Here is a 56,158-nt window from a genome sequence, read left to right as displayed (position 1 = left end):
GTCGAACATCAACCTTCACGGGGCGATCTATTTCCCCACCAGCGACCTCACCTACAACGGGGATTCCGCGCAGACGGCCCAGTGCCTGCTGATCGTGACAAATCGGATCAACTTCGGCGGCGCGAACAATATCGACAACAATTGCGATCCCGATCTCACCGCCATGAACACCCCTGCATTCACCATCCGGGTAGTGGAGTAAGCCATGCTGTTCCATTTCTTCCGCAAGCTTCGCGACGACATTTCAGGTGTCGGCTTCGTCGAGTTGGCCCTGACCGCTCCGCTGCTCGCACTCATGTTCCTTGGCATGACCGACCTGTCGATCATCGTGGCCTCGCGCATCGACCTGGAACAGGCAGCGCAGCGCACCACCGATCTCGCCTTGGCCAAGCGCCCGACGAGCACCGACACCAGCTACCTCGTCGCCGAAGCCATGGCAGCCAGCGGTCGGCCTGCGAGCGATGTCACCGTGACCTACATTCTGGAATGCAACGGCACGGTCATGAGCAGTTTCAACGATACCTGCGCGGCAGGCGAAGTACCGAAGCGCTTCGTCAGCGTTTCAATTATCGAGCCGGTCGCCACCGGGTTCAACTGGCGCGGCCTGGCCGGGATGTTCACGGGCGAGGTCGCTGCCTACGAAGGCACAACGGTGACCGGTGACAGCATCGTGAGGCTCCAATGAAGACTCTCGCCCAGCACCTTCGCCGCGATGACGCCGGCTCTTTCGGGGTGGAGTTCGCCATCGCATTGCCGGTGCTGATCGCCCTTATGATCGGCATCCTCAACTTCGGCCTTGTCTTCAACGCCAACGGTTCGATGCGCAATGCGATGGGTGAAGGCCTTCGCTATGCCAAGGTGGAACGCACTGCGAGCGATGCGGACGTGATCTCAGTAACGCGCCAGTCGCTCGTCGGGGTGGCCCCGAATGCCGTTCAGACGCTCACGTTCAATCGTGGCACTGCGAACAATACGGAAACCGGCACGATGACCATGTCGATCGTTATCCAGCCGATCATACCTTTCGCCCCGCTGCCACCGATCACGCTGACGCAGACGAAGTCGATCTACCTTCCGACCTGACCGGTCAGGGTTTCCCGCCCTTCAGATATTCCTCGATCTGCTCGAGGCGTTCCTTGCCGAACCACATTTCATCCCCGATGAAGAAGGTCGGTATGCCGAACGCGCCGCGATCCACCGCGGACTGGGTATTGTCCACCAGCTGCCGCTTTACTTCTGGGTCCTGCGCCGCCTGCAGGAAACGGCCGGCATCGAAGCCGCCCTCTTCCAGCACGCTGCCCACTACCTCTACGTCGCTGCAATCGATGTTCCGTTCCCAAACAGCCGGCTGGAACAGGTCGACCAGTCCCTGCATCTCCTCCTGGTTCGAGGCCGCCACCAATATACGCTGAAGCAGGATGGTGTTGAACGGCAGGTCGGGGTGCATCCGAAAGCCCGTCAGCCCATGCCGGTCGATAAAGCGCTGAAATTCGAGCGCTGCGTAAGGGACTTTCCCCTTCACATTCGCATCGCGCATCATCGGCGGTGAATTCCCCGTCAGCTTGTGCATCCCGCCGAGGAAAACCGGGGTGACTTGCAGGGTAGCGCCGGTTCGGGAGACGAGCTCCTTCAGTGGATACCAGGCGAGGTATCCATTCGGCGCCCCCAGATCGAGGATGAATTCTACGGTCTTGCTCATAGCCCGGCAGCCTTCAGCGCCTGGTCGAAATCTTCCTTGATATCCTCGACGTCTTCCAGGCCGACATTGATGCGCAGCAACCCTTCGGTCACGCCCATCTCGTCGCGCGCGTCCTGAGACATGCCAGCGTGGGTCGTACTGGCCGGGTGACACATAAGGCTGCGGGCATCGCCGATATTGTTGGAGATATCGACCAGTCGGAGGGCATCGAGGATGGCGAACGCCGTCGTCCGGTCACCGACATCGAATGCGAAAATCGGGCCGGTCGCGCTCATCTGACGCATCGCCAGTTCGTGGCGGGGGTGACTGGGCAGCCCGGGATGCAACATCTTGGGCACGCGCGCTTCGATGGACTTGCCAAGCTCGACGGCGTTTTCGCTTTGCCGATGGGCCCGCAGACTGAGCGTCTCCAGCCCCTTCAGGACGACCCAGGCATTGAACGGTGCGCAATTGGGCCCGGTGTTGCGCTGGAATGGCAGCAGCACTTCGTCGATCCACTCCTGCGAACCGCAAACAGCCCCTGCAAGCACCCTGCCCTGTCCATCCATCAGCTTCGTCGCGCTGTAAGCCACCACATCCGCGCCGAAGTCCATCGGTCGTTGAAGCACGCTCGTGGCAAAGGCGTTGTCGACGACCGTCGTGATGCCATGCGCCCGGGCAACCTCGCAGACATGGGCAAGATCGACCACGTCGAGCGTGGGGTTCGCTGGCGTCTCGAAGAAGAATACCTTCGTATTCGGCCGAATTGCCGCCTCCCACGCATCGTCATCCGCACTGTCGACCACGGTGGTTTCGATCCCGAAGCGCGGGAGAAGGTGGTCGAGCAGCCAGCGGCACGAACCGAACGCCGCACGCGCACCGACGACATGGTCGCCGGCGGAAACCTGGCACAGCAGTGCAGTCGTCATGGCGGCCATCCCGCTTGCCTGGGCGCGGCAAGCCTCGGCCCCCTCCATCAAGGCGATGCGTTCTTCCAGCATTGCAACGGTCGGGTTCTGCAGGCGGGAATAGGTCATCCCCTCCGCCTCGCCCGCGAAACGATCGGCTACGGTCTGCGCATTGTCGTAGGTGTAGCCGGAGGTCAGGAACAGCGCCTCGCTCGTCTCGCCATGTTCGCTTCGCCAGGTGCCGCCGCGCACAGCCTGGGTGGCCGGACGCCAGTGGGAAGTGATCGAGCGGTCTGTGCCAGTGGTCTTTTTCATCGCTCGCGGGATAGCACGCGCACTGTCTGCCGCAAGCGGGTCAGCCTTCGAGGGCGGAAAGCCCCGCTTGGCCGAGCGCATCGCGCCCCACGGCCCTGAGCATTTGTGCTCCCTCGATTATCGTCAGGACGGCGCGGGCTCCTTCGCTCGGATCTGGATCGTCTGCGGGCAGGTGATCGACCACCCAGTCCAGCAACTGGTCCACGATCTTGCCTGCTGCATCCAGATAGGCCGCCTCGCCTTTTGCGCATCCGGCAACGATGTCCCACCACACCCGGAGAAAGGGCGCGAAGTCGGCCTGCCCGGTGATGTCGAAGACCGCCTTTGCGCACGCGCGACGCGACGAGGAGCGCTCGGCCGGGAATTGGCTATCCAGCGCAAGTGTGAACTGCACCGCCAGATAATCGAGCAAGGCGGTGACAAGCTGCTCCTTACTTCTGAAATGATACAGCAGCATCCGGTCGCTGGTACCGGCCGACTTGGCCAGGGGACGAAGCGACAAGCCCCCCAGCCCGCTTTGCAACACGTGGGCAGCGAGCGCGGGGAGCAGCGTATCCCGGGACATCCTGATCGCGTTCATGGGTGACTTGTAGCGGGCGCTACATAAAGCTACAAGTGTAGCGCCCGCTACAAACGACTCGGAGATTTTCAATGTCCGCCTTCGAAATCCTTGCTGCCGGCGGCCTCGCTTCGGCCGTTATCGCCCTCGGCTATATTCTCGCCGGCTCCCCGAAGATCGGCAGTGGCATACTGGCAGCTGCGCTGGCAGCCGGTTTCGCGGCATTCACCGCCGTCACGATCGCGCGCGAAGGCGTATTGCTGGTCTGGACCAATCACACGCAGAACCTCTGGGGCGTGCAGGTGTGGTGGGACCTGCTTTTCGCGGTGGTCGTAGCCGTTTTCCTTATCGCGCCCCGCGCGCGAGCCGCCGGGATGAAAATGGTCCCATGGCTGCTCTTCGTTGCCGCCACGGCCAGTATCGGTCTGCTTGCCATGGTGGCGCGCCTTTTCTGGCTGGAAGCACGCTTGGAAGAATGATGCGGGTTGCGGCGCGCTGCGCCGCTGCTTAAGCCAATGCGTGATGACGCGCGCACCCGAGCAGCCCCTGGACCCCCTTGGCTGGTGCGTCGCGCTGGCGCTTGGCTTCTGGCTCCTGCTCCTGTGGAACCTCGCCATCCCGAGCGCCCCTTATTTCGACGAGGTGCACTACGTGCCTGCCGCGCGCGAGATGCTCATGCTGGAGCAATTCAACAATCGCGAGCATCCCTTGTTCGGCAAGGAAATGATTGCGTTGGGCATCGCCGTCCTGGGTGATAATTCGTGGGGGTGGCGAATCCTTCCTTCGCTAGCGGGAACGCTCGCCCTGTTTGCCTCGATGCGGGCAGTATGGTTCGCGACGATGAGCCGGTACGCCGCGATCACATCGGGCATACTCCTCGCCACGGGATTTCACCTCTTCGTCCATTCGCGCATCGCCATGCTCGACATCTTCATGATCGCGGCGTTGGCGTCTGCTTTCTGGCAGTTGGCGGGCGCCATGCGAGAGCCGGAGACCGGCAGGTGGAGGCTTGCGCTGGCAGGCATTGCAATCGGCCTTGCGTTAGCCAGCAAATGGAACGCGGTGCCTGTCGCCATGGTACCAGGGCTTGCCTTCCTCGCGCTGCGCTGGAAAGCCGGACGCAGGCGCCTGCTTCTGTCCCGCCGCGGGATGCCGGTCCCCGGGATCACCCTGGCTGAGGCATTTGTCTGGCTCGCAGTGGTACCGCTGGCGGTCTATTGGCTAACCTTCTGGCCCGGCTACCAGTTCGACGTGGACGGCATCGAGAACGGTATATTGGCGCATCACCGCCTCATGCTCGACCTCCAGACGCAGGTGCTGACGAGGCATCCTTACGAATCCACCTGGCCGGAATGGATGCTCAACCTGCGGGCGATCTGGTATCTCTATGAAGAGGTCGACCAGGCCCAGCGCGGGGTGATGCTGGTCGGCAACCCGTTGACGATGCTGCTCGGCCTGCCGGCGGTCGTGTGGTGCGCGCTTCGCGGGGTGATGCGGCGCGAGGCTGCCCCCGGGGCGATCGCCATGCTGTATGCGGTCAGCCTCGGCCTCTGGCTGTTCGCCGAGAAATCCACCCAGTTCTACTACCATTATTTCCTGCCCAGCAGCTTCCTGCTTATCGCCCTCGCCCTTTCGCTCGACGATCTTTGGAAGGCGGGCTGGCGAAAAATGGCGATCGCGGTGCCAGCGGCAAGCGTGCTGGTCTTTGCGTTCTATTACCCGATACTGGCCGCAGAGCCGCTCGAACGGCCAGACAGCTTCGCGCTCTGGACGTGGATCGAGGGCTGGCGATAACGCCCTAGAACCGACCCCAAACGAAGCGGCTCGACAAGGCGTAGTTCCAGACCGACGCGATCGCTATCCCGATGAGGGCGGCCAGCATTTCGTGAAGGCCGCGCTGGAACAACATGGTGGCGATGGCCACATTCGCCACAGCCCCCACCGAACACGCTGCCACGAAGCTTGCCCAGCCGCGCAACAAATCGCCGGCCTTCCTGATGCGCCGATCCCTGTAGGTGAGAAAATTGTTGAGCCAGAAATTGAAAGTCATCGCTCCGAGTGTCGCGACAGTCTGGCTCCACGCGAAAGTTGCTCCTGCCAGGAGCAGCAACACATAAAGGATCGCCAGGTGCACCAGAACGCCCAGTGCGCCGACCGTGCCGAACAGGGCAAACCGGGTGGGGATGAACCTGCCGAAGGTCTTGTCATAAAGACCCGCGAGGAAATCGAGGGCGATTGCCCGGTCCAGCTTGCTTTCCCCGGCACGGCGGGCGGCGAATTCAAGAGGAAATTCCTCGACCACGAGCGGCTCCTCGGCCGTTGCGAGCAGGTCGAGCAAGATCTTGAAGCCAATGCCCGAAAGGCCTGGCACCAGCCTGAGCGCCGTCTCGGTCGGGAGGAGGAAATACCCGCTCATCGGATCGGACAGCGTCACTCCCGTCAGCTTCCGCGCGAGCGCATTGGCAACGCTGGATAGCTGCTCGCGGTCCGGACGACCCCAGCCTTCGGTGCTGGCCCCTTCTGCAAACCGGCTGGCCACAGCGACCTGCGCCCTGCCGGAACGCACCGCTTCGAGCATGGGCAAAAGCAATTGCGGATCGTGCTGGTGATCGGCGTCCATCACCGCGCAAAAAGGTGCAGCGGTCGCGCAGAAGCCCTCGATCGCGGCGCTGGAGAGCCCTCGCCGCCCGATCCGCTGGATCACGCGGACACGCTGGTCGGCGCGCGCTATCTTGCGGGCTACTTCGGCGGTCCCGTCCGACGAGTTGTCGTCGACGATCAGGACTTCCCAACCCGTATCGCCCAATGCCCGGTCGATCCGTTCGACAAGCGGCGGAAGATTGTCGCGCTCGTTCAGCGTCGGCAGGATTATCGCCAGCTGGAGATCGGTGCGGGGGTCGGCTGAATTCATGGCGCGACTCTTGGCGAGAGTGCGCAATTTCTCAAGCGATTGCTTGCAGGTGCCTTACGATTGCATCGCCGATCTCCTCCGTGCTCGCGCTACCGCCGAGGTCGGCACCGCGAATCTCGCTGGAAAGGCTGGCGGCAACTGCCCGTTCGATCCGGTTCGCAGCCGCATCGCGGCCGAGCGAATGGCGCAGGAGCATGGCGAGGCTAAGGATTGCTGCGACAGGGTTGGCCTTGCCCTGTCCGGCGATGTCCGGGGCGCTGCCATGGATAGGCTCGTAGAGGCCGAAAGTGCCGAATTCGGTCGTGCGTTCGCCCAAGCTGGCGCTCGCAAGGAGGCCGATTGACCCGACACACGCGCTTGCCTGGTCCGACAGGATATCGCCGAACAGATTGCCGGTGACGATCACGTCGAACTGGCCCGGGCTGCGCACCAACTGCATCGCGGCATTATCGACATACATATGGTCGAGCTCGACGTCGGGATACTCGCTCGCCAGTTCGATGACCGTTTCGCGCCAGATGCGGCTGGTTTCGAGCACGTTCGCCTTGTCGACACTGGTGAGCTTCTTGCGGCGCTTCTGCGCGGCGCGAAAGGCGCTGTGAGCGATGCGGCGGACTTCGGCCTCGTTATAGGACATGTCGTCCCAGCCTTCCCTGCCGCCTGCGCTGTCACGCTCCCCCTTGTCGCCGAAATAGACGTCGCCGTTCAGCTCGCGCACCACGAGAAGATCGATGCCGCGCGCCAATTCGGGCTTGAGCGGGGACAGGTCCTCGAGACCGGGAAAACCGGCGGCGGGGCGCAAATTGGCAAACAGCCCGAGTTCGCTCCGCAAGCCAAGGATCGCCTGTTCGGGACGATGTTCGCGCGGGAGCGTGTCGCATTCCGGATCGCCGACGGCTCCAAACAGGACTGCATCCGCCGCACGCGCCATTTCAAGAGTTTCTGCGGGAAGCGGGTGCCCGTGCCGCTTGAAGGCAATTCCTCCCACATCGCCTTCGAAAAGTGTCAGCTGCGGCAATGCCAGCGCATCGAGCACCTTGAGTGCCTCGCGCGTGACTTCGGGGCCAATGCCGTCACCCGGCAATACCGCAATTTTCATGTCTCGATCCGTCCCAGACGCTGCCTCAGTACAGTCCTAGCGGCTAGAACGTCGGCGTGTGTGTCGGCAAGGAGATAGCGCGCAATGAGGCCCTCCGAACGGTCGAGAATTTCCAAGGCCTCGCCAAGCCCCGCTATCTCGGGCCGCTGGCCGCCATAGCCGAGCTCGCGCAGGAGGAGCACTTCATAGCTGGCGAGAGCCGGCACCCAGCCACGCGCGGAGGGCGCATTGCAGACCGCGTCGAGCAGAGCGACGAGCGCGTGGTAGAGACTGGGATAGGCATTGCGCTCCGGCAGGGCCGACGCCGTCAAGGCGCAGGTCCACGCGATGGCCGATGCCGGAAGCGGTTCGGTGAGCCAGGGGCCGCGGCTTTGCGCCAGCTCCAGCCGCGCAAACGGCAGCTGGCTGTCCGACTTTGCGCGTATTTCCGCTTCTACCAGGTTGCCCGGGATAACCACGGGGCGCAGGTGGCGCCCCCTGCCGCCCGCGACATAAGCGGCTACGACACCGCTCTCTTCGGTCAGCAAACGCGCGATGACGGCCGTCTCGCCGTGCGGACGGGCGGCAATCACTATCGCTGGAGCGGAAAGGTGCATTGTGGTCCCCTACCCCAAGGCAGGGGCAAGCGTCACTTGTGCTTGGCTTCGAGCGCGGCGATGCGCTCTGCCAGCTTGTCGCATTCTTCGCGGGCACGAGCGGCCATAGCCTTGACCGTGTCGAATTCCTCACGCGTGACGAAATCCATTCCGCCGAATGCTTCCTTGGCGCGCTCACGGGCGCTTTCGCGCGCTTCGCGGGTCATGCCCGCAAGCGTGCCTGCCGCCGAATTGGCGAGTTTGACGAAGTCGGCGATCATGGGGTTCTGGCTCTGCATGACAGCTATCTAGGCGCGAAAGGCCCGCGCTTCAATTGCCGATGCGCACACGCTCCGAACCGCCCGAAACCGCGCCGCCGTCAGCGTCGGGATTGAGCTGGAGGAACTGCCAGTTGAGGACAGTCGCGAACAGCACCCATGCGAGATAGGGCAGTAGCAGGATCGCCGCCAGCTGACGGACCTTCCAGAACAGGGCAATCACCACCAGCAGCGTGACATCGATCGCGATCAATACCGCGAGAGCGAAGGTGAGTTCCTTCATGCCGAAGAAAACCGGCGTCCAGGCCAGATTGAGCAGGAAATGCACGACGAACGCCATCAACGCGATGCCGCGTCCGCGCGCACCCCAGGCCGCGCAGACGAGCGCGACCGCCAGTCCAATCATCACGTAAAGGATGGTCCAGACGATGCCGAAGGTGGCCGGCGGCGGATAGATACCAGGTTTGTCGAGCGCCCGGAACCAGTAGCTGTCCGGGCCGCCAAGCTGGCCCGCAAGGAAGCCGAGCAATACGCACAGCGGCACCGTGAACAGAGCCCAGCGAATGAAACTTGCGCGCAATTGTCCGCGCGAAGCCAATACGTTCATCGAAAACCCCCACAGGCGATTCGTTTGTTTACCTTGTGACCACCGTAGCACCTGCTGGCAACACGGGGCGCCGAACCATGCCGTATCGGGACGGTTCGAGGGATCGTGCCCGGTTTTCTAGCTGGCGGAACCCAGGTCGGTAACAGGCGGCGGCGGTGGGGCCACCGGGTTCCTCAAATGCGGATAACTGGTCAGGAAGCGCTCGCGGCTCTCTGGTGAACCGACAACAAGGATCGGTGCATCGCCGCAAGCCGCCCGCAAGTCACGTTCGGCTTCCGGCGAGATATACGCCGATGGAGGACCGCCCCAATTCATCGGTTCCCCAAGTCTCGCCAAGGTCTGGCCTCCGACGCGATCGATCAGGATGTAATATCCCTCATCGTCGCGATCGAGGCCGATCTCGGCGTGGAAAAAAGCCAGCTTGTCGGCATCCCCGTCACCCTCGGTGGCCCAGAAACAGCCGTCGCGCAGTTCCACCCGGCCAGCCAGCAAAGCCTCATTTTGCGAACCTGTACGTGCCGAGGATGCGGGCCAGAAACGAATGCCCCCGCGCGCCGCTTCCGATACTGCGGGAAGGTTCATCGCAGGGACGAATGACCATGAGATATGGTTGGGAACGTTCCAGCCGTTTTGCGCGGTCCACGACTGGAACTCGCTCTCGGTCTTGCCGACATCGAGATGCGTCACCGCGCCATCGGGTCTTTTTCCGTCGAACCCTGCGCCAAGCAGCAGATTCCCTGCTTCGAGCCTTTTGTACCAGGTTTCGCCAACAGCCTTCGCGTTTGCCGGGGCGGGAGCCGTTGCATCGCGGCGAATGTAACCCTCACCCTCGATCCGCGCCTGCCTTGTAAGCGCGGCGTAGTCGGGTGTCGGCGCCCCCACCTGAGTCGCATAGTCGCGCTCGGGCTCATCGGCATTTGCAGCAGGGCCCTCTTCTTGTGCAGGAGCACAGGAACCGAGCAGCACGGCAAGGGGGGTCAGGTAACGCATGATCGAATTCTGGTCGAGCTTGGCTGACACCCGGCTGAACACAGGATCACCGCATCAGGACAAGTTCTTCGGCCATTGTCGGATGGATCGCGGTAGTGGCGTCGAAATCCGCCTTCGTCAGGCCTGCTTTCACTGCAATCGCCGCCGCCTGCATCATCTCCGGCGCTTCGGGCGCGATCATGTGAATGCCCACGATCTTTCCGCTGTCGCCATCGCACACCATCTTCATCAGGCTGCGCTCGTTGCGTCCCGCAAGGACGTTCTTCATCGGGCGAAAATCGGAGAGATAGACCTTCACCGAGCCCAGCTTGTTTTTCGCTTCGCCCTCGGTCATGCCGACCGCCGCAATCGGCGGATGGCTGAAGACGGCGCTCGGGATGCAACCGTGGTCGACCGCCACCGGATCGCCGCTTCCGAAGACGGTGTCGGCAAATGCCTGACCTTCGCGAATGGCAACGGGCGTAAGCTGGACGCGATCGGTGACATCGCCCACGGCATAGATGTGATCGACATTGGTCTTGCTAAAACGATCGACCTTGATCTCGCCGCCGTCACCAAGCTCGACGCCCGCTGCAGCGAGACCCAGCCCTTCGGTGTTCGGGATGCGGCCGACCGCGAACATGACGAGGTCCGCGTGCTCTTCCTCGCAATCGGAGAGCTTCACGAAATAACCGCCATCGTCGCAGGGCTTGATGTACTCGAAAGTCGTGTTGAAGCGGAAGCTGATCCCCTTCATCGTCGAAATCTGGAGCAAGCGGTCGCGCACGGCTTCATCATAGCTGCGCAGGAGCGTGTCGCCGCGATTGACGATGTCGACCTTGCTGCCGAATTCGTTGAAAATCCCGGCAAATTCGTTGGCGATGTAACCGCCACCGGCGATGATCACTTTCTTCGGCAGTTCGTCGAGATGGAACGCCTCATTCGAACTGATGGCGTGTTCCGCACCCTGGCATTCGGGCATGCGCGGGCGGGCGCCGGTCGCGACGAGGATGTATCTGGAAGTGACTTTCTTCCCGCTTGCGAGGGTCACCTCATGCGGGCCGGTAATTTCCGCGCGTTCGTGGAAGATCGTGACATCGTGGTTTTCGAGCGTTTCGGTGTATGCGCCTTCCAGCCTGTCGACATCGGCCAGCACATTGTCGCGCAGCACCTTCCAGTCGAACTTCTTGCCTTCGATTTCCCAGCCGAACTTCTGGCAGTCCTCGAGGTCTTCGGCGAAATGCGCGCCGTAGACGAGCATCTTTTTCGGCACGCAGCCGCGAATGACGCAGGTGCCACCTACCCGATGTTCCTCGGCAATTGCGACCTTCGCGCCATGAGCCGCAGACACGCGGCTGGCACGTACCCCTCCGGAGCCGGCGCCGATGGTGAAGAGATCGTAATCGTATTCGGTATCGGCCATCCGGCGCTCCTGTCAGCTTTGCGCGTGTCTCTCGCCAACAGTGAGCGCGATGGCAAGTTCCGACTTAACTTACGCCGCGCGAACTGTTGCGGTTACGGTTGCGGTTGCGATTTCCGCCGGGACGGCCACCGCGAGCCTGCCCGCCACCCGGCGCACCTTCACGTTTCGGCGCACCGGCGCGGTTCGGGTGCTTGTTCTTGGGCTTGGGCTTCTTGGCAGCGGCTGCGCCGGTCGGGCGAACCTTGGGCTTCGCCATACGCTGGCCAGGAGCCGCGCGCTTGGTCGGGCCGACGCCTTCGACGACAGCGCGGAAGTTATCGGGGAGCGGCAGACGCTCGAATTCCGCATCGGTCTTCTTGCGAATATCCTTGAGGTAATCGCGTTCGTCCTCGGCGCAGAATGCAATCGCCACACCGTCGCGGCCCGCACGTGCGGTGCGGCCGATGCGGTGGACGTATTGCTCGGGCACATTCGGCAATTCGTAATTGATCACGTGGCTCACGCCGGGAATGTCGATCCCGCGTGCGGCCACGTCGGTCGCGATGAGGATCGGCGTCTTGGCACGCTTGAATTCGTCGAGCGCACGTTCGCGCTGCGGCTGGCTCTTGTTGCCGTGGATAGCGTTTGCGGGAATGCCGACCTGCGAAAGCTTCTTCACGACTCGGTCGCAACCATGCTTGGTGCGCGCGAAGATCAGCACACGCTCAAACTTGCCGGGGACGCTATGACGTTCCGACAATATCATTTCGAGCAAGGTCTGCTTTTCGTCCTGCTGGACCATGAAGAGATACTGGTCGATGCGTTCTGCCGTCGTGCTTTCGGGCGTCACGCTGACCTTGACCGGATTGCGGCAGTACTTGCCGACAAGCTCCTGGATCTGCTTGGGCATGGTGGCCGAGAAGAACAGCGTCTGGCGATCTTCTGGCACAAGCTGGCTGATCCGGCGCAGTGCGTGGATGAAGCCGAGGTCCAGCATCTGGTCCGCTTCGTCGAGGACGAGGATTTCGACGCCATCGAGCTTGAATGCCTTCTGATCAATCAGGTCGAGCAGGCGGCCCGGAGTGGCGACGAGAATGTCGGTGCCGCGATGCAGCTTGTTGCGGTCCTTGTTGACCGAGGTGCCGCCGACAATCGAATGGACCTTCAGGCCGGCAAGTGCCCCGTAATCCTTGGCACTGTCGGCAATCTGTCCGGCCAGTTCGCGTGTCGGCGCAAGCACCAGCATGCGGCAGGACTTGAATGGCGTCTGGTTTTCCGCATCCCGCAGTCGGTCGATGCTCGGAAGCATGAAAGCTGCGGTCTTGCCGGTGCCGGTCTGGGCGATGCCCATCAGGTCGCGGCCTTCCAGAACGGGCGGAATGGCCTGTGCCTGGATCGGGGTCGGCTCGGAATAGCCCTTGAGGTCCAGCGCCTGGAGCACGGGCTGGGAAAGGCCGAGATCGGTGAATGTTGTCATGAGTACTCGCATAATATGCGGCGCGCAGACGGATTGGTCGCGCGGCGCGGGTGTCAAACGACCCGCGTGAAAAGGGAAGTCATTGGAAAAAGACCGAGGCGCGGCCGGGGCGATGAATGTCTCTCAAATCGCCGCTTCACGCTGGCTAGCGCGCTTCGATGGCCTTCATGTGGATGCTGCGGCGCACAAAGTCAATGCAACTTACGTCAGAGTGCGCTGACGGTGTAGGCGAGAAACCCGACATAGGCCGCCAATAGCAGCCCTCCCTCGCGTCTTCCCAGCCGTCCGCCCGTCCATGAAAACACGATGGCCGCAATCGCCGCCAGCAGCAGGATATAGAGATCGCCCGTCAGGATGCTGTTCGGTATCGGACCCGGAGCGACCAGGCCTGTCACCCCGCCGATGAAGAAGATGTTGTAGATGTTCGAGCCGAGCACATTGCCGAGCGCGATGTCGCTTTCCTTACGAAATGCCGCAATGACCGTAGTGGCCAGTTCCGGTGCCGACGTCCCGGCGGCAACCACGGTCAGTCCGATTACTGTATCGGAGACTCCCAGCGCGCTCGCGATCTCTATGGCAGCATCGACGAGAACGGTGCCTCCGCCGACGATCAGGACGATGCCGATGAGGAAGAAGAGCACCGACTTCACCAGTCCCTTGCGGTCCGGACGCGGGTGATCGTGTAACCCCGGATCGGCATGCTCGGCAGCCGCAGCCCTCTGGCTTGCCGCCTGCAATTGATGGCCGGTACGCTCCTGGCGGTAGGCGAACGCGATATACGCGATCAGGACCAGCAACATGCTCGCGCCTGCTATCCGGTCCAACCCGATGGAATTGCCCGCGAGCAAAAGAACCACGACCCCGGCCAGTCCGACCATGCCGTCACGCCAGAGGACGCTACCCCGCACGGCAATCGGAGCAATGAGCGCTGCCGCACCCAGGATGAGCAAAGTATTGGCAAGGTTGGACCCGACGATATTTCCGATGGCTATGCCCGGCGATCCGGCAAGGGAAGCCTGCACGCTGGCCGCCAGTTCAGGCGTCGACGTCCCGAGCCCGACGATGACCAGCCCGACCAGCATGGGCGACAGACCCATCTCTTCCGCCAGGCGCGATGCACCGCGAACAAGCAATTCGCCTCCGCCCATCAGCAGGGCGAAGCCGAGCAGCAGGAGAAGGATCGATGTCGTCACTCGGCAAGGCCAGCCGCGGCGAGAAGCGCCTCGGTGCTCGCGTCGAATTCCTCGCCGCCTCGCTCGATAGCCTTGGCCATCTGCTTGCCCAATTCAACACCGAACTGGTCGAAGGGATTGATACCCATCAGTACGGCGCTGGCGAAGGTGCGGTGCTCGTGGAATGCGATCAAGGCGCCGAGGGTGGCCGCATCGAGGTCATCGCACAGGATCGTCGCGCTGGGCCGGTCGCCCGGATAATTGCGCGCCGGGTCTTCACCCTTCTTGCCCGCCATCAGTGCCGCGCCTTGCGCAAAGCAGTTCATCAAGAGGATGCGGTGATGGGCCGGATCGAGATCGTCGCCCGGCGCCGCGCTGGCAATAAAGTCCACCGGAATGAGATGCGTGCCCTGGTGCAACAACTGGAAAACAGCGTGCTGCGCATCGGTACCCACCCCGCCCCAGGTAATCGGCGCGGTCGGGCCATCGACGGGCTGCATGTCTGCCGTAACGCGCTTGCCGTTGCTCTCCATTTCCAGCTGCTGGAGATAATCGGGGAACAGGCCTAGCCGTTCATCATAGGCGAACACCGCCCGCGTCTGGCACTCGCGGATGCGGGTATAGTAGAGATCGGCGAACGCGGCGCGCAGCACCAGGTTTTCCCGTCCGTCGGTATCGCGGAAATGCGCATCGACTGCCGCGGCACCTGCCAGCATTTCTCGGAAATCGTCCATGCCGACGGCCAGCGCGATCGGAAACCCGATAGAGGACCAGATGGAATAGCGCCCGCCGACGCTTTCCTGGAACGGCAGGATGCGCGTCTCGTCGACTCCCCATTCCACGGCGCCTTCGGGGTTCGCGGTGAGCGCGATCACCCTGCCCGACGGATCGGAAACGCCGTTGTCCGACAGCCATTTCAGCGCACTTTGCGCATTGGTCATCGTTTCGATGGTCGTGAAGGTCTTGCTGGCCACGGCGATCAGCGTCTTTGCGGGATCGCACTTTGCGAAAGCCGCTTCAAGCGCGACACCGTCGATATTCGACACGACATGGACATCGCACAGCGACAGGTCGCGGCTGAGCGCATCGACGCCCAGCGCCGGACCCAATGCACTGCCGCCGATGCCGATGTGGATCAGATGGGCGATTTCACCGAATGCGCCCTGGTGGATGGCTTCGACCAGCATGCCCATCCGGTCGATCAGGGCAGCCGCTTCCTCGACCTTTGCCGGGTCGCCGACGCCGCGCAAGGTGGAATGGTCTGCCGCGCGACCTTCGGTGGGATTTACGATGTCCCCAGCGAAAAGCTTGGCCCGCTGTCCTGCGAAATCCATGCTTTCGGCCAACGCTTCGAACCGCTCGAGCACCGCCCTGTCGAGGTGGGTTTTCGACCAGTCGAACAGGATACCGCCCGGAGCCATGGGGTCTTCTCGACCCTCTTCCGCCAGTTCCAGACGCCCGGAGAGCATCGCCACACGGTCTTCACCTCCCGGCTCGTCGGCCCCTTCGCCTCCATCGCGCACTGCGCTGAACAGTTCGAGCAGGGTCGGTTGAGGCAGATCGCGCAATTCGTCCCACAGGTCGGCGGCAGTCTTTGGCATGGCTTGGCAAAAGTCCTTTCGTGACGGTGTTAGTGCGACTAGGGAATGCCGCGATGATTGAGAACCCCGCAAAGAGCGAAACCGGCGCGGATACGAATGTGACCGAAGCGAAGAAGGACGAGGAAAGCTGGGGCAGCTTTCTCAAGTTCTGCCTGAAACTGGTCCTCGCCGTCCTGTTGTTCCGTACCCTGATCGCCAGCTTCTTCACCATACCTTCGGAAAGCATGCTTCCGGGCCTGAGAATCGGGGACTACCTCGTCGCCGCCAAGTGGCCGTACGGCTATAACGAAAATTCGCTTCCGCTAGGCCTGCCCGGCCCCAAGGATCGCATTTTCGGCAGCCTCCCCGAACGGGGCGACGTCGTGATCTTCAAGCACCCGGTTGACCGGACCGACTATGTCAAACGCGCCATTGGTCTTCCCGGTGACACAATTGCGGTGCGTGACGGCCAGCTTGTCCTGAACGGGCAGCCGGTCCAGCGCGAAGATGCGGGCTATGCCGATATCCCGATGAGCTCGAACACCGCCTGCCGCGCAGACGGCGGCGTGGTCGTCGACAATCTGTGCCGCTATCGCCAGTTTCGCGAAACGCTGCCGTCGGGCAAAAGCTACATGACTATCGATTTCGGCAATGTCGGCGCGCGTCCGCTGAGCGATGCGAATGGCCAGCTCATGGTCGATGGCAATGGTCGACCGGTTATGATCGATCCCGACAACACTTCGCCCTTCGTCGTGCCAGCGGGCAAAATCTTCGTCATGGGCGACAATCGCGACAATTCGCTTGATAGCCGCTATCCTGCGGTCGGCGGCCAAGGCGTCGGCATAATCGACGAGGAATTGCTCGTCGGGCGCGCCGGAGTGGTCCTGTGGTCGACCGATGGCAGCGCGGAATGGCTGCTGCCCTGGACATGGTTCACGGCCGCACGCTGGGACCGGATTGGAGAAGGCATTTGAGCAGGCTCGATCCAGATGCGCGCGCATGGCTCGAAGCTACCGGCTTCTCGGTGAATGACGAGGCCTTGTGGCATGCTGCGCTGACCCACGGCAGCATGGGCGAAAAGCGGGATTACGAACGTCTTGAGTTCCTCGGCGACCGTGTTCTTGGCCTGTCCATCGCGCACTGGTTGTTCGAGCAGAGCGAGGCGCCCGAAGGCAAGCTGGCCCAGCGCCTCAACGCCATCGTCAGCCGGGAAATGTGCGCAACCGTCGCGCGCGGCATCGGCCTGTCGGACCACATCCGCATTTCCAAGCAGGCGCGTGCGGACGGCGGCAGGGACAGCGACAACATCCTTGGCGACGTGATGGAATCTCTGCTTGGGGCGCAGTTCATCGACAATGGGTTCGAAGACGCCCGCAAGCTTGTCCACCTGTTGTGGCGACCGGCGCTCGAAAGCGGTGCCGGGGAAAGCAAGCACCCCAAGAGTGCACTGCAGGAATGGGCTGCCGGAAGCCGGCGCAAGCCGCCGGAATACGAGGTCATCGACCGCTCCGGCCCGGATCATGCGGCGAAGTTCACCGTGCGCGTAAAAGTACACAAGGTCGGCGAAGCGGAAGCGACCGCCGGCAGCAAGGGCGAAGCCGAAAAGGCCGCCGCAAAAGTTTTCATGGAGAAATACGCGTGAGCGAAAACAGCCAGACACGGTGCGGCGTCGTTGCCGTCATCGGTGCCCCCAATGCGGGCAAATCCACGCTGGTGAACCAGCTTGTGGGGCAAAAGGTCGCCATCACCAGCGCGAAGGCGCAAACCACGCGCGCACGGATGATGGGCATCGCCCTGCATGGCGCGACACAGATGATCCTGGTCGACACGCCCGGTATCTTTGCCCCCAAGCGTCGCCTCGACCGCGCGATGGTCAACGCGGCCTGGGATGGCGCGGAGGCGGCAGATGCTCTCCTCCTGCTCGTCGATCCCATCAAGCAGCGCCGTCACGAACTCGATCCCCTGATCGAGCAGATCGCCTCGCGTCCGGAACGCAAGATCCTCGTCCTGAACAAGGTCGATCGCGCCAAGAAGGAGCCGCTGCTGGCGTTGGCTCAGGAGCTGAACGAAAAAGTCGAATTCGAGACGGTCTACTTCGTTTCCGCCCTCACCGGTGACGGAGTGGCGGAAATGAAGGCTGCGCTTGCCGAGATGATGCCCGAGGGCCCTTGGCACTATCCCGAAGACCAGGTCAGCGACGCCAGCGAAAGGATGCTGGCCACTGAGATTACGCGCGAACAGCTATACCAGCAGCTGCACGAGGAACTCCCCTACGACAGCGCCGTCCGGCCGGAGAAATACATCCAGCGTCCGGATGGAAGCGTCGAGATCCACCAGCAGATCGTCGTCATGCGCGACAACCAGCGCGCCATCGTGCTCGGCAAGGGTGGCAGCCGGATCAAGGCGATCGGCCAGGCCGCACGCGAGGAGCTTTCCGAATTGCTGGGCCAGAAAGTCCACCTCTTCCTGCACGTCAAGACCGACGAACGCTGGAGCGAGGACAAGGAAATGTTCGAGGAAATGGGCCTCGACTGGACACGCTAGGATACTGCCTCAATGAACTGGCTCGACATCCTCCCGCACATCGGCGCAGCGCTCGCCGTCGGGTTGATGATCGGACTGGAACGCGGGTGGAAGCTGCGCGACGCCCTCGACGGGCATAGGGTTGCGGGTATCCGGACCTTCACCCTGTTGGCGCTCGGAGCGGGCCTTGCAGGGGTACTGTCTGCCATCGGATATGAAATCGCCGCAGGGGTCCTGCTCGCAGGTGCTGCGGCGGTGGTCGCAATAGGGTACTCGCGTTCCGTGCTGGACAGCGGCAAGCCAGATGCGACTTCGGCAGTCGCGGCCATGGTCACGCTGGGCCTCGGCTTCCTGGCCGGGATCGGGCAAGGCGCCCTTGCGGTAGCCTGCGGAGCGTTGGTCACATTGCTGCTCGCCCTGAGAAACGACGTCCATCGATGGGTCGGCCTGCTCGATGAAGACGATATCAAGGCGTTTGCACGCTACGCCGTGATCGCCCTCGCCGTGTTTCCGTTTCTACCCGAAGGACGCTTCGGTCCCTATGACGCTTGGGAGCCGCGCAACCTCTGGCTGGTGGTCATCATCGTCACGGGTTTTTCCTTTGCCGGCTATGTCGCGAACCGCCTGTTCGGGGCACGGAGGGGGACCATCGCCACGGCGGTAATCGGCGGGCTCTACAGCTCGACGGCTGTGACACACTCCTTTTCCCAGAAAATCGGCGCAGGCTCGGGCGGCGGGGCCGAGAATGCCGGCATCGCCCTCGCCAGCGCGGTGATGTATCTCAGGGTGATCGTGCTGGTCGGGGTTCTGGCGACAAGCCTGCTGACGCATTTCGTGATCGTAGTCGCTCCGGCCCTGCTCGTCGGTTTTGCGGTGGCCTGGCGTCTCTATCGGAACGCCCCCTCCACGACCGGGCCGGCGCCGCCTGGAAACCCCATCGCACTTCTGCCCGCCCTGACATTCGTAATCTTCGTGGCCGTAGCCGCCGTCGCTGCGCGGTGGGCCCAAAGCGAATTCGGCGAACAGGGTATCGCGATACTCCTGCTGCTGATGGGGAGCATGGATGTCGACGCCGCCATCGTGACCGCAGGCGGCCTCGAACCCGGGACGATCGCCCCGCAACTGGCGGCGCTGGCGATTGCCGGGACCATCCTTGCCAACATGTCGGTGAAACTGGGCGTTACGCTCGTTTACGGGAAGCGCGAGGCCCGCCCGGCAGCTTGGGCGCTGGCCGCAAGCATGGCAGCCTTGGCGGTGAGCCTCTTGGTGGGGTACTTTCGACTTTAGGCAATAAGTCTCAGCGCTTCTTCGCGACCTTGATCTTGTTCTTCTTGGCGAAATCCTTGGTGGAATCCTCGCTCCGGCCGAGAGCCTTGGCAATCTGCTTCAGGCCCTGCCCCTTGGCGGCGAGGGTGCGGAGTTGTCCAGCCTCCTCGCCCGTCCAAGGTTGCTTGTGACGCTCGAAGCGCTCTTTTCCCATCAGTCGGCCTTCTTCTTCGCCGGAGCTTTCTTCGCAGCTGCCTTTTTCTTCGGCGGAGCCTTCTTCTTGGCAGGGGCCTTGCGCTTCTTCTTTGCCGGACCCTTGGCGGCACGCGCGTCGATCAGCTCGATGGCCTGCGCTTCGGTTACGTCCTCGGGCTTCATGTCCTTGGGGATCGTGGCGTTGGTGGTGCCGTCGGTGACGTAGGGACCATAACGGCCCGGCATTACCTTCATTTCGCCTTCGCTGGTCGGATGCTTTCCCAGCGTCTTGATCGGTTCGGCCTTGCCGCGTCCGCCGCCCTTGCGATTGGCGGCCTGGGCCAGAATGTCGACCGCGCGGTTCATGCCCACTTCAAACACCTCACGGGTGTTCTGAAGCTTCCCGTATTTGCCGTCGTGTCGCAGATAAGGCCCGTAGCGACCGATAGCCGCCTCGATTTCCTTGCCGGTTTCCGGATGGGCGCCGACGATGCGCGGAAGGCTGAGGAGCTTCAACGCCCATTCGAGATCGAAATCGTCGAGATCCTTGGGAATGCTGGCGCGCTTCGCGTCCTTCCCCTCGCCCAGCTGGACGTAGGGCCCGAAGCGACCCGTCTTGCGTTCTACCGGCAGGCCGGTTTCCGGGTCTTCGCCCATCGCGCCGTCATTCGCCCCATCGTCGCCCTCGCTGCCGGGCTTGGCGAACTGGCGGGTGAACTTGCACTCGGGGTAATTGGCGCAGGCGACGAAGGCACCAAAGCGGCCACCGCGCAACGCGAGGCGTCCGCCTTCGCGGCCTTCCGTCTCGCACAGCGGGCAGTGACGCGGGTCCTTGCCGTCGGCGCGCTCGGGGAAAAGATAATCGGACAGGAAGTCGTCCAGCACCTCGGTCACTTCCGAAGGCTTCTTGTCCATGATCTCTTCGGTCTTGGGTTTGAAGTCCTTCCAGAACTCGGCGAGCAGCTTCTTCCATTCCTCGCGCCCGTCCGAAACCGTATCGAGTTCATCCTCCATGCCGGCGGTGAAATCGAAGGACACGTATTTCTCGAAAAAGCGTTCGAGAAACGCCGTGAGAAGACGGCCCGATTCCTCTGCGAAGAAACGGTTTTTCTCCATCCGGACGTAATTGCGGTCGCGCAGCGTCTGGAGCGTCGAGGCATAGGTCGAAGGGCGCCCGATTCCGAGTTCTTCAAGGCGCTTCACAAGGCTCGCCTCGCTGAAACGCGGCGGCGGCTGGGTGAAATGCTGGTTTGCCTCGACCGACTTTTTCGCCGGGGCATCGCCCTTGCTCATGTTCGGCAGAAGGCCTTCCTCGTCATCGTCCCCACTGTCGTCGCGACCCTCCTGATACACGGCGAAGAAGCCGGGGAACTTCACGACCTGGCCGGTCGCGCGCAATTCGTGCTGGCCGGTCCCGTCGCGCAGCGTCACGGTCGTGCGTTCGAGCTGGGCGGCGGCCATCTGACTGGCCATCGCGCGCTTGAAAATCAGGTCGTAAAGCTTGCCCTCGTCGCCGGAACCTGCCCGGTCACGCTTGAAATCGGTCGGGCGGATTGCCTCGTGGGCTTCCTGCGCATTCTTGGCCTTGCTCGAATAGAACCGCGGCTTGTCGGGAATGTAGTAGGCATCGTAGCGATCGGCGATGGCCTTGCGGCAGGCATCGATTGCGCTGCCGTCCATCTGCACGCCGTCGGTACGCATGTAGGTGATCGCACCCGCCTCATAGAGCGACTGGGCGCACCGCATGGTGTGGCTGGCCGAAAAACCGAGCTTGCGGGCTGCCTCTTGCTGCAACGTGGAGGTCGTGAACGGCGGGGCCGGGTTACGCTTGAGCGGCTTGGTTTCGATATCCTCGATGGTGAAGCGAGCATCCTGGACCGCCCTTTGCGCGGCCTTGGCGCTGCCTTCATCGCCCAGCGTCAACTTGTCAAGCTTCTTGCCGTCGTACTTGACCAGGCGCGCGTCGAATTCCGTCCCGTCCTGCTCCAGCTTGGCGATGATCGACCAATATTCGTCGGCCTTGAAATGCTCGATCTCGATCTCGCGATCGACGATGATGCGCAGCGCGACCGACTGGACGCGACCGGCGCTCTTCGCACCGGGCAGGCGGCGCCACAGCACCGGGCTGAGCGTGAAGCCGTAGAGATAGTCGAGCGCGCGGCGCGCAAGGTATGCGTCGATCAGCGGCTGGTCGAGCTCGCGCGGGGCCTTCATCGCATCGGTGACGGCCTGCTTGGTGATGGCGTTGAAGGTAACGCGATCGACCTTCTCCGGCAGCGCCTTGCGCTTGGCGAGCAATTCGCGAACGTGCCAGCTGATGGCTTCCCCTTCGCGATCAGGGTCGGTCGCGAGGACGAGGCGGTCGGCCTGCTTCGCCGCATCGCTGATTTCCTTGAAGCGCTTCTGCTTGTCGCGATAGAGCTCCCAGTCCATCGCGAAATCCTCGTCCGGGCGAACGCTGCCATCCTTGGGCGGCAGGTCGCGAACATGGCCGTAGGAAGCGAGGACCTTGAAGTCCTTGCCCAGATATTTCTCGATGGTTTTCGCCTTTGCGGGCGATTCAACAATAACCAGTTGCATGGGGTAAAAAGCGGTCCCTTACGTGTGTACGTGTATGTACGCGCGATTGTCGGTTCGGTTCGCGGGTCGTCAAGCGGGATGTGGTATCCCGCAGTTAACGCTCGAAATCATCGATCGTCTTTGGTGGCGGCAACAGGGCGAGGAACCGCGCGAATGCGAGGATTGTCATGAAGACCCCAACCGTCGCGTGGAGCGAGAACAGCAACAGCCCTCTATCCGTAATAGGCTGCTGCCAATCTGCATTGAATGAAAACATAAGCAGTAGACTATCGCGGAAGACGGAGAAGAAGGTGGGGTCCGGCAGCCCAACGCCCATCGATAAGTCACCGCTACGATAGAAAAAAGTGTAGATTATGCCAAACCAGCAAATGATTTCGAAGTAGTTGTGGAGAAGCAATATCACGGTTCTCCGATAGCCCCTGACAGCGTAGGCTTTTGCGGGATCCCTCCCAGCTTCCATTGCCGCTTTTTTAGCCCGGTATTCGTCGAACAAGAGCACATTCATCTGATAGATGACGACCTCGAAGATCCTTAAGCAGGCGTAACCAAAAACGACGGCAGCAAAAAACGAAACTGGGCGATCAATCAACAGACAGGATATGAAGAGGAGCAATCCCGAAGCCACGCTGTTAAGAAAGACGTACGTCTCCACGAACGAGTATGTCTGTCGCACAAAGGGCATTAACAAGACGAGGCGCATGATCGAGACCATGCCTAGATACTTGAAGATCCTGGCCCAAAACTCGACTATCCAAGAATTGGGCGGTTCGAACCGTGCGAAATTTTCGATCCCATCGTCTTTTTTCTCATCCATCAATGCCCCCTCCATTCCACATGCTTTCGACACAACGAACTTCGTACTTTTAAGTTCGGCTCACCCGACCCGCAGCGTGCCGCTCCAGCCGCCCTGCAATCTCCAATTCCAGTAGCGCGAGCTGCACCGCCGCCGCGCTCTCGCCCGATTGGCGGATGAGTTCGTCGATCGCCACCGGAGCGGTAGTCAACAGCGAGGCGATGTCGGCAGGTTCTGCTCCGGCCATTTCGCTCGGATCGAAATCGAATTGCGACACCGGTTCGCGGAATGTCGAGCGAGGCTGGCCATAAAAGCCGGTGAGCAGTTCCACCACATCCTCAGGCGCTTGCACCAGCACGGCGCCTTCGCGGATGAGATGGTTGCAGCCGTGGCTGCGCGCTTCGAGCGGGGAGCCGGGGATCGCCATGACCTCGCGCCCCGCCTCGCCTGCCAGCCGTGCGGTGATGAGGCTGCCGGACTTGACCGCCGCCTCTACTACCAGCGTCCCGCTCGCCAGCCCTGCGATGATGCGGTTGCGGCTGGGGAAGTGGCTGCCGCGCGGTTCGGTGCCGGGGGGCTGTTCGGCGATCAGCAAGCCCTCGGAGGCGATACGCTCCTGCAGGTCGGTGTGCTGCGGCGGGTAGGCGATGTCGATCCCGCTCGCGATGACGCCGATGGTGCTTGGAAACGAGCCCTCGTGCGCCGCGCCGTCGATGCCGCGTGCAAGGCCCGACACCACCGTAAAGCCCGCCTCTGCCAGCCCCTGCCCGAACTCGCGCGCCAGCTTGACCGCAGCGGCGCTGGCATTGCGCGCGCCGACCATGGCCACGCAGGGCCTTGCCGCCAGCGAGAGGTCGCCGCGATAGGTGATGATCGGCGGTGCGCCATCGATTTCGGCAAGCAGCGCGGGATAATCCGGCTGGTCGTGGAAGAGGTATTTGGCGCCCGCTGCGCGTACGCTCTCCACCTCCCGCTCGATGCGATCCTGCGGCGCGGCGCGATATTGCCTGCCGCCCTTCTTCCCGAAGTCCGGCAGTGCCTCCAACGCCGCCACGGCATTGCCATAGCGGGCTATCAACATCGCATAGCTGACCGGTCCGATATTGGGCGATCGCAGCAGGCGAATACGCGCGAAGGCTTCGGGCTGCGAGAGCGGCGCAGCCTGCGGACGGACCGCCTCGTTCACTTGGAAGAGCCGACCTTGGGTTCGGTACCTGCGGCCAGCCGCTTTATGTTTTCACGATGCAGCCAGATTACTAGCACGGCGATCAGGGTCAGCACCTTGGCGAATGTCGGAATGCCGAGGACGAAGGCCATGACAGCAGCGGCCACAACCGCGCTCATCCCTGCCAGCGAGCTGATGCGCGAAATCGCAAGGACGCCGATCCAGACAATCGCGTAGGCGACACCGATCGGCCAGGCGAGCGCGAAGCTGACACCGGCATTGGTGGCGACGCCCTTGCCGCCCTTGAACCCGAGCCAGACGGGGAAGGCATGTCCGATGACGGCAAACAGCGCAGCCCAGCCCATGTCCTGCCAGAACCACATTCCCGCCAGCCACACCGGCACGAAACCTTTCGCGAGGTCGAGCAACAGCGTGGCCGCAGCCAAACCCTTGCTGCCGGTGCGCAGCACGTTCGTGGCCCCGATGTTTCCGCTACCTTGCTGCCGGATGTCGCCCTTCCCGGCCAGCTTGGCGAGGATAAGGCCGAAGGGAATCGACCCGAAGCCATACCCCAGCAACGCGGCATAAAGCGCCGTGATGGTCAGTTCGGTCGGCACTGGCGGTCCCCTTTTCTCTTCACGCAAAGGCTTGTCCTGCCCGTGTATTTCCATCTACCGCCCTAAACAAGGCGACAGGCGAAAGGATCATCGGTTTTGGACGCGAAAGCACCCATCCTGCTCTTCGATTCCGGTGTGGGCGGGCTGACCGTCCTCGCCGAATTGCGCGCCGTGCTGCCCGATGCCCCGGTGATCTACGCCGCCGATATCGCAGGCCTTCCCTACGGCGCGAAGAGCGAGGCGGAAGTTGCCGCGCGGGTTGCCGGCCTGCTTGGCCGCATGGCCGAACGCTACGAGCCGCGCCTCATCTGTATCGCCTGCAACACCGCCAGCACGATCGCACTCGGCATGGTTCGCGATGTGCTGGAAACGCCGATCGTCGGCACCGTCCCTGCCATCAAGCCTGCTGCCGCCATCACCAAGACCGGTACCATCGGCCTGCTCGGTACAGAGGCGACAGTACGTCAACGCTATGTCGACGACCTTGAGAAGGAATTTGCGAGCGGCAAGACGCTGCTGCGCTACGGCGCGAACGACCTCGTCGCGCTGGGCGAAGCCAAACTGCGGGGCGACAAGGTTAGCGTGGACGACGTTACCCGAGCCGCCTCCGGCCTCGTGTTGCAGGAAGGCGGCGAAAATCTCGACACGGTTGTGCTGGCGTGCACGCACTTCCCCTTGCTTGAGCCGGAATTGCGCGAAGCTTTCGGGAAGGATGTCACCTTCGTCCACGGTGCTGCCGGCATCGCGCGGCGCGTAGCCTACCTCGTCGATGGTCAGCAATTCGATGCCTCGGGTGGCGACTTTGCGGTGACTACGGGCGAGATGGACGATTTCGAGCGGCTTGCTCCGGCCTTCGCCAGGCACGGTATTTCGCGGCTGGTACACTTCTAATCCTTGCGAATCGTTCGCAAAGATCGCGGTGGCGAAACGGCGTTCCTTGCACTATGTGACCCCGCAGAAATTGCCGCTGACGGGCGGCGCTGACGGGCAAACCCGGGTGAACTACGACCAGATCTTCGACGAAGCGATCGACCGCCTTCACACGGAAGGCCGCTATCGCGTGTTCATCGACATCATGCGCAACAAGGGCGCCTTCCCCAATGCGCGATGCTTCCACGGCCACAACGGCCCGAAGCCGATCACCGTCTGGTGCTCCAACGACTATCTTGCCATGGGCCAGCACCCCAAGGTCATAGAAGCGATGGAAAATGCGCTTCACGATGTCGGCGCAGGTTCGGGCGGCACGCGCAATATCGGCGGCAACACACACCTGCACGTAGAGCTGGAACAGGAATTGGCCGACCTGCACGGCAAGGACGGCGCGCTGCTGTTCACCAGCGGATATGTGTCGAACGATGCAACGCTCTCGACGCTGGCCAAGCTGCTGCCCGGCTGCGTGATATTCTCCGATGAGTTGAACCATGCCAGCATGATTGCCGGCATTCGCAATTCAGGCTGCGAGAAGCGCGTCTTCCGTCATAACGATCTCGATCATCTCGAAGAGCTCCTCGCCGCTGAAGACGAGGCAACGCCCAAGTTGATCGCTTTCGAGAGCGTTTACTCCATGGACGGCGATGTCGCCCCGGTCCATGCGATCTGCGACTTGGCTGAAAAGTACAATGCCCTCACCTATGTCGACGAAGTTCACGCGGTAGGCATGTATGGCAAGCGCGGCGGCGGCATCACCGAACGTGACGAAGCGGCCGACCGCATCGATATCATCGAGGGCACGCTGGGCAAGGCTTTCGGCGTCATGGGCGGGTACATCGCGGCCGACACCCGCGTGATCGACTGCATCCGCTCCTATGCCCCTGGCTTCATCTTCACCACCTCGCTCAGCCCGGTGCTGGTCGCAGGTGTGCTCGCAGCGGTCCGCCACCTCAAGGGCTCCAGCGAAGAACGCGACGCACAGCAGGCAGCAGCAGCCAGCCTGAAAGCGAAGATGCGGGGAGCGGGCCTGCCGGTCATGGACAGCACCACGCATATCGTTCCGCTGATGGTCGGCGATCCGGTTCGCGCAAAGAAAATCAGCGACATTCTGCTCGCCGAATACGGCGTCTACGTCCAGCCGATCAACTTCCCCACCGTGCCCCGCGGAACAGAGCGTTTGCGCTTCACTCCCGGCCCCGCGCACAGCGAAGCGATGATGGACGAACTCGTCGCTGCTTTGGTCGAAATCTGGGACCGCATGGATTTGGAACTGCGCAAGGCAGCCTGATCCGTAACGGATTTTACCGAGCCGCTTCGCTGCGCTAATCCTTTCCCGCCTAAAGGGAGATGGAAGTGAGCGGTAATCGGGAACAGACCTACGAAGAAGTGGTGCGCGGAAGGCGCAGCATTCGCGGCTATCTGGACAAGCCGGTGCCGCGTGAGCTGATCGAAGAGGTCCTCTCGATCGCCATGCGCTCACCTTCCTCGATGAACACCCAGCCCTGGCATTTTCATGTCATCACCGGCGAACCGCTCGACCGGATCCGCAAGGGCAACACCGAAAACATTCTCGCAGGCGTGCCGGACAGCCGCGAGTTCCGCCGCGGCGAGCCGTTTGCCGGCGTTCACCGCGAACGTCAGATCGGCGTCGCCAAGCAGCTTTTCGGCGCGATGGGCATCGAGCGCGACGACAAGGAAAAACGACAGGACTGGGTCCTGCGCGGTTTCCGCCAGTTCGATGCTCCGGTGTGCGTTATAGTGACCTACGACAAGGAATTGGGCGGCAGCGACGATACCGCCTTCGATTGCGGAGCGGTCACCACCTGCCTCGTCAACGCCGCGTGGAGTCGCGGACTCGGCTGTGTCATCAACTCGCAAGGCATAATGCAAAGCCCTGTGGTGCGTGAACACGCAGGCATTCCGGACGAGCAGGTGATCATGAAAGCGGTCGCATTGGGATGGCCCAACGAGGAATTCCCCGCCAACGCGGTGGTCAGTACGCGCAAGAGCGTCGATGAAGCAGCCCGCTTCGTCGGCTTCGACTAGCGGAAAGAAACGCCTGCTCGCGGGTTAAGGAAGCGGACAGGAGGATAGACTTGGCAGATAGGCTCGTAGACTTGGGCGACGGTTTCTGGACCGTCAGGGGCGAATTCAGGATCGGGATGCTGGAAATCGGCACCCAGTGTTCGCTTGTGAAGTTGCCCGACGGGCATTTCGTCTTCCTCGACAGCTACACGCTGGACGACGGCATTCGGGCGCAGATCGATGCGATAGTCGGCAAAGCCAAGATCTCGGCGATCCTCAACCTCCATCCCTTCCACACCATCCATTGCGAATGGATGCACCAGGCCTATCCGGAGGCAGAGCTGTTCGGCACTGCGCGCCATATCGACAAGTTCCCCTCGCTTCCCTGGCAGGAAATGCTCTGCGAAGACGTTGCGATGAACGAACGGTTCGGGCCGGACCTGACCTTTTCAGTCCCTCGCGGGGTGCCGCTCGTCAGCGATGACGAAAGCGTGCACTTTTCATCGGTTCTCGCCTTGCACCGGCCCAGCGGCACGATCCACGTGGATGACACCTTCGTCTATCTGGACAAGGGCTTCCCGCTTTCCCTGCTTCCAATGATAAAGCGCCTGTCGTTCCACCCCACGCTCGCCAAGGCGCTGGAGCCGCGCGCGGGTGCGGCGGACGAATTTCGCGCATGGGCGATCGATCTCGGGATCGACTGGGCCGACGCAAAGCGGATCGCTGCAGCCCACAATGCGATTTTCGAATTCGGCGAGAAGCGCTTTCCCGATTACGTGGGGGAAGCACTTGGACGTGTCGCTTCCGTGCTTGATCGCCATCGCGCCGAGCACGGTTAAGCAGACGAGGAATTACCTGAGGCTGACGACGTTGTCGGCGGCGGGACGCGTGCGGCTGCCGTCGTAAAGGCTCGCCATCGGCTCGTCCTCGACGATAATGCGCTCGGCAGAGCCGAAACCGTTGAAATCGGTCTTCATCGCAGCACCATATGCGCCGAGCATACCGATCTCGATATAATCGCCAGCCTGGATGTCTTCCGGCAGGTTGAACGGGCCGGGCATGTAGTCGGCATCGTCGCAGGTCGGGCCGTAGAAGGCGAAATCCATTTCCGGCTTGATGAGGTCGTCTTCCAGCGCGCGGACGGGAAATTTCCAGTCGACATGCGCGGCATCGAATAACGCGCCATAGGCGCCGTCGTTGATGTAGAGTTCCTCTCCGCGGCGCTTTTCAACCTTCACCACAAGGCTGGAGTATTCCGCGCACAGCGCACGGCCGGGCTCACACCACAACTCGGCGTTGTAGGCGATCGGCAGCGCATAGAAGTGCTGGTGAATGATGGTGAAGTAATCTTCCAGCGGCGGCGGTTCCATGCCCGGATAGACGCTTGGGAAGCCCCCGCCCACATCGATCATGTCGATGACCACGGAAGCCTCCGCAATCGCGGCACGCGTACGGTCGAGCGCCTGAACATAGGCGAACGGGCTCATCGCCTGGCTGCCCACATGGAAGCAAACGCCCAGCCAATCGGCATACTGACGGGTTTCCTGCAGCAGCGCAGGCGCTTCGGTAAGGTCGCAGCCGAATTTGGAGGCAAGGCTCAGCGCTGCGTGTTCGCTGGAAACGCGTAGACGGACGCAGAGGCGCAGGTCGGTAGCATCGTTGCCGTCGGCATCGCGGGTCGCTTCCACGATCTTGGCGAGTTCATCGCTCGAGTCGAGGCTGAAGGTCCTTACGCCGTGGTCGAAATAAGCCTCGCGGATTGCACCGCGCGATTTGACCGGGTGCATGAAGCACAGCGTCGCTTCGGGCAGCACAGAGCGGGTCAGGCGCACTTCGGCGATGGAGGCCACGTCGTAATGCGTGACTCCATTGTCCCACAGGATGCGGAACAGGTCGGGCGACGGATTCGCCTTCACGGCATAGAGCGACTTTCCCGGAAACTTCTCGACGAAGAAGCGGGCAGCGCGCGCTGCGGCGTGCGGGCGGTTGAGGATTACTGGCTCGTCCGGCGCGAGGGCGCGAACTACGGACCGGGCGTCAGGGAAATGCTGCAACTCAAGGGACCCCCTAAACAGCTCTTGCGAGCCATGAAACGACAAGCTGCCTTGCGGTTAGGAAGTCCCCTTGGGGCAGCAGGAGGCGCGCATATACTTCGTGTGTCATGAACTGCAAGTGAAAACCGTCCTCGCAATTGCAAGGTTCCACAGGTCGCATCGGGGCTGATCTGCGATAGGCCGTGCCCTCAGAAGCTGACCTTCGGCACAGCGTCGACCACGCCCTTCTCGCTGTCGTCGAGGCGGTGGAAGTCCGCTTCCTGAAAGCCGAGCGGTCCGGCGAACAGCACGGCAGGGAAACTTTCGCGCCCCGTGTTGTAGCGCGATACTGCCGCGTTGAGCGCCCGGCGCGCTGCGGCAAGCTTGTCTTCGACGTGGGTCAGTTCGCGCTGCAATTCCTGGAAATTCGCGCTCGCCTTGAGGTCGGGATAGGCCTCGCCCAGCGCGAGGAGGCGGTCCAGAGCAACGCGCAATCCCTGCTCGTCACCGGAGGAGATCGGCCCGTTGGCCGCCTGGTTGCGCGCGGAAATCACGGCATCGAGCGTTTCCTTCTCGTGCCCGGCATAACCCTTCACCGTTTCGACCAGATTGGGGATGAGATCGTGGCGCTGGCGCAGTTGCGCATCGATGTCCGCAACGCCCTGGTTCACCGACTGGCGAAGCCCCACCAGACGGTTGTAAATGCCGATGACGACCAGCGCCAGCAGCACGACGAGCGCGATCAAGACGATTGCCACGACTTCCATTTCTTAACCCCCTATTCGATGTCCGAAGGTATGATAGGGAACAAGGGTTAAGGGGGAAAGTACGCGTGATCGAATATCCGGACGCCGACCGGCTGATGGCAGGCGAACTTGGCGAATGGCTTCAAGGCCAGCGCCAGGTGCGCGAAGATGCGATCGCGCAGTCGCACGACCGCTTGTTCAAGTCCGGGCTTGTCCTGCTCCCCCTTGCCGCATTCCTCTTCATCCTCGCCCCCCTGCCGCTCGAACCGAAGTTCTGGATCACCGCGATTGCGGCCGGCGGCGCATGGGCTTGGAGCCAGGTCCCGAAGCACAAGGCGAAGAAGCAGGTAAAAACCGGCATCAACGAAGCGATCGCCGACGCGCTGGGCCTTGCCTACCGCCATGATTGCGAGGGTAGCGAGGCATTCGGGAAGGCGCGCGACTACTCCATGCTTCCTTCGCACGACCGCGCCAGTTTCGAGGATATGTGGGCGGGCGAAGCGGCCGGACACTCACTGTTGCTCCACGAGGCACATCTCGAAGAGCGCCGCGGATCGGGCAAGAACCGGCGCTGGGTCACGGTGTTTCGCGGCGTTGTCCTGTCGATCGGGTTTGACGAGGCCTTCCACGGGACCACCCTGCTCGCCCCCGATGGCACCTTCAGCAAGTTCTTCGGCGGCGCGAAGGATTCCATCAAGATCGACGGACAAATCCTCGACCGTGCGCAGATGGTCAGCCCCGAGTTCGAGGATCGCTTCGACATCTACACCACGGACCAGACCGAAGCGCGCTGGCTTATGCATCCCGAATACATCGAACGCGTCATGGCACTGGAACATTCGCTGGGCGGCAAGCACAGCGCGGTCCTGTTCACCGGCGGCAGCATGGTGATGGCGATCAAGAGCAGCAACATGTTCGAAAGCGGATCGCTCGATCATAACGAAGACGCTTTCCTTGTCCGCGAAACCATAGGGCAGTTTGCACGGTTGGCGGACCTGGCGCTGGCGCTCAACAGGCTTAAGCCGGACGCTCTGGCATAAACTGTCTCTACGGGTCGGATCGGTAGGAGCAGTCCAAAAGCAGACTGTCCGCTAACAACCCGATTGCGGACGTTAAGATAAGAATGACGATGTGTAAGTATGCTGGTCGCTATGCAGCATTATATACGCTTTGCTTGCCAACTACTTGGGTTGGCCATTTTGGGTCTGACACTATCGGCATGCGGTAGCGCCCATGATGGCGCTCCGGACTATCGTTACCGCCTCACTGTCGAAGTCGATACGCCCGAGGGGGTTAGGTCCGGATCGAGCGTGATCGAGGTCGAGCAATCCATGGGTCGGACGGCGATGAGTGGGTTCGGCAAGCGGATCAACCGCCGTGCGCGGGGAGAGGCGGTGTCGGTCGATCTGCCCGACGGGCGAACGCTGTTCGCACTGCTGCGCTCGGAAGACGACGTAGATTGGGCTTCGGTGGTCATGCAGACGGCGGCACCCCAGATTGCAGGCGAGAGCTTTGAAGAGAAGTTCGACAACATGCTGCTTATCAAGGGCGAGAGGGTCTTGCCCAGGTACTGGCCGCCCTATCCGGGCGGGCTCGTCATATCAGGATACCCGATGCTGGTGACGTTCGAGGACCTCGATGATCCGACCAGTGTCATGCGGGTCGACCCGGACGATCTGGCGGCGACCTTCGGTGAAGGCGTCAGCCTCAAGCGCATTACGGTAGCGATTACCCAAGACCCTGTGACCACTGGGATTGAGCAGCGGTTGGTATGGTTGGGTCAGATCAAGGGCATGGGATTGAGTAGAAAAGACTTCCCAGAAGATGTGCCGGTCGGCGCATTTTCGGAAATGTTCAGAAAGGGTATTTGAATCATGGACCGCGAAGTCTTCCTCTCGTTGCTAGCATTGGACAGCTACAATCGCGGCTATGGCGCCAACTTGGGAAGACTTGAAGAAGAGGGCGGGATAGGTGCTGCCACTATTCGGCCGTTTGAGCCTGATGAACAAGATGGTTGGGAGGCGGCAGGATTTTACGGCATCGCCTACAACTGGAGCGGCGAGACGATCATCTCCTATCGCGGGACCAATTTCGAGTTCGATTCGGCATTATCTTTCATCAATAGTCCACTTTACAACGACGTGTTCGGTGGCTGGACGCTGGGAGGCGGCTTCTCTCCGACGAGCCAGGGCAGTCTGGCGATCGAGTTCTACAAGGCGGTTTGCAACCAGAAATGGTGACTCGCGCCCTTCGGGTCGTGTCACGAGAGCAGCCGTCAATGCCGTTCTATCAACTCAACCGGTCCCTGAACGTATCGTAGCCGAACTCCTTCACCAGCTCGAGCTGGTCGATCTCGCTATCCCAGAGGTAGATGCTGGGTAGCTGGACGCCGTTGAACGTATTGGTCTTCACCATCGAATAATGTGCCTGGTCAAGAAAGGCGAAGCGTTTGCCCACCTCTGCACCGCCGGGAATGCGATAGTCGCCGATCACGTCGCCTGCGAGGCAGGAGGGGCCGCCGATGCGGACCTCGGGCGTCTCGTGGTCTGACGCCTCGCCCAGCATGGCGGGCCGGTAGGGAGCTTCGATCACGTCTGGCATATGGCAGGTGGCGGAAATGTCGGCGACCGCGACCGGAAGCTCGTTATGCCCGGTGTCGAGAATGGTGCCGACTAAGATGCCTGCGTCCAGCGCCACGGCCTCGCCCGGTTCCAGATAGATTTCCGCGCCGGTGTCTTCCTTTGCGTCGCGCAGGAACTCGATCAGCTCGGCGCGCTGGTAATCGGCGCGGGTGATGTGGTGACCGCCGCCCATGTTGATCCACTTGAGCTGGCCGAACCACGGCTCGATCGCGTCGAAGACCTTGTCCCAGGTGGCGTGCAGCGGCTCGAAATCCTGTTCGCACAGGTTGTGGAAGTGGATTCCGTCGACGCCTTCCATGATTTCCGGTGTCAGCTGGTCGATGGGAAAGCCGAGGCGGCTTCCGGGGCTGGACGGATCATAGCGTGGCACTTCACCGGTCGGGTGCATCGGATTGATGCGCAAGCCGACGTCGAAATCCTGTCCAGCCGCACGTGCAGCGTCGAGGATGAGGGTTGCGCGCTCCATCTGGCCGGGAGAGTTAAAGATCACGTGGTCCGACAGGCGACACACCTCTTCCAGTTCTTCCGGCTTGTAGGCCGCAGAATAGGTCGCGATTTCGCCGTCGTAAAACTCGCTGGCGAGGCGCGCTTCCCACAGGCCCGAGGTGCACACGCCGTCGAGATATTCGCCGATGATTGGCGCGGTCGCCCACATCGAAAAGGCCTTGAGTGCAGAAAGCACCTTGATATCGGCCTCGTCGCGGATTTCCGCGAGGATCTGGCAATTCGCGCGCAGCTTGGCAGCGTCCACCACGAAGGCGGGGCTGCTGACGCGGTTGAGGTCGAAATGGGCAAATGCCCCGGGATCGCCGGCTTTTGTTTCCATGCGCCGCGACTTAGGATGCAGTGCGCTCCGTGGGAAGAGGCCTATTGGCTTTGGTCGCCTTCGACCTCGGTCAGATCGAAGCGGATGACCCGGTTGCCGTAAACGTCGATCATGTAGGCCCGACCCGCGCGGTCGAGCGCAATATCGTGCCCGAGGCTCGCGTTGTCGCCTTCGAGGCCGAGGTCGAAAGATCTCTCGACGCTTCCGTCCGGCCGATAGACCCGCACAATCGCCCCGTTGCGACCCTGCATATCCCGCCCCTCGACGGCCAGCGTCCAGCCTCCGCCGAGCGGTTTCACACTGTAGGTATGGCCACGTTCGAGGCCGCGCCACTCTCCTGCAGGCTCGCCCCCGGTGGTGAGGACGGATATGCGCGCGTTCTCGCGGTCGGCGATGAACACCTTCTCTCCATCGGTCGAAATGCCGTGGGGCAGGTCGAATTCGCCGGCGTCCCGCCCCTCTTCGCCCCATTGGCCGAGGAAGTTGCCCTGCCGGTCGAAGCGGGCAATGCGGTTGTTCGTATAGCCATCGGCAACGAGGACCGTGTCGCCGAGGAACGCGATGTCGGCCGGGCGGCCGAAATGCTTGCCGTCCTGCCCCGCTTCACCGCGAATGCCCCATTCGGACCGCAGGATCCCGTCGTGCGAAAACCGCAGGACCTGTTCGCGTGCGACATCCGTGATCCAGACATCGTCATCCTCGTCGATGGAGAGGCCATGCGGCATCACCAATTCGTCCGCCGCCCAGCGCGCCAGCAATGCCCCTTCCGGCGAGAACATGAAGACCGTCGGCTGCGCGATGGTTTCGGTGGTGAAAGGCTCCACCCATTCGCGGCCTGCGCGATGGAGAACGAAAACATGGCCGTGGCTATCGACATCGACCGCGCTCGGTTGCCCAAAAATCGCGTCTTCCGGGATGCTTGGCCAGTCGGCATCGATGGCGATGCGCGGTGCCTGTTCCCGCGGATTGGAATTGCAGGATGCGAGTGCGCCAGCAGCGAAAATGGTGATCAGGGCAGTCCGCTTCGTCATGCCAGCGATACTATGCCGCCTGTCGCTCGCGTCAAAGACAAACATGAAAAGGGGCGGGAAGGCTCTCACCCTCCCGCCCCTGTTTCATTCACGATCGGACTTACTTTTCCTTGTCTGGACGGTAGACCAGCGCGCGGATCGGCCCTTCGTAGGAGAACCCGCGCGACATCATCGCCTCGTGCCCGCTGCGCCAGTTCGACGCACCAAACCCGGTGTAGATGGTGGTGGTCGCAGTGCCTGCGACGATCGTGTCGTGGCTCTGCCCGATCGGTTCGGGATCGACAGTCACCAGCGCGAACCGTTCGTTTTCCTGCGGCACGAATTGCACCGACAGGAGACCGGGACGGAACATGTACTGGTCACGCGAAAAAGCGCGCGTTTCGACACCGTCGGCATCGAGCAGCACCACTTGCGGCGAGACCACGCGAGCGAAGTCCAGGGCGGCACCCAGTTCCACCATCTTGGCCCGGTTCGCATCCGGAAGGGCAAAGACCATGTAGGGCGCCGACGAACCATTGCGCACGAGGCACGGGCCGCTGGCCGAAAGCTCGTTGTCGAGCATCCAGATCTTCTTGTCCTTATCCGGCGTCAGGCTGACTGCCGTCACAGTTTCCGGCGCGTCGGCGCAGTCAGTCCGATCGAACGACAGCGTGGCGGGATAGCTGGGCGTGGTCGTCGCACACCCGGAGAGAGCCGCCGAAGCCGCCGCGAGAAGAAGCGTCGCTTTCTTCATCGCGAAACCCGTCACTGCATCAGGCGGACGGTAGTTTCCGCCACTTCCTTGAGCGCGACGTCGATGCCCTCAGCCAGGCGTTCAGGCTGGGAGATCATGTCTTCGCGGTTCTGAAACGCATAGTCGGGGCTCGGCGCGATTGTGACAATGCCGGCCTGGGCATCGACCGGATTGTAGATGATGCGGTTTTCCATCAGCGTTGCGCCGGTGCCGGCGTCGATCATCCGCACGTCCGCAGCCACGGTCGGACGCCACAGCTGGTTGCCCGAATTGACATAGCCGTAAGCGGTGACGTTGAAATCGATCAGCGCCTGAACGCCCGCAGGTGCGGTCGGATAGTTTTCAAGGAATTCACGCTTCTCGCGGTCCGGACCTTCGAGCATGGCGGCTTCGATATCGGCCTCAGCCAGCGCTGCGATAAGGTAGCTTTCGAAATTGGCTTCAGGCATGTGGTTCACGCTTTCGAGCGCGTCGTTCACGCGGCTTTTGCGCGAGCCCTGAACGCCAGCGTCGATAAGTGCGCCGAGCAAGCCAAAATTGCCCATGGTCGAGGCCGCTTCATATGCGACCGCATCGTCGCCGAGCGTATCGTCTACGATTGCAACGGATGTCACCGGTACGGCAGGCGCGGTGTAGGGCGTGCCGACATACGGATTTGCGCACGCGGCAAGGCTCAGCAGCCCGAGGGCTGCGATCGATTTTTTCATTGGTTACGTACCCCTCTTTCACACAGTCGGATAATTCCGTCCTGGTGCGTCCCTGAAAGACGGTCCGAGGTATATATACGACGGATCGACGGTCAAGCCTGTCCAATCGCCGTTTCAACACTGGTACCCGCCTGTTGCGTCATCGCCACGGCAAGTATCACCTATGTTTATTCTGAAAAAAACCCATCTCTTTTCTTGAGCAGCTCGAGCGCTCTCGCGATTGCCGGGTCGCTTCCGTCGGGCGCCGTGCTTGCCGGCATGATGGGGACTTGCGCCACGTAGTCCTCCCGCGGCGTACCGTCGACATGGTACAGCGCTTCTCCGCCAAGGTCGACGCGGGCGTCGCTGTATTCGAGATCGTAATTCCAGAGCCCGCCTAGCAAGTCACCCATGTTTGAACCGATGGTCACGGCGTCGCTTGCCGCGTCCATGCCGATCACGATCCCTTCCCCCATGCTCCCGGTCCAGCGCCCCTGTAGGACGTAAACGGGACCGGCGAAATACGGCTCGCGCGGCAGGACATATTCCACGAACTGACGTGGAACCGTGAACTCACGCTCGTACACTGGCACGCGGTGCATCTGGTAAGGCTTTGTCTCTCGCGTGAAGTGTCCGATGATGGAGCGGGCGACCTCGGTATTTCCGCCGCTCGGCGTCTCCCTCATGTCGAGGATGATCGCCGCCGCACCCGCTGCTTGCGCCATCGCTTCATCGAAGGCCTTGATGGTATCGTTATTGCCCAGCGAATTGAGGGGCGCGATCACTGCGACACTGCCTCCCGGACCGACGAAGCGGAGGTCCACCGTGGGACGTTCTCGCAGGCTGTTGGCCCACTCCCGCGTCGATCCCAGTTCGACAGGCAAGACAGTTCCATCGGCCTTCCGGATCACAAGGTGCCGGCTACCGGCGCGTTTCCCGTTCGCCGCAAGCGTCAGGCCGTAATCGAGCTGCGCCGCATTGGGGTTCGGCAGGACTTCGCCGAAAGGAAGAACCGCTGCCTCTGTTGCAGGCACTCCGCCAATCGAAAGGACCGTGTCCCCCGGCCGCAACCCGGCGTCAAACGCGGGTGAGCCGCGTCTGACATCGACAACCTTCGCCTGGCCCCCGCTGAAAGCGAGATCCACATCCGCTGCCGTCATCACGATCGCGTAATCGTCATCCGAAAACGGGCCTACGATCAGGTGCGGGTCCATGAAAGTCAGCGCGGTCTGGTGGATGACCTTGCGAAATTGCCCCGGAGTTGCGGACTTCAGCGCAATTTCTTTCGACAACGCCAGCTGCGCGTCGACATCCAGATCGTCCCGCTCGATATAAGCGTATTTACCGCGCAGTAGGGTTTCGAACTCCTCCCAGGCTAGAGCAGCATCGAAGGCGTTCTCTGCCTCTGCCTGTTGCGGTTGCTGTGCTTGGAGGGCCGCGCCGATACTGGCGCTGCAAAGGGCGATCGCACCGAGCGCGGCCTTCAAATTCATCAGAAATCGACCGGTCCGTCCAGTTCCTTCACTTGCCATGCAAGCCCGTGTTCGTTGAGCATTTCCATGAAGGGATCGGGATCCATCTCTTCCATGTTGAAGACGCCGTCGCCTGCCCACTTGCCGGTGACCATCATGGCCGAACCGATCATCGCAGGCACGCCGGTCGTGTAAGAGACCGCCTGGTTGCCGGTTTCTTCAAAAGCGGCTTCGTGGCTGCAGATGTTATTGATGTAGAACGTCTTCTCGCCCGACCCGTCGAGCGCTTCGCCGGTTGCGATCACGCCGATATTGGTGTTGCCCTTGGTCGTCTCGCCCAGCGTTTCGGGCTTGGGCAGCACGGCTGCGAGGAATTGGAGCGGGATGATGTCCTTGCCCTGATAGCGAACCGGATCGATCCGCGTCATGCCGACGTTCTGCAATACGGTCAGGTGCTTGATGTATTCATCGCCGAAGGTCATCCAGAAGCGCGCACGCTCCAGCTCCGGATTGAACTTGGCGAGGCTTTCCAGTTCCTCGTGGTACATCATGTACATGTTCTTGGGGCCCACGGCCTCGAAATCGAATTCGACCTTCTTACCCATCGCCGGGGTCTCGACGAACTCGCCGTTTTCCCAGTGGCGCGCAGGCGCCGTCACTTCGCGGATGTTGATTTCCGGGTTGAAGTTGGTGGCGAAAGCCTGGCCGTGATCGCCGCCGTTACAGTCGAGGATGTCGAGCTGGCGGATGGTCTTCAGCTTGTGCTTCTTCAGCCACATGGTGAAGACGCTGGTGACGCCCGGATCGAAGCCCGATCCCAGCAGCGCCATAATCCCCGCCTCTTTGAAGCGGTCGTGATAAGCCCACTGCCAGTGGTACTCGAACTTGGCCTCGTCCTTGGGTTCGTAGTTGGCGGTATCGAGGTAATCCACGCCCGCTTCGAGGCAAGCGTCCATGATTGGCAAGTCCTGGTACGGAAGCGCGAGGTTTACGACCAGGCTCGGCTGGACCTGCTGGATCAGGCGGATCATCGCCGGGACTTCTTCCGCGTCGATCTCGTAAGTGCTGATACCGACGCCGGTGCGCTCTTTCACACTGGCGGCGATGGTGTCGCACTTGCTCTTTGTGCGGCTGGCTAGATGGATATCGGTGAAGATATCCTTGTTCATCGCCATCTTGTGTACGCACACGCTGCTAACGCCGCCTGCGCCGATGACCAGGACTGTCGACATGGAAAAACCTCTTAGCTGAATTCGATTCTTGCCTGCCCCCTAGCGAAATGCGCTATCGCAGCCAAATGATCCCAGACGAAATCCGCACACCAACGAGACAGGGCGTGATCGATGCGGCCGCGTCGATCGCCGAAATCCTTCCGCCCAGCCCGCTCCTTTCTGTCGAGATCGGTGGGGTCAGGGTGCATGCGAAGGCCGAGAGCCTCCAGCCGGTCGGCGCTTTCAAGATCCGCGGTGGCTGGTGGCGGCTGGCGAATTTGACCGAGGAAGAGAAGGCACGCGGCGTAATCGCCGTATCTTCCGGCAATCATGCGCAGGGCGTCGCCTGGGCCGCTCGCCGGCTCGGGATCAGGGCGACCATCGTGATGCCGCGCAACGCGCCGCGGGTGAAGCTCGAGGCGACCCGTGCTCTTGGCGCGGAAATAGTGCTCTACGAACGTCCGGGCGAAGACCGCGACGAAGTGGCCGCCAAGCTGATCGCAGAACGTGGCGGAACTCTCGTCCACGCATTCGGCGACCCGTGGGTGATCGAAGGGCAAGGCAGCGCAGGGATCGAGATCCAGCAGCAGCTCGGCCGGGCCCCGTCGCGACTGTTCGTGTGCTGCGGCGGCGGCGGCCTTGCGGCAGGCCTTGCCCTCGCCTGTCCGAAAAGCGCGATCCATGTCGTGGAGCCTTCGGGATGGGACATGGTCGGCCAAGCGCTGGCGTCAGGCACAATCGTGCGCGTCGCAGACGATCCGCCCTCCACCATTTGCGATGCCTTGCAGCCCGATGCGACCAAGCCGATCAATCTCGAAGTGCTGCACGGCCGCGCCGAGCCCGGGTTGACCGTGACCGACGAAGAAGTGCGCGAGGCACAACGATTCGCATTCTCAAAACTCAATCTTGTCGTAGAACCGGGGGGGGCAGCTGCGCTGGCGGCGGCCCTTGCAGGCAAGGTAGCGCTGGACGAAGACACGGTGATCATGATCACCGGTGGCAACACCGACGCGGACAGCTTCGCCGAAACGATACGCGGGGTTTGACAATCGGCGCGCCCCGCATCACCCATGCGGGCACAAAGGGAGGGAGTTCTTTCAATGCAGGCTCAAATGCTGGCACCGGCAGCGGTGCTGATCGCGTGGTCGCTAATCATGTTGCTGTGGATGGCGTTCACCCGCTTTCCGGCAATGAAGAAGAGCGGAATGGACCTCGGCAACGCCAAGCCAGGCGGTCGGGGACAGGACCTCGAAGGTGTATTGCCCGACAAGGTGCAGTGGAAATCCCATAACTACGCGCACCTCATGGAACAGCCGACGATCTTCTATCCGGCTGTCGTGATCATCGCCCTGCTGGGCGGAACAGGCGTCGATGCGCTGGTGGCGTGGGTCTATGTCGGCCTTCGCATCATTCACTCGGTCTGGCAGGCGACGGTAAACACCGTCTCGGTGCGCTTCCCGCTGTTCGTGCTGGCGACGATCGCGCTCGGCTACCTGGCAGTCCGCGCTGTCACCCTCACCATGTTCGCCATTTAAGGAGAGGCAAGTTGGATATTGCACACTCGCCCATCCTCCAGCCCGTCGTGGCGCTGGCGATCTGGACCATGGTCATGTGGTGCTGGATGTACGGTACCCGCATTCCCGCGATGAGCCGCAATCCGAAGATCGATGCCGCCAATCTCGTCGGTACGACGGGTGCCAGCCTGCGCGCCGAACTGCCGGAGAAAGTCAGCTGGAAGGCCGACAACTACAATCACCTGCACGAAGCGCCGACCGTGTTCTACGCCATCGCGCTGGTGCTGGCGATTACCGGCTACGGTGACGGCATGAATGCGCTGCTGGCGTGGATCTACGTCGGTCTCAGGGTCATGCACTCGCTCGTCCAGTCGACCAGCAACCGCGTGCTCGTGCGGTTCGTGCTGTTTGCCCTGTCGAGCCTCGTGCTGATGGCGATGATCTTCCACGCGGCGATCGTCACCTTCGACATTCACCTTTAACGGCGAAGGCGGCGGGGTAGAGTTACTCCGCCGCTTCGCGCTCTGCCACTTCGAGGGTCGCGAGGAAGCGCTCGGCGTCGAGCGCCGCCATGCAGCCTGTGCCGGCCGCGGTCACCGCCTGGCGATAGGTGTGATCCATCACGTCGCCCGCCGCGAACACGCCGGGTATCGACGTCTTCGGTGTGCCCGCTTCGACCAGCAGATAGCCGCTGTCGTCCATCGGCAGCTTGCCCTTGAACAGTTCAGTCGACGGCGCATGGCCGATCGCGACGAAAGCGCCATCGCAAGAGAAGTCGCTATCCTCGCCCGTCTGCGTATCGCGCAGCCGCAAGTGCGATAGCGCGCCGTTCTCGCCCGCTTCGAAGCTTTCGACCGTCTTGTTCCACAAGACCGAGATCTTGGGGTGATTCAGCAGGCGGTCCTGCAGGATCTTCTCCGCACGCAATTCGTCGCGGCGATGGATCAGAGTCACGTCGTCGGAGTGGTTGGTGAGGTAGAGCGCCTCTTCAACAGCGGTGTTACCGCCGCCGATGACGGCGACTTTCTTGCCGCGATAGAAAAACCCGTCGCAGGTTGCGCAGGCCGAAACGCCCTTGCCGCCCAGTTCCTGCTCTCCAGGAGCGCCCAGCCACTTGGCCTGGGCTCCGGTCGCAATCACGAGGACGTCGCCGATATACTCGTCGCCGCTATCGCCCACTGCGCGGAACGGAGACCCGTTCTCGAGATCAACTTCGACGATGGTGTCCCACATTATGCGCGTGCCGACATGTTCGGCCTGCGCCTTCATTTCTTCCATCAGCCACGGGCCCTGCACCACGTCGCGAAAGCCGGGATAATTCTCGACATCGGTGGTGATCGTCAGCTGGCCGCCGGGCTGGAGGCCCTGCACCACGATCGGCTCCATCATCGCGCGCGCGCCGTAGATGGCGGCGGAATAGCCGGCCGGGCCGGAACCGATGATGAGCATTTTGGTGCGATGGGTAGCCATGAAACTGTCTCTGGATCGTCTGAATTTAAGCGAAGGCGCTATATGGGGATTGGTCGGGCGAGAGTCACGCCAGATAGGCGCTCCGCAGCCTCTCGCGAAGGGGTTCATCCACACCTAAGGCGTCTTCGATGTAGCGATCCAGCGATCCGTGGTCAGACTCGACCTCTCTCCAGAATGTCGCGAGGTAGTCTTCCTGCACACCAAGCAATGCCTTGACGGCATCTTCGTCGAGCTTGCGGCCCAGCCGTGCCTCGATCCCCGGCACAGATTGCGCGGCCAGCACGTCCATGTTCGGCGCATCGTTGGTGCGCAGGAATTCCGCCATCTGACGATCGCGGTCGACCCCGAGTATGTGCAGCAAGAGCATGGCTGCAACACCGGTGCGATCCTTCCCGGCGAAGCAATGGACGAGGCTGGCCCCTTCCCGGTCTGCTAGAATGTTCAGATAGCGACCGAACATCTCGATCATGGCCGGATTGCGCGGCATACGGGTATAGACTGCCATCATGCGCTTCCGCGCGAACTCGGCCGTGGTGGTTTCGGCATCCACATCCATATGCGGTGGGCTGGAGCTGGTCTCGCCTTCGTAAAATAACACTTCGCCATCGAAGCCTTCGACACGGCGGCAGGGATTGCGCTCCCGCTCGCTGGCACCACGCAAATCGATCACGGTCCGGATATGCAGCCTGCCGATCGCTTCCAGGTCTTCGTCGCTGGCATCGACATGCTGGCCCGAACGCCACAGCAGCCCGGTCCTTACACGCGCGCCATCGGCAGTTTCCCACCCTCCGTAGTCGCGGAAATTATGGATGCCGTCGGTTTCGATGAATGGTTCGCGAATCATGGCTCGCGGTGTGGCAGGCACAAGGTTATCCCGCAATGCGCGCTAGGGGTGAACGCGTATAGGCGACCTTACCCTCAATTCGTACTGCAAGCCTAATTTCCCGGGCGACCGGGCAGCGGCAGGAAGGGCAGCGCGAATGGCGAAAATTATCATCGTGGACGACGACGAAATCATTGCGGACATGGCGAGCAATATCCTGTTCGAGGCGGGCCATGTGTGCGGATGGGTCCCCGATGGCGAGAAGGCGCTTGACCTGTTGCGATGGCGCAGGCCCGACCTGCTCTTGCTCGACCACGACATGCCCGGGCTGACGGGCGCGCAGGTCCTGCGATCGTTGCGCAGCTCTGCGGAAAATTACGACCTTCCAGTCATCATGTTCACCGGACTTTCGGGTGCCGAGGATGAAAGCCACGCCTACTACAACGGCGCGCAGGCATTCATCCGCAAGCCGTTCGACGCAAGGATGCTGCTGCACGAGGTCAATCTGGTCCTGAAAGCCCGTGCCGAAAGGCCGCAGCATCGCACCCTGATGGAACACCTCGAACAAAAGGCGGGCCGCTGGCGCGATTCGCCCGAAAAGCGCGTCATGCTCTAAGGCGACGCTATGGCGCGTCGAGATCGCGCAGGAAGTTGTTCGTCCAATCCTGGACATTGTCGTAGCGCACCGTGGAGATGAGCGCCTCGTAGCGCCTGCGCCGCTCGTCCACCGGCATATCAAGCGCGGTCGCTATCGCATGGGACAGATCGTCCGGGCTATGCGGGTTCACCAACAGGGCTTCCTGCATCTGGGCCGCTGCACCGGCAAATCTCGACAGGATCAGGACGCCCGGGTCTTCGGGATCCTGCGCCGCGATGTATTCTTTCGCCACCAAGTTCATTCCGTCGCGCAGGGGCGTAACCAGACCGATTTTCGCGGCGCGGAAGAAACCATGGAGTTGGGCGTGGCTGTAGCCGCGGTTCACATAGCGCACCGGGACCACATCGACCTCGCTGCGCGCGCCGTTGATCTGGCCGGCCTTCTGTTCGAGCAAGGCACGGATCTGCTGGTAACTTTCGACATCCTCCCGACTGGGCGGCGCAATCTGGATGAAGACGAGGTCGCGTACCCGCTCGGGGAAACGATCGAAAAAGCGGCTGATGCCGTCGAGGCGCTCCGGCAGGCCCTTGGAATAGTCGAGCCGGTCGACGCCGATCATCGCGGTACGGCGACGGGTCGAGCTGAGCAGCCGTTGTTCCGCCTGGCGTGCATCGCCCGTGTCCTTGAGCCCGCTGAAATGGTCCCAGTCGATGCCGATCGGATAGGCACGCGCAATGGTGGTCCGACCCTCCAATGTGATCGAGCCGGTAGCATCGTCGACCTCGGCACCCAGCTCGGTCCGGCAATAATGCAGGAAGCTGTCCAGCCATTCCTGTGTCTGGAAACCGAGAAGGTCGTAGTGCAGCATCGTGCGCACCAGCCGCTCGTGATAGGGCAGCGACACGAACAGGCGTGTCGGCGGCCATGGGATGTGCAGGAAGAAGCCGATCCGGTTCTCCACCCCGCGCGAACGTAGCCGTTCGCCCAGTGGGATGAGGTGGTAGTCGTGGACCCAGACGATATCATCGTCCTCGATCAGCGGATGCAGCGTTTCCGCGAACCTTTCGTTGACGCGCTCGTAGCCCTTACCGGTCTCGCGTTCGTATTCGGCAAGGTCGAGACGGTAGTGGAATAGCGGCCACAGGGTCGAGTTGGCATAGCCGTTGTAGTATTCGTCGACGTCACGCTTCGAAAGATCGATCGTAGCGGTCGTGACACCGTCGGTGGTTTGCGTAGAGATTTCGCCCGAATTCTCTTCCGCCTCTTCGCCGGACCAGCCGAACCAGACCCCGCTTCGATCCTTGAGAGCAGCATTCAATGCCCCGGCGAGCCCGCCCTGAGCCCCTGCCGCTCCGCGCGCCTTGGGCACTGCCACCCGGTTGGAGACAACCACAAGACGCGCTTCTTCGCTCACCTGACGTCACTCCATGGTTTCGATAGCAATCCGACCGAGTTGATTATTCCAACCAGCGAGTAAGTCTGGGGGAAGTTCCCCCAAAGTTCGCCCGTCTCGTAGTCGAGATCTTCGCTCAGGAGGCCGGAATTCGTCGTATGGCTCAGCATGGCGCAGAACAGGTCGCGCGCTTCGCTGCTTCGGCCGGTCAGGTGGAGCGCCTCGATCAACCAGAAAGTGCAGACGTTGAACGCCGTCTCGGGCGCACCGAAATCGTCCTCGGCCGCATAGCGCAGCATATGGTCGCCGCGCCGTAGGTCGCGTTCCACCGCTGCAAAGGTCTTGAGAAAGCGCTCGTCGTCGGGCGCGAGATAACGAAGTTCCACCATCTGGAGCAGGCTCGCGTCGAGATAATCGCTTTCGAAGCTGGCGCCGTAATGGCCGCCCTCCTCGCTCCAGGCATTCTCTTCGATTTTGGCGCGGATCGCTTCTGCGCGGTCCTTCCAGTACCGCACCCGGTCGCCCTTGCCGAGGCGCGCGGCGACATTGGCCAGACGATCGCACGCCGCCCAGCACATCACCGCGGAATAGGTATGGACCTCCTGCCGCGTACGGAATTCCCAAAGGCCAGCATCGGGCTTGTCGTGCTTGGCCCAGGCAGCCTCGCCCACCTCCTCGAGATGGGCGAAGTCGGTCTCGTCCGCCATGCGCAGGAGGCGGGTATCGAAGAAGGCCTGCGCCGTCGGCATGACGATCTGGCCATAACAATCGTACTGGACCTGCTTATAAGCCGCATTGCCGACGCGAACCGGACCCATCCCGCGATAGCCCGCGAGGTTTTCGGCGAAGCTTTCGTGCAATTCGGCTTCGCCCATTACGGAATAAAGGGGCTGGATCTGCCCTCCGCGCGCTTTGTCGATGATGTTGCGCAGATAGGCGAGATACTTCTCCAGCACATCCAGCGCGCCGAGGCGGTTGAGCGCCTGCACGGTGTAGTAGCTGTCCCTGATCCAGCAGTAGCGATAGTCCCAGTTGCGCTCGCTACCCGCCGCTTCGGGGATAGAGGTCGTGAGTGCGGCAACGATGGCGCCCGTTTCCTCGTGCTGGCACAGCTTGAGCGTGATGGCGGCGCGAATGGTCTCTTCCTGCCATTCCAGCGGGATGTGCAGGCCGCGAACCCAGTGCTGCCAGTACTTGCGCGTATTGGCTTCCATCCTGCGGATTTCACTGCGGATATTGCCGACGAAGGGTTCGTCCGGGCCGAGGAAGAAGTGCTGGTCCGCCTCCACCCGATAGCTGCGTCCTTCGAGGACATAGCCGACGGGCGCATCGGTCGACAGACGCATCGTCTGGTCGCCGAGCTGGTAACGGATATGGTTGGTGCCGTTGGTCGTGGTGGCCTCTGCGCTGCCGTATCCATGGAGAGGGACAAGGCGCACGCGCAGCCGCGGCGCACCCGTTACGGGTCGTACGATGCGAATGAATGCGACCGGGCGATACATTCTCCCCGATCCTTCGTAACGCGGTGCAAAATCGGTGATCTCTACTGCGCTTCCGTCCTCGGCTTCGAGGCGGGTGACGAGGATGGGCGTGTTACGTTCGTAATGCTGGCTCGACGAAACCTGCCCTTCAAGCTCGAAGCGCCACACTCCCTGGTCCACCTTGTCGCCATTCAGCAGCGAGCAGAAAACCGGATCGCCATCGACGCGCGGAACGCAGCCCCAGACAAATCCAGCACGCTCATCCACAAGGGCGCTGACCTGGCAATTGCCGATTGGGGAAAGTTCGAGAGAGCTTTGTGTCACAGTTCCAGCCATTGATGCACGGCACCCACGCCGCTCAGGTGATATCGGGCGTTGTCGCTGTCGCGCTCGCCCACGGCAATGCCAAAACCTCCGCATTCGTTTGCAGCCGCCATGCCGTCTTCATCGGTCGTGTCGTCGCCGACAAATACAGGCAGCGAGCCAACGAAGGGGTTCCGGGATAGGAAAGCCCGCACCGCCCCGCCCTTGTCGGCGCCAGGCCTTACGATTTCCGCGATGGACTTGCCGGTGGCGAGATGCAGGTCGTGCGCCTCGGCTACAGAGCGAGCGAACGCGACGGCCTGTTCCTCCATCTCCGGCGCGCTGCGAAAATGGATCGCCCCGCCATGGCTCTTCGCCTCATAGAGCAAGCCGTGTTCAGCCGCGAATTCGCGCAATTGCATGACGACCGGTTCGGGCAGCCCCTCGGGCGCCCGCCCTAACCGCGAACCGTCGGCAAACAGCCGGGAAACGCCGTGGGACCCGGCCCGGCAGACCATGATCTCGTCGAGATGGTTTTCCAGATCGTCGAGCGCGCGTCCGGACACGAGCGCCAACCTGCCATCGAGCCTGTCGCGCAACCGATGGAGGCGATCGACCATGTCCCGCGGCACATCGATCGCGCCGGGTTCTGGCGCGAGTTCGACCAGCGTCCCGTCGAAATCGAGGAAAAGGGCCAAGCGATCCCGCGCGAGCAGGTCGTGAAACTTGGGTGGAGGCGGTAGCGAGGGTGAGCTGGCCATCGCCCCCGTGCTTAGCGGCTGAGTCCGCCGCGTCAAACGCTCACTGCTGGGGGAATGCGGAACCAGGGGTCAGGATGAGATCGCCGTTCTCCACTCGCCACCCTTCGAGACGCGAGAGGAAATTCATCCCCAGCACGTTGGTGTTACCAAGATTGGGCGCGATGACCGCGTCCAGGCCTTCGGCTCTTATATTGCCAAAGGAAAGGCTATCCACTGTCGTGAGATCGGCGGTGACGGTGCCATTGGCAGTGCCAAGCATGACCGGCAGACCGCCGGGCCTCGGTTCGAGCCCTGCGGCATCTGCCGAGCGGCTCGAAAACGCCGTCAGTGTTGCGCCGGTATCGACCATAAGGCGCGTCGGCACTCCGTTCACATTGGCGCGCAACCAGTAATGGCCATCGGCGGCCATCGGGATGACGGTTTCCGCTCCCACGATCGTCTGCTCGGGCAGGCCGATCTGCGTCATCGAGTCCAGACGCGGATCGAACCGGGCCACCTGCAGGAAAACAGTGACGAGAATGCCGACCAGCGCGAGCGTGCTGACGGATCGCACCAACCTGCCGCCCGCCATTTTGCGGCGCAGCATCATCGAACTGATCCAGCCTGCAACGAGCGCGGCGATGGTGGCGACGAGCAGCCCCGAACGCGGGATTGCGCGGATCAGCTCCGCAACTGCCGACAGGATCGCTTGGCCTTCCATGACATCGATATAGGGACGCTATCCCCCCTCGTCCATGAACGGCACCGAGGTAATTACGGAGCGTTGCGGTGCTCGCTCGCCTCCGCGAGGATTACCGAGAACCGGTCCTCGTCGTCGGTCCAGCGCGCCATCGGCGTCCAGCCGCCAGCCAGCAGCAAGAGATTCGCACTGCGGGGGCTGAACTTGTGGCTGTTCTCGGTGTGGATCGTCTCGCCCGCGATCATTGAGAATCGCTGTTCGCAGACTTCGAAATCCATGTCGCACTTCGCTTCGAGATGCATCTCGATCCGCGAGAAATCATCGTTCCAGATGGCTTTATGGACAAGGTCGTCGACGGGTATCGTGCCATTCAGTTCGCGATTGATGCGCCGCGCAAGGTTAAGATTGAATTCGGCCGTGACGCCCCTTGCATCGTCATATGCCGCTTCGAGCACGGCGACGTCTTTCACCAGATCCATCCCGATCAGGAGCAAAGGGCGTTCACCCTCGGTCCCGCCCAGTGTCGCGCGCATCGAACGCAGCAGGTCGACCGCGGTCCGGGCGACCATGTTGCCGATCGTCGATCCCGGGAAGAAGCCGAGTTTCCGCATCTCTTCGACTTCGGGAGGCAGGGTGACCTGTTTCATGAAATCCGCTTCGACGGGAAGCACCGGCAAGCCGGGAAATTTCCGTGCAAGGGCGGCGGACGACTGGCGCAGGAAATCGCCGGAGATATCAAGCGGAACATAAGCCGCAGGAGCGATTGCCTTAAGCAGCAGCGGGGTCTTGACCGAGCTGCCGGACCCGAACTCGACAACTGCGCGATCCTTGCCGATCAGTCGCCTAAACTCATCCCCCCGCGCCTCAAGTATCTGGGTTTCCGAGCGGGTCGGATAATATTCCTCGAGCGACGTGATGTCCTCGAACAATTGCGATCCGGCATCGTCGTAGAGCCAGCGCGCAGGGATCGCCTTATGCGCCTGCTTCAAGCCCGCCAGCACGTCGCTGCGAAAGGCCTTGTCGATACCGTCTTCGTCGCGATCAACCAGCGCGATCCCGGGTTGTGCAGTCATACGTCCCTCGCGAGTCTCAGGCCGGTGAACTGCCAGCGCTGGTGCGGGTAGAAGAAATTGCGATAGCTGGCGCGCGAATGCCCGCGCGCCGTCGCGCAGCTTGCGCCCTTGAGGACGAACTGCCCGCTCATGAATTTTCCGTTGTATTCGCCAACCGCACCTTCGACGGGCTGGAAGCGCGGATAAGGCAGATAGGCCGAACGGGTGAATTGCCAGCAGTCCCCGAACAACCCATCGCTGCCGACCGGCAAAGGCGGGGCAGCCGCGTCGAGCTGGTTTCCGGCAGCCGGATCATGCGCGGCAAGCTCGCCCTCTTGCCCCCTTGCGATGGCTTCCCACTCGAATTCCGTCGGGAGCCGGTTGCCAGCCCAGGTGGCAAAGGCATCGGCCTCGAAATAGGAGATGTGGGTCACAGGGGAGTCCTTGGCCCTGTCCTGCCAGCCGGAATGCGTGAACGCCTCCTCGCCGCGCCAGTACAGCGGTGCACCAATGTCGTTTTCCTTCACCCACGCCCACCCGTCCGACAGCCAGAGCGATGCTGTTTCGTAGCCGCCGTCGTCAACGAATTCGGCCCATTCACCATTTGTAACCAGACCGGCGGAAAGTTCGAACGGCTCCAGCAGGACGCGGTGATCCGGGCCCTCGTTGTCGAATGCGAACCCCTGTTCCTGATGCCCGATCCGCGCGATACCGCCGGGGTGGGAATGCCAGTTTCCAGGAGCTTTCTTCACAGGAGGCGTGAACGAATCCTGCCACATCGCAACGCCCAGCGGATTCTGGAACAGGGCGTGTTTGATATCGGTCAGCAGCAGTTCCTGGTGCTGCTGTTCATGCGCGATACCCAGTTCGATGAGCGGGCGCAGTTCCTCCCGTTCGAATAGGGGCTGCATCGCCTCGTCGACCTTTGTTCGCCAATCGACGATTTCCGCCAAGGTCGGGCGCGACAGCATCCCGCGCGAGAAGCGTTGGATACGCTCGCCCTCGGCCTCGTAATAGGAGTTGAAAACGAACGGCCAGCTATCGTCGTACAGCCGGTATCCGTCGAGATGGTCCCTGAGGAGGAAAGTCTCCCAGAACCATGTCGTATGTGCCAGGTGCCACTTGGCGGGCGAAGCGTCCTCCATCGACTGGAGCGTCGCGTCCGCTTCGGAAAGCGGTTCGACCAGCGCTTCACTGAGCGAACGGGTCGCTGCGAAATCGTTCGCCAGCCCCGCGGGGCTGATATTCTGTCTTGCCGCGCGAGAGGTGATCGGCGCGCTCCCCCAAATGGTTCAGTTTTCCCAATAGCTCAAAACCCTGCCGGTTCCGGCAATAGCTGCCATCATGACGAAAAATCATTCGGTACGAAAGGGGGGTAAACGACCTGTTTTCAACACGCTAACCTTTGATGTTTTGGGTACCATCACGCTGCATCGGCAACGCGATTGCGTCCTTTGCGCTTTGCCTCATAAAGCGCCGCATCCGCGCGGGCGAAAAGTGTCAGCGCCCCTTCCCCGGGCAAAAGGGTCGCATGGCCCGCGCTGATCGTGATGCCGGGAATGGGTGCCGAGTGCGTCCCCGCCTCGATCGCCCAGCGCAGCCTTTCGGCCGCTTCGAACGCGGCTTTCGTATCGCAATCGGGCAGTAGCCAGAGGAATTCCTCACCGCCGACCCTGCCGACGGTATCCGCGCCCCGCGCCTGCCGGACGACGATTTGCGAAAGACGCGTCAGCACCCGGTCGCCCACTGCATGGCCATGCAAATCGTTGATCCGCTTGAAGTGATCGATGTCGAAAATGACAATCGAATATGCGCTTCCCGAACGCTGCGCTTCAAGGATGGAGCGGTCGAGCGAGGCCATGATCGCCCGCCTGCTGGCGAGCCCCGTCAGCGCATCGGTATTGGCCTCTCTCTGCGCTTCTGCGGCAAGTTCGAGGGCGCGCTTCTTCTCCTCTTCGACCCGCCGCACGACCGCGTATTCATCGGTAACGTCCCGCACGACCATGAAGACCCGCTCCCGGTCTCCGTCGGGGCCGAAGTCGTTCCGCGCACGTGCTCTCAGGACCCGTTCCTCGCCGGTGCGCAGGATGACGTCGAATTCGACGACATAGGGCATGGGATCGACGGAATGTGCACCCAGTGTCGTGCGTAGCTGGGACAAGCCATCGGGCATGAGGAGCGCAAGCAATTCTAGCGTTGGCGCCGTCCCTTTCGGCAAGCCGGCGATATGGCACATCTCTTCGGACCAGATGTGGCGTTCCTCTGGCAGTTCGATGCACCAGCGACCGATACCTGCGAGGCCTTGCGCAACCTCCAGATGTGCAACGTTGCGCGCCAGCTGGCGGTTGCGCGAGGCCAGCCGCTTCGCCCTGCGCGAATTGCGAAAGAGCAACGTCGCCAGACCCAGCCCTGCAAGGGCGAGCGCTAACACCGATGAGATGAGAGCAGCCGCAATTGCCGCGCAAAACGCGAATGTCGCCGCGATTGCCAAGGGTAAGTCAAACCTGCCGATATGAGCGCCTGTATCCAAGCCCGTCCTCCTGCCACTGCGACAGCGATGACAGGCGGATACGAAATCCCGGTCAGGAACCCGCTAAGTGAAGTTACCTAGCCAGCCGGCTTCAGGCCGCGTCGGCCCTGATCTGCTCGTGCTCGGCATTTAGCGTTTCGGCAATCAGGAAGGCCAGTTCCAGCGACTGCGCGGCGTTGAGGCGCGGGTCGCAATGCGTGTGATACCGGTCCTTGAGCGCCTCATCTGTAATAGCGACCGCGCCGCCGACGCATTCGGTCACGTCCTGGCCGGTCATCTCCACGTGGATGCCGCCGGGGTGCGTGCCTTCCGCACGGTGAACGGCGAAGAAGCCCTTCACTTCCGTCAGGATGCGGTCGAACGGACGCGTCTTGTAGCCGCTGTCCGATTTGACGACATTGCCGTGCATCGGATCGCAGCTCCACACCACCGGATGCCCTTCTGCCTTCACCGCGCGAACGAGGCGCGGGAGGCCGTCCTCGACCTTGTCGTGGCCGAAGCGGCTGATCAGCGTGATACGACCCGGCTCACGCGCAGGGTTCAGCGTGTCCAGCAACTTGAGCAGCGCATCGGTTTCAAGGCTCGGCCCACACTTCATGCCAAGCGGATTGCCGATGCCGCGCGCGAATTCGACGTGCGCACTGCCTTCGAAACGGGTTCGGTCCCCGATCCAGACCATGTGCGCGCTGGTGTCGTACCAGTCGCCCGTCAGGCTGTCCTGCCGGGTCAGCGCCTGCTCGTAAGGCAGCAGCAACGCTTCGTGGCTGGTGTAGAAGCTGGTGCCCTGCAATTGCGGGACGGTTGCCGGATCGATGCCGCACGCTTCCATGAAATCGAGCGCTTCACCGATGCGATCCGCAAGATTGCCGAACTTGTCTGCCCAGGGGCTGCGGCCCATGAAATCGAGCGTCCACTGATGCACCTGGCGCAGGTTCGCATAACCGCCACCTGCGAAAGCGCGCAGCAGGTTGAGTGTGGACGATGCCTGGAAATAGGCACGGACCATGCGCTGCGGGTCGTTGAATCGGCTCTCCGGATTGAAATCGATCCCGTTGATGTTGTCGCCGAAGTAGCTCGGCAGGGTCACATCACCTTGCGTTTCGGTATCGGAGCTGCGCGGCTTGGCGAATTGCCCCGCCATCCGTCCGACCTTAACGACCGGCTTCTTGCTGGCGAAGGTCATGACGACCGCCATCTGCAGCAGCACGCGGAAAGTGTCGCGGATGTTGTTGGGATGGAATTCGGCAAAGCTTTCGGCGCAGTCGCCGCCCTGCAGCAGGAACGCCTTGCCTTGCGCCACTTCGGCCAGATCAGCCTTCAGCGCGCGTGCTTCGCCGGCGAAGACGAGTGGCGGGTGGCTCGACAACGCAGTCGTCGCTTCCTCCAGCGCAGCGGCGTCTTCATAGCGCGGCAAGTGCCGAGCTTCGAAGTCCTGCCAGCTATCGGGTGCCCATTCGCGTGCCATTATATTTCCATTCTTCCATTAAATGCGGTCGTCCACGCAACCGCATCCGCCCTTTTCGCGCAAGCAGCATAAACTTGGCCAGCGCAAAAGCGCGATTGCCGTGATCGCCTCCTAGCGTCCGGCGGCAGCGGCGCTCGAAGCGGTTGCGGCCGTGGCCAGTTCCTGTCCTTCGGGGATCACCGCCATGCGCCAACCCGGCGTTCCGGCGAAGTATTCCCGCGCCAGGGCAAGCATCGCATCCGGCGTGGTGCTGGAATAGTCGTTCAGGAGACCGCGGAGAGCCATCATGCGCCGCGGATCGATCGTCGAGTTCTCCAGCTCGAGGAGGAAGAAGTAGTTCCCGCTCGAAATCCGCTCGTAATAATTGCGCAGCGGCTCGGTCGCGCGGGCCAGCTCGTCCTCGCTCGGCGGCGTTACGGTCAACTCGCTGGCAATGCGGTCCGCCTCACGGAAAAAGGTCGGGACATCCGACGGGCGCAGCTGCGCCAGCGCCGTCACTGTTCCGCCGGTCTCCACATCGGTCGGCCAGTCAAGGCGAACGACGGGCGCATAGCTTGCCCCTGCACGTTCGCGCATCGCATCGCGCAGGCGGTTGTTAAATACCTCTGTGAGGATGGCCAGTTGGCGAGACTTGCGGATTTCCTCAGGTCCCGCGCCCACCGGCCACGCGATCACCGCGGCGGCCTGGTCGGCTTCGCCCGAATGGTTGCGAACGAGGGTCTCGCCGGGTGTTGCGAAACCGAACTGGCCCGATGCGACTTCGGCAGGCAAGGGCTCGCGTTTTGGCAAGGCGCCAAATGTGCGCCGCAGTGTCTCGATGGCCGCTTCCTTGTCGTAATCGCCGAAGATCAGGACTTCAATCGGTCCCTGCTGCAAGGCGGGCGTCCAGGTGTCGCGGAACTCCGCCAGCGAAACCGCATCGAGCATTTCCGGTGTCGGCGTAAGGAAGCGCCGGTCCTCTCCGTAAAGGTAATATTCGAGATCGCGATTGATGATCCCGGCAGGGCTTGCGCCATAGCTCTGGTAAGCGAGGCGCGCTGCGGCCTTGGCGCGTTCCAGCGGGGCGGCGTCCCAGCGCGGCATCCCCAGCTTCGCGGCGAACAGGTAAAGCTGGTCGGCCAGGTCCTGCCTGCGGGTTTGCGCATTGAACGAAAACGCGCCTTCGCCGATCGCGAAATCGAAGCCCATCTTGCGGCCTGTTGCCAACCGGTCGAGCTCTTCCTGACCAAGCGCGCCCAGACCGGACTGGATGAGCGCGCCTTCGCCCAGCTGGATGAGCGCGGCCTCGTCTTCGTCGAACGCGCGCAGGCCGCCACCGAAGCGGACCTTTACGGCAACGCGGCCGGGTTCGTGATTGTTGGCCAGCAACAGCGCCTTCACGCCATTGGCAAACTCGACGCGCTCAACGTCGCCGATGGAATGGGGAACCCTTGCGACCACTTCGCCCGGCTCCCCGACGGGGGGAAGCTCGTCGAAGGAGATGGTTTGTGCGGCCAGCCTAGCATCGTCGCTGGCATCGACTTGTGCGGAAAGCGCGGCGGCCAGGCTCTCCTCGGTCGCTTCGTCGGCCGCCGGGGTGATATAGGTCGCGCGAACGACGTTGCCGCTAAACAGCTTGCGCGTTTCCTCCATCACGTTCTGCGGCGTTGCCTTCTCGCGCATGGAGTTGAACACCATCAGGAAGGTTTCGGGCGCAGCAATCGCCTCGCGGATGTCGACCGCGTTGACCAGATCGTCGGCATAACCCGATCCGGCAAGGACCGAACGCTGCTCGACGAGATTGGCGTAGCCGACTTCCATCTCCTGAAGCTCGCGCTCCATCTCTTCGCGCGTCGGCGGATTGGAGAGTGCATCGGCAATAACGGAGCGGACATCGGCAAGCGCCTGCTTCCAATCTTCCGTGAGCGGAGCGAACTGGACCAGCGTGACGTGTGTCGACCGGCTGATTTTGGCCTCGTTCGCCTGGGCGTAGAGGAAACTGCCGCCCGAGCGAGCGCGCGCTTCCAACCGGCGGTTGATCAATTGGAGGGCAAGCTGTTCTCGCAGGCGACCTTCATTGTAGACGATGGTGTCGAGAACCTGTCGCCAGGGCCTGAAATAGCCGTATGTGAAGGCGCGCGGGAGAGACGGCTCTACAATCACCGCAACATCGCCTACCGGGTTGGCTACATTCGCCCCCGCTGGCGGAAGGGGATCGCCAAAGGCCGGTGCAGGTGCCGGCTCGCCGGCGACCGACCAATCGGAAAAATACTTCTCGATGAGGCTGGCAAACAGCACCGGGTCGAGATCGCCGACGACGGAAATTACAGTGTTTTCGGGGCGATACCAGCGGTCATAGAAGGTCTGGACCGAAGCGCCGGTGGCGGCGCGCAGGCTCTCGTCGGTGCCGATGGTGATCCGCTCTGCAAGGCGCTGGCCCGCGAAGAGCGTTTGCAAGGAAGCCTCGGAAACCCTCTCGTTCACACCGCCGCGCTCACGCTTTTCGGCTAGGACGATAGGCACTTCTGTCGCGACGTTGGTATCCGACAGCACAGGGGCGCGGACCATGCCGGACAGCAGCTTCATGCTCTCTTCCAGCTTCGCAGGGTCTACATTCGGGAGGTCCAGTTTGTAGACCGTGTGCGTGGGGCTGGTTTCGGCATTGGTGTCGCTGCCGAAGGTCGCGCCAAGTCGCTGCCAGGTCGGAATTGCCTCGGATATGCCGAGATATTTGCTCTCACGGAACAGCAGGTGTTCCAGCAAGTGCGCATAGCCGAGCTCATTGTCTTCTTCGTAAAGCGAACCCGCATCGATCCTGACCCGAATCGATACCTGGCCCGGCGGCACTCCGTTCTCGCGAACGCCGTAACGCAGTCCGTTTTCGAGCTCTCCGAACAGCCATTCCTCGTCGCGCGGAACGTCGCTGCCCTCGTAAATCCAGGGAACCTCCCCCTCCGCCTGCAGCGAGGACGGCACCGGGATGCCCTGTGCCGCCAGCGGCTGCACCGCGAGCAAGGAAAGTGGAAGGCAAAGCGCGAGACGCCGCAAGGCGCGCGAAAGATCAGTCATGGCTCATGTATAGGTACGGTGCCGGTGAAGGACCAGT

The 56,158-nt window shown here is 62.1% G+C and carries 57 protein-coding genes (1 of these 57 cut by a window edge); 20 read left to right on the top strand and 37 right to left on the bottom strand.

Going from position 1 to position 56,158, the window contains the following annotated elements:
- The 3 genes in view from CVE41_RS12565 to CVE41_RS12555 are tightly spaced (at most 3 nt apart) and all read left to right on the top strand, a layout consistent with a single transcriptional unit that may run on beyond the window.
- Nucleotides 1-202, top strand: the 3' end of a protein-coding gene (locus CVE41_RS12565; protein ID WP_100260965.1) for a TadE/TadG family type IV pilus assembly protein. Its footprint begins 1,064 nt before the window's first position; 202 of the gene's 1,266 nt are visible here — the last part of the coding sequence; its start codon lies beyond the left edge, outside the window; it ends in the stop codon at nucleotides 200-202.
- A 3-nt stretch (nucleotides 203-205) separates the two neighbouring features.
- Entirely contained in the window at nucleotides 206-685 is a 480-nt protein-coding gene (locus CVE41_RS12560; protein WP_100260964.1) for a TadE/TadG family type IV pilus assembly protein, read from the top strand.
- Entirely contained in the window at nucleotides 682-1,083 is a 402-nt protein-coding gene (locus CVE41_RS12555; RefSeq protein ID WP_100260963.1) for a TadE/TadG family type IV pilus assembly protein, read from the top strand. Before CVE41_RS12560 ends, CVE41_RS12555 begins: the two co-directional genes overlap by 4 nt.
- 4 nt (nucleotides 1,084-1,087) lie before the next feature.
- Here CVE41_RS12555 and CVE41_RS12550 read toward each other — a convergent pair whose 3' ends face one another.
- The 3 genes from CVE41_RS12550 to CVE41_RS12540 are packed head-to-tail and all read right to left on the bottom strand — an operon-like array spanning nucleotide 1,088 to nucleotide 3,481.
- Complete coding sequence (locus CVE41_RS12550) at nucleotides 1,088-1,699, bottom strand: 2-hydroxychromene-2-carboxylate isomerase (protein WP_100260962.1); 612 nt, start codon at nucleotides 1,697-1,699, stop codon at nucleotides 1,088-1,090.
- Nucleotides 1,696-2,901, bottom strand: coding sequence for a trans-sulfuration enzyme family protein (locus tag CVE41_RS12545; protein ID WP_100260961.1), 1,206 nt, complete (start codon nucleotides 2,899-2,901; stop codon nucleotides 1,696-1,698). Before CVE41_RS12545 ends, CVE41_RS12550 begins: the two co-directional genes overlap by 4 nt.
- Before the next feature lie 40 nt (nucleotides 2,902-2,941).
- Entirely contained in the window at nucleotides 2,942-3,481 is a 540-nt protein-coding gene (locus tag CVE41_RS12540; protein ID WP_232725705.1) for a TetR/AcrR family transcriptional regulator, read from the bottom strand.
- Between the two features lie 71 nt (nucleotides 3,482-3,552).
- Here CVE41_RS12540 and CVE41_RS12535 point away from each other — a divergent pair, with 71 nt between their 5' ends.
- Nucleotides 3,553-3,939 (top strand): hypothetical protein, encoded by a 387-nt coding sequence (locus tag CVE41_RS12535; protein WP_232725704.1) that lies wholly within the window; start codon nucleotides 3,553-3,555, stop codon nucleotides 3,937-3,939.
- Nucleotides 3,940-3,982: 43 nt separating this feature from the next.
- Nucleotides 3,983-5,254, top strand: coding sequence for a phospholipid carrier-dependent glycosyltransferase (locus CVE41_RS12530; protein WP_100260960.1), 1,272 nt, complete (start codon nucleotides 3,983-3,985; stop codon nucleotides 5,252-5,254).
- Nucleotides 5,255-5,258: 4 nt separating this feature from the next.
- On the opposite strand, the gene CVE41_RS12525 is transcribed toward CVE41_RS12530, so the two are convergent.
- The 10 genes from CVE41_RS12525 to pgi all read right to left on the bottom strand — a co-directional run bounded on the left by CVE41_RS12525 (nucleotide 5,259) and on the right by pgi (nucleotide 15,551).
- Complete coding sequence (locus CVE41_RS12525) at nucleotides 5,259-6,371, bottom strand: glycosyltransferase family 2 protein (protein WP_100260959.1); 1,113 nt, start codon at nucleotides 6,369-6,371, stop codon at nucleotides 5,259-5,261.
- Between the two features lie 31 nt (nucleotides 6,372-6,402).
- Nucleotides 6,403-7,470, bottom strand: coding sequence for a 3-isopropylmalate dehydrogenase (gene leuB / locus CVE41_RS12520; protein WP_100260958.1), 1,068 nt, complete (start codon nucleotides 7,468-7,470; stop codon nucleotides 6,403-6,405).
- Nucleotides 7,467-8,066, bottom strand: a complete 600-nt coding sequence (gene recO, locus CVE41_RS12515) for a DNA repair protein RecO (RefSeq protein ID WP_100260957.1) — start codon at nucleotides 8,064-8,066, stop codon at nucleotides 7,467-7,469. Before recO ends, leuB begins: the two co-directional genes overlap by 4 nt.
- Nucleotides 8,067-8,098: 32 nt before the next feature.
- On the bottom strand, nucleotides 8,099-8,344 hold the full coding sequence (locus tag CVE41_RS12510) for an accessory factor UbiK family protein (RefSeq protein WP_090482686.1): 246 nt from the start codon (nucleotides 8,342-8,344) through the stop codon (nucleotides 8,099-8,101).
- Between the two features lie 31 nt (nucleotides 8,345-8,375).
- On the bottom strand, nucleotides 8,376-8,930 hold the full coding sequence (locus tag CVE41_RS12505) for a TspO/MBR family protein (protein WP_100260956.1): 555 nt from the start codon (nucleotides 8,928-8,930) through the stop codon (nucleotides 8,376-8,378).
- A gap of 117 nt (nucleotides 8,931-9,047) precedes the next feature.
- Nucleotides 9,048-9,950: a hypothetical protein gene (locus CVE41_RS12500; RefSeq protein ID WP_232725702.1), complete on the bottom strand. Its 903-nt coding sequence runs from the start codon at nucleotides 9,948-9,950 to the stop codon at nucleotides 9,048-9,050.
- Between the two features lie 16 nt (nucleotides 9,951-9,966).
- Nucleotides 9,967-11,322, bottom strand: a complete 1,356-nt coding sequence (gene gorA / locus CVE41_RS12495; protein ID WP_100260954.1) for a glutathione-disulfide reductase — start codon at nucleotides 11,320-11,322, stop codon at nucleotides 9,967-9,969.
- A gap of 64 nt (nucleotides 11,323-11,386) precedes the next feature.
- A complete protein-coding gene (locus CVE41_RS12490) occupies nucleotides 11,387-12,778 on the bottom strand; it encodes a DEAD/DEAH box helicase (protein WP_100260953.1) in 1,392 nt (463 codons plus the stop codon).
- A 206-nt stretch (nucleotides 12,779-12,984) separates the two neighbouring features.
- The gene (locus tag CVE41_RS12485; protein WP_198507667.1) at nucleotides 12,985-13,971 is read right to left on the bottom strand and encodes a calcium/sodium antiporter; all 987 of its coding nucleotides are present in this window, start codon (nucleotides 13,969-13,971) and stop codon (nucleotides 12,985-12,987) included.
- Nucleotides 13,968-15,551 (bottom strand): glucose-6-phosphate isomerase, encoded by a 1,584-nt coding sequence (gene pgi, locus CVE41_RS12480; RefSeq protein WP_100260952.1) that lies wholly within the window; start codon nucleotides 15,549-15,551, stop codon nucleotides 13,968-13,970. The genes CVE41_RS12485 and pgi overlap by 4 nt, the downstream gene beginning before the upstream one ends.
- Before the next feature lie 53 nt (nucleotides 15,552-15,604).
- Between pgi and lepB the strand changes: the two genes are divergently transcribed.
- From lepB to CVE41_RS12460, 4 genes are read left to right on the top strand one after another with little or no spacing between them, the layout of a single operon-like run.
- Entirely contained in the window at nucleotides 15,605-16,504 is a 900-nt protein-coding gene (gene lepB / locus CVE41_RS12475) for a signal peptidase I (protein ID WP_100260951.1), read from the top strand.
- On the top strand, nucleotides 16,501-17,172 hold the full coding sequence (gene rnc / locus CVE41_RS12470) for a ribonuclease III (protein WP_100260950.1): 672 nt from the start codon (nucleotides 16,501-16,503) through the stop codon (nucleotides 17,170-17,172). The genes lepB and rnc overlap by 4 nt, the downstream gene beginning before the upstream one ends.
- Complete coding sequence (era, locus tag CVE41_RS12465) at nucleotides 17,169-18,074, top strand: GTPase Era (protein WP_100260949.1); 906 nt, start codon at nucleotides 17,169-17,171, stop codon at nucleotides 18,072-18,074. The genes rnc and era overlap by 4 nt, the downstream gene beginning before the upstream one ends.
- Before the next feature lie 12 nt (nucleotides 18,075-18,086).
- Nucleotides 18,087-19,340 (top strand): MgtC/SapB family protein, encoded by a 1,254-nt coding sequence (locus tag CVE41_RS12460; RefSeq protein ID WP_100260948.1) that lies wholly within the window; start codon nucleotides 18,087-18,089, stop codon nucleotides 19,338-19,340.
- Nucleotides 19,341-19,350: 10 nt separating this feature from the next.
- On the opposite strand, the gene CVE41_RS12455 is transcribed toward CVE41_RS12460, so the two are convergent.
- From CVE41_RS12455 to plsY, 5 genes are all read right to left on the bottom strand, one after another.
- Complete coding sequence (locus CVE41_RS12455) at nucleotides 19,351-19,533, bottom strand: hypothetical protein (RefSeq protein ID WP_067788120.1); 183 nt, start codon at nucleotides 19,531-19,533, stop codon at nucleotides 19,351-19,353.
- The gene (topA, locus tag CVE41_RS12450) at nucleotides 19,533-22,094 is read right to left on the bottom strand and encodes a type I DNA topoisomerase (RefSeq protein WP_100260947.1); all 2,562 of its coding nucleotides are present in this window, start codon (nucleotides 22,092-22,094) and stop codon (nucleotides 19,533-19,535) included. Before topA ends, CVE41_RS12455 begins: the two co-directional genes overlap by 1 nt.
- 94 nt (nucleotides 22,095-22,188) lie before the next feature.
- A complete protein-coding gene (locus tag CVE41_RS12445) occupies nucleotides 22,189-22,908 on the bottom strand; it encodes a hypothetical protein (protein ID WP_157799506.1) in 720 nt (239 codons plus the stop codon).
- Nucleotides 22,909-22,957: 49 nt separating this feature from the next.
- Complete coding sequence (gene dprA / locus CVE41_RS12440) at nucleotides 22,958-24,073, bottom strand: DNA-processing protein DprA (RefSeq protein WP_100260945.1); 1,116 nt, start codon at nucleotides 24,071-24,073, stop codon at nucleotides 22,958-22,960.
- Nucleotides 24,070-24,669, bottom strand: a complete 600-nt coding sequence (gene plsY, locus CVE41_RS12435) for a glycerol-3-phosphate 1-O-acyltransferase PlsY (protein WP_232725700.1) — start codon at nucleotides 24,667-24,669, stop codon at nucleotides 24,070-24,072. The genes dprA and plsY overlap by 4 nt, the downstream gene beginning before the upstream one ends.
- A 96-nt stretch (nucleotides 24,670-24,765) precedes the next feature.
- Between plsY and murI the strand changes: the two genes are divergently transcribed.
- The 4 genes from murI (at nucleotide 24,766) to CVE41_RS12415 (ending at nucleotide 28,463) form a co-directional block, all read left to right on the top strand.
- Nucleotides 24,766-25,560: a glutamate racemase gene (murI, locus tag CVE41_RS12430; protein ID WP_100260943.1), complete on the top strand. Its 795-nt coding sequence runs from the start codon at nucleotides 24,766-24,768 to the stop codon at nucleotides 25,558-25,560.
- A 106-nt stretch (nucleotides 25,561-25,666) separates the two neighbouring features.
- On the top strand, nucleotides 25,667-26,887 hold the full coding sequence (hemA, locus tag CVE41_RS12425; RefSeq protein ID WP_100260942.1) for a 5-aminolevulinate synthase: 1,221 nt from the start codon (nucleotides 25,667-25,669) through the stop codon (nucleotides 26,885-26,887).
- A 59-nt stretch (nucleotides 26,888-26,946) separates the two neighbouring features.
- Nucleotides 26,947-27,645, top strand: a complete 699-nt coding sequence (locus CVE41_RS12420) for a nitroreductase (protein WP_100260941.1) — start codon at nucleotides 26,947-26,949, stop codon at nucleotides 27,643-27,645.
- 50 nt (nucleotides 27,646-27,695) lie between these two features.
- A complete protein-coding gene (locus tag CVE41_RS12415) occupies nucleotides 27,696-28,463 on the top strand; it encodes a hypothetical protein (protein WP_100260940.1) in 768 nt (255 codons plus the stop codon).
- A gap of 12 nt (nucleotides 28,464-28,475) precedes the next feature.
- Here the strand turns inward: CVE41_RS12415 and CVE41_RS12410 are convergent, their stop codons facing one another.
- Entirely contained in the window at nucleotides 28,476-29,678 is a 1,203-nt protein-coding gene (locus tag CVE41_RS12410; RefSeq protein ID WP_100260939.1) for a type III PLP-dependent enzyme, read from the bottom strand.
- Nucleotides 29,679-29,866: 188 nt separating this feature from the next.
- Nucleotides 29,867-30,424, bottom strand: coding sequence for a LemA family protein (locus CVE41_RS12405; RefSeq protein WP_100260938.1), 558 nt, complete (start codon nucleotides 30,422-30,424; stop codon nucleotides 29,867-29,869).
- 65 nt (nucleotides 30,425-30,489) lie between these two features.
- Here CVE41_RS12405 and CVE41_RS12400 point away from each other — a divergent pair, with 65 nt between their 5' ends.
- From CVE41_RS12400 to CVE41_RS12390, 3 genes are all read left to right on the top strand, one after another.
- Nucleotides 30,490-31,443: a DUF3137 domain-containing protein gene (locus CVE41_RS12400; RefSeq protein ID WP_100260937.1), complete on the top strand. Its 954-nt coding sequence runs from the start codon at nucleotides 30,490-30,492 to the stop codon at nucleotides 31,441-31,443.
- Between the two features lie 150 nt (nucleotides 31,444-31,593).
- Nucleotides 31,594-32,274, top strand: coding sequence for a hypothetical protein (locus tag CVE41_RS12395; RefSeq protein WP_198507666.1), 681 nt, complete (start codon nucleotides 31,594-31,596; stop codon nucleotides 32,272-32,274).
- A gap of 3 nt (nucleotides 32,275-32,277) precedes the next feature.
- The gene (locus CVE41_RS12390) at nucleotides 32,278-32,643 is read left to right on the top strand and encodes a hypothetical protein (protein WP_100260935.1); all 366 of its coding nucleotides are present in this window, start codon (nucleotides 32,278-32,280) and stop codon (nucleotides 32,641-32,643) included.
- 49 nt (nucleotides 32,644-32,692) lie between these two features.
- Here the strand turns inward: CVE41_RS12390 and CVE41_RS12385 are convergent, their stop codons facing one another.
- From CVE41_RS12385 to CVE41_RS12360, 6 genes are all read right to left on the bottom strand, one after another.
- Complete coding sequence (locus tag CVE41_RS12385) at nucleotides 32,693-33,871, bottom strand: carboxynorspermidine decarboxylase (RefSeq protein ID WP_100260934.1); 1,179 nt, start codon at nucleotides 33,869-33,871, stop codon at nucleotides 32,693-32,695.
- Nucleotides 33,872-33,912: 41 nt separating this feature from the next.
- Nucleotides 33,913-34,902 carry a peptidyl-alpha-hydroxyglycine alpha-amidating lyase family protein gene (locus CVE41_RS12380; RefSeq protein WP_100261518.1) on the bottom strand — a complete coding sequence of 330 codons (990 nt, stop codon included), beginning with the start codon at nucleotides 34,900-34,902 and terminating at the stop codon, nucleotides 33,913-33,915.
- Nucleotides 34,903-35,002: 100 nt separating this feature from the next.
- Entirely contained in the window at nucleotides 35,003-35,635 is a 633-nt protein-coding gene (locus tag CVE41_RS12375) for a hypothetical protein (protein WP_100260933.1), read from the bottom strand.
- Between the two features lie 11 nt (nucleotides 35,636-35,646).
- On the bottom strand, nucleotides 35,647-36,342 hold the full coding sequence (locus CVE41_RS12370; RefSeq protein WP_100260932.1) for a hypothetical protein: 696 nt from the start codon (nucleotides 36,340-36,342) through the stop codon (nucleotides 35,647-35,649).
- A gap of 167 nt (nucleotides 36,343-36,509) precedes the next feature.
- Nucleotides 36,510-37,814 (bottom strand): S41 family peptidase, encoded by a 1,305-nt coding sequence (locus CVE41_RS12365; RefSeq protein WP_100260931.1) that lies wholly within the window; start codon nucleotides 37,812-37,814, stop codon nucleotides 36,510-36,512.
- Complete coding sequence (locus CVE41_RS12360; RefSeq protein ID WP_100260930.1) at nucleotides 37,814-39,025, bottom strand: saccharopine dehydrogenase family protein; 1,212 nt, start codon at nucleotides 39,023-39,025, stop codon at nucleotides 37,814-37,816. Before CVE41_RS12360 ends, CVE41_RS12365 begins: the two co-directional genes overlap by 1 nt.
- A 65-nt stretch (nucleotides 39,026-39,090) precedes the next feature.
- Here CVE41_RS12360 and CVE41_RS12355 point away from each other — a divergent pair, with 65 nt between their 5' ends.
- From CVE41_RS12355 to CVE41_RS12345, 3 genes are read left to right on the top strand one after another with little or no spacing between them, the layout of a single operon-like run.
- Nucleotides 39,091-40,050, top strand: coding sequence for a threonine ammonia-lyase (locus CVE41_RS12355; RefSeq protein WP_100261517.1), 960 nt, complete (start codon nucleotides 39,091-39,093; stop codon nucleotides 40,048-40,050).
- A gap of 54 nt (nucleotides 40,051-40,104) precedes the next feature.
- Nucleotides 40,105-40,539 (top strand): MAPEG family protein, encoded by a 435-nt coding sequence (locus CVE41_RS12350; RefSeq protein ID WP_100260929.1) that lies wholly within the window; start codon nucleotides 40,105-40,107, stop codon nucleotides 40,537-40,539.
- A gap of 17 nt (nucleotides 40,540-40,556) precedes the next feature.
- A complete protein-coding gene (locus tag CVE41_RS12345; RefSeq protein ID WP_100261516.1) occupies nucleotides 40,557-41,000 on the top strand; it encodes an MAPEG family protein in 444 nt (147 codons plus the stop codon).
- 22 nt (nucleotides 41,001-41,022) lie between these two features.
- Here the strand turns inward: CVE41_RS12345 and trxB are convergent, their stop codons facing one another.
- Together trxB and CVE41_RS12335 are read right to left on the bottom strand one after the other, a co-directional pair.
- Nucleotides 41,023-41,988, bottom strand: a complete 966-nt coding sequence (trxB, locus tag CVE41_RS12340; protein WP_100260928.1) for a thioredoxin-disulfide reductase — start codon at nucleotides 41,986-41,988, stop codon at nucleotides 41,023-41,025.
- A gap of 64 nt (nucleotides 41,989-42,052) precedes the next feature.
- Nucleotides 42,053-42,832, bottom strand: coding sequence for a tyrosine-protein phosphatase (locus tag CVE41_RS12335; RefSeq protein WP_100260927.1), 780 nt, complete (start codon nucleotides 42,830-42,832; stop codon nucleotides 42,053-42,055).
- 136 nt (nucleotides 42,833-42,968) lie between these two features.
- On the opposite strand from CVE41_RS12335, the gene CVE41_RS12330 reads away from it, so the two are divergent.
- Nucleotides 42,969-43,427 carry a response regulator gene (locus CVE41_RS12330; protein WP_100260926.1) on the top strand — a complete coding sequence of 153 codons (459 nt, stop codon included), beginning with the start codon at nucleotides 42,969-42,971 and terminating at the stop codon, nucleotides 43,425-43,427.
- A 7-nt stretch (nucleotides 43,428-43,434) separates the two neighbouring features.
- Here CVE41_RS12330 and CVE41_RS12325 read toward each other — a convergent pair whose 3' ends face one another.
- The 9 genes from CVE41_RS12325 to CVE41_RS12285 all read right to left on the bottom strand — a co-directional run bounded on the left by CVE41_RS12325 (nucleotide 43,435) and on the right by CVE41_RS12285 (nucleotide 56,121).
- The gene (locus tag CVE41_RS12325) at nucleotides 43,435-44,823 is read right to left on the bottom strand and encodes an alpha,alpha-trehalose-phosphate synthase (UDP-forming) (RefSeq protein WP_100260925.1); all 1,389 of its coding nucleotides are present in this window, start codon (nucleotides 44,821-44,823) and stop codon (nucleotides 43,435-43,437) included.
- On the bottom strand, nucleotides 44,820-46,619 hold the full coding sequence (locus CVE41_RS12320) for a glycoside hydrolase family 15 protein (RefSeq protein ID WP_100260924.1): 1,800 nt from the start codon (nucleotides 46,617-46,619) through the stop codon (nucleotides 44,820-44,822). Before CVE41_RS12320 ends, CVE41_RS12325 begins: the two co-directional genes overlap by 4 nt.
- On the bottom strand, nucleotides 46,604-47,347 hold the full coding sequence (gene otsB, locus CVE41_RS12315) for a trehalose-phosphatase (RefSeq protein ID WP_100260923.1): 744 nt from the start codon (nucleotides 47,345-47,347) through the stop codon (nucleotides 46,604-46,606). The genes CVE41_RS12320 and otsB overlap by 16 nt, the downstream gene beginning before the upstream one ends.
- 40 nt (nucleotides 47,348-47,387) lie before the next feature.
- On the bottom strand, nucleotides 47,388-48,047 hold the full coding sequence (locus tag CVE41_RS12310) for a retropepsin-like aspartic protease family protein (RefSeq protein WP_100260922.1): 660 nt from the start codon (nucleotides 48,045-48,047) through the stop codon (nucleotides 47,388-47,390).
- Between the two features lie 53 nt (nucleotides 48,048-48,100).
- Nucleotides 48,101-49,099: an L-histidine N(alpha)-methyltransferase gene (gene egtD, locus CVE41_RS12305; RefSeq protein ID WP_100260921.1), complete on the bottom strand. Its 999-nt coding sequence runs from the start codon at nucleotides 49,097-49,099 to the stop codon at nucleotides 48,101-48,103.
- Nucleotides 49,096-50,322 (bottom strand): ergothioneine biosynthesis protein EgtB, encoded by a 1,227-nt coding sequence (gene egtB / locus CVE41_RS12300; protein WP_232725860.1) that lies wholly within the window; start codon nucleotides 50,320-50,322, stop codon nucleotides 49,096-49,098. The genes egtD and egtB overlap by 4 nt, the downstream gene beginning before the upstream one ends.
- 179 nt (nucleotides 50,323-50,501) lie before the next feature.
- Nucleotides 50,502-51,608 (bottom strand): sensor domain-containing diguanylate cyclase, encoded by a 1,107-nt coding sequence (locus tag CVE41_RS12295; RefSeq protein WP_157799504.1) that lies wholly within the window; start codon nucleotides 51,606-51,608, stop codon nucleotides 50,502-50,504.
- Nucleotides 51,609-51,699: 91 nt separating this feature from the next.
- Entirely contained in the window at nucleotides 51,700-53,073 is a 1,374-nt protein-coding gene (locus CVE41_RS12290) for a class II 3-deoxy-7-phosphoheptulonate synthase (protein WP_100260918.1), read from the bottom strand.
- Nucleotides 53,074-53,184: 111 nt separating this feature from the next.
- Nucleotides 53,185-56,121: a M16 family metallopeptidase gene (locus tag CVE41_RS12285; RefSeq protein ID WP_100260917.1), complete on the bottom strand. Its 2,937-nt coding sequence runs from the start codon at nucleotides 56,119-56,121 to the stop codon at nucleotides 53,185-53,187.
- Nucleotides 56,122-56,158 lie beyond the last annotated feature (37 nt).

Source organism: Qipengyuania seohaensis (assembly GCF_002795865.1).
GTDB lineage: Bacteria > Pseudomonadota > Alphaproteobacteria > Sphingomonadales > Sphingomonadaceae > Qipengyuania > Qipengyuania seohaensis.
This window is presented reverse-complemented; position numbering and strand designations above follow the sequence as displayed.

Coding starts and splice junctions, on each gene's coding strand:
- CVE41_RS12285 (WP_100260917.1), bottom strand. CDS start 56,121: ATGACTGATCTTTCGCGCGCCTTGCGGCGTCTCGCGCTTTGCCTTCCA.
- CVE41_RS12455 (WP_067788120.1), bottom strand. CDS start 19,533: ATGGGAAAAGAGCGCTTCGAGCGTCACAAGCAACCTTGGACGGGCGAG.
- trxB (WP_100260928.1), bottom strand. CDS start 41,988: ATGGCTACCCATCGCACCAAAATGCTCATCATCGGTTCCGGCCCGGCC.
- CVE41_RS12540 (WP_232725705.1), bottom strand. CDS start 3,481: ATGAACGCGATCAGGATGTCCCGGGATACGCTGCTCCCCGCGCTCGCT.
- CVE41_RS12505 (WP_100260956.1), bottom strand. CDS start 8,930: ATGAACGTATTGGCTTCGCGCGGACAATTGCGCGCAAGTTTCATTCGC.
- CVE41_RS12420 (WP_100260941.1), top strand. CDS start 26,947: ATGGAAGTGAGCGGTAATCGGGAACAGACCTACGAAGAAGTGGTGCGC.
- gorA (WP_100260954.1), bottom strand. CDS start 11,322: ATGGCCGATACCGAATACGATTACGATCTCTTCACCATCGGCGCCGGC.
- CVE41_RS12550 (WP_100260962.1), bottom strand. CDS start 1,699: ATGAGCAAGACCGTAGAATTCATCCTCGATCTGGGGGCGCCGAATGGA.
- CVE41_RS12525 (WP_100260959.1), bottom strand. CDS start 6,371: ATGAATTCAGCCGACCCCCGCACCGATCTCCAGCTGGCGATAATCCTG.
- CVE41_RS12555 (WP_100260963.1), top strand. CDS start 682: ATGAAGACTCTCGCCCAGCACCTTCGCCGCGATGACGCCGGCTCTTTC.
- CVE41_RS12290 (WP_100260918.1), bottom strand. CDS start 53,073: ATGGCACGCGAATGGGCACCCGATAGCTGGCAGGACTTCGAAGCTCGG.
- CVE41_RS12380 (WP_100261518.1), bottom strand. CDS start 34,902: ATGACGAAGCGGACTGCCCTGATCACCATTTTCGCTGCTGGCGCACTC.
- CVE41_RS12510 (WP_090482686.1), bottom strand. CDS start 8,344: ATGCAGAGCCAGAACCCCATGATCGCCGACTTCGTCAAACTCGCCAAT.
- CVE41_RS12335 (WP_100260927.1), bottom strand. CDS start 42,832: ATGATTCGCGAACCATTCATCGAAACCGACGGCATCCATAATTTCCGC.
- CVE41_RS12365 (WP_100260931.1), bottom strand. CDS start 37,814: ATGAATTTGAAGGCCGCGCTCGGTGCGATCGCCCTTTGCAGCGCCAGT.
- CVE41_RS12360 (WP_100260930.1), bottom strand. CDS start 39,025: ATGTCGACAGTCCTGGTCATCGGCGCAGGCGGCGTTAGCAGCGTGTGC.
- CVE41_RS12355 (WP_100261517.1), top strand. CDS start 39,091: ATGATCCCAGACGAAATCCGCACACCAACGAGACAGGGCGTGATCGAT.
- CVE41_RS12390 (WP_100260935.1), top strand. CDS start 32,278: ATGGACCGCGAAGTCTTCCTCTCGTTGCTAGCATTGGACAGCTACAAT.
- CVE41_RS12405 (WP_100260938.1), bottom strand. CDS start 30,424: ATGGAAGTCGTGGCAATCGTCTTGATCGCGCTCGTCGTGCTGCTGGCG.
- CVE41_RS12375 (WP_100260933.1), bottom strand. CDS start 35,635: ATGAAGAAAGCGACGCTTCTTCTCGCGGCGGCTTCGGCGGCTCTCTCC.
- recO (WP_100260957.1), bottom strand. CDS start 8,066: ATGCACCTTTCCGCTCCAGCGATAGTGATTGCCGCCCGTCCGCACGGC.
- otsB (WP_100260923.1), bottom strand. CDS start 47,347: ATGGCCAGCTCACCCTCGCTACCGCCTCCACCCAAGTTTCACGACCTG.
- CVE41_RS12370 (WP_100260932.1), bottom strand. CDS start 36,342: ATGAAAAAATCGATCGCAGCCCTCGGGCTGCTGAGCCTTGCCGCGTGC.
- CVE41_RS12310 (WP_100260922.1), bottom strand. CDS start 48,047: ATGGAAGGCCAAGCGATCCTGTCGGCAGTTGCGGAGCTGATCCGCGCA.
- lepB (WP_100260951.1), top strand. CDS start 15,605: ATGATTGAGAACCCCGCAAAGAGCGAAACCGGCGCGGATACGAATGTG.
- CVE41_RS12545 (WP_100260961.1), bottom strand. CDS start 2,901: ATGAAAAAGACCACTGGCACAGACCGCTCGATCACTTCCCACTGGCGT.
- CVE41_RS12320 (WP_100260924.1), bottom strand. CDS start 46,619: ATGGCTGGAACTGTGACACAAAGCTCTCTCGAACTTTCCCCAATCGGC.
- CVE41_RS12445 (WP_157799506.1), bottom strand. CDS start 22,908: ATGGATGAGAAAAAAGACGATGGGATCGAAAATTTCGCACGGTTCGAA.
- CVE41_RS12560 (WP_100260964.1), top strand. CDS start 206: ATGCTGTTCCATTTCTTCCGCAAGCTTCGCGACGACATTTCAGGTGTC.
- CVE41_RS12330 (WP_100260926.1), top strand. CDS start 42,969: ATGGCGAAAATTATCATCGTGGACGACGACGAAATCATTGCGGACATG.
- leuB (WP_100260958.1), bottom strand. CDS start 7,470: ATGAAAATTGCGGTATTGCCGGGTGACGGCATTGGCCCCGAAGTCACG.
- CVE41_RS12490 (WP_100260953.1), bottom strand. CDS start 12,778: ATGACAACATTCACCGATCTCGGCCTTTCCCAGCCCGTGCTCCAGGCG.
- CVE41_RS12385 (WP_100260934.1), bottom strand. CDS start 33,871: ATGGAAACAAAAGCCGGCGATCCCGGGGCATTTGCCCATTTCGACCTC.
- CVE41_RS12350 (WP_100260929.1), top strand. CDS start 40,105: ATGCAGGCTCAAATGCTGGCACCGGCAGCGGTGCTGATCGCGTGGTCG.
- CVE41_RS12460 (WP_100260948.1), top strand. CDS start 18,087: ATGAACTGGCTCGACATCCTCCCGCACATCGGCGCAGCGCTCGCCGTC.
- CVE41_RS12535 (WP_232725704.1), top strand. CDS start 3,553: ATGTCCGCCTTCGAAATCCTTGCTGCCGGCGGCCTCGCTTCGGCCGTT.
- pgi (WP_100260952.1), bottom strand. CDS start 15,551: ATGCCAAAGACTGCCGCCGACCTGTGGGACGAATTGCGCGATCTGCCT.
- topA (WP_100260947.1), bottom strand. CDS start 22,094: ATGCAACTGGTTATTGTTGAATCGCCCGCAAAGGCGAAAACCATCGAG.
- egtD (WP_100260921.1), bottom strand. CDS start 49,099: ATGACTGCACAACCCGGGATCGCGCTGGTTGATCGCGACGAAGACGGT.
- CVE41_RS12530 (WP_100260960.1), top strand. CDS start 3,983: ATGACGCGCGCACCCGAGCAGCCCCTGGACCCCCTTGGCTGGTGCGTC.